Raw genomic sequence first — 57,053 nt, 5'->3', positions numbered from 1 at the left:
GTTGCCGTCGGGCGCGTGGCCGCGCAGACATTACTCGACAGCAAGGACACGCTCGGCAAGCTACGCGGTCGCCTGCATCGCTACCCGCGTCGCGAGCTGGATGTGCTGGTGACTTATCACCCGGCATTCCTGTTGCGCAGCCCGGGCCAGAAAGCCAAGGCCTGGGACGATCTCAAGCAGATCGCGGGTCGGATCGCCGCGCCATGAGCGTCGAGCCGCGCCAGCTCATCGGGGTGCGCGGCATGCGCTCGCGCGATGTGCCGGCCGTGCTCGAAATCGAACAGCTGTCCTATGGCTACCCCTGGAGTGAGCGCATATTCCGCGACTGCCTTCGGGTGGGCTATCACGGGTGGGTCGCGACAGATCTCGATGAGACTGTGGTGGGATACGGGATGTTGTCCGTGGCCGTGGGCGAGGCGCACGTACTCAACCTCTGCGTGGCGCCGGATGCGCGCGGGCGCGGGGTGGCAGGCCTCATTCTCGAGGCGCTCATCAATCAGGCGAAAGCCGAGCGTGCAGAACGCGTATTGCTGGAAGTCCGCCCCTCCAACAAGGCAGCGCGCAGGCTCTACAAGCAACGTGGTTTCCAGCGTATTGCGTCGCGGCCGGGCTATTATCCCTCGCCCGACGGGCGCGAGGATGCACTGCTGCTCGCGCTGGATCTGATCTAGGGGCTTTCAGGCCCGAGGACTAAAGAATCTCAATGAGCGACACGAGCAACCGCCGCGCGCAGTTCGGCTGGGCCTTCTACGACTGGGCGAATTCGGCGTTCTCGACCACAGTGGTCGCCGGCTTCTTTCCGATCTTCTTCAAGACGTACTGGAGTTCGGGGCATCCCGCCGAAACCAGCACGCTGCAACTCGGCGTAGGCAGTGCGCTGGCGAGTCTGATCGTGCTCTTCCTCGCGCCGCTGCTCGGCGCGATTGCCGATCGCAGCCGGCGCAAGAAGCCGTGGCTCGCCGCGGTTACGGGGATTGCAGTCGCCGCGACGGCCGGCCTGTTCTTCGTGGGTGCCGGGCAATGGCTGTTGGCGCTGTCGCTGTTCGTGATCGCCTCGACGGCGTTCTTTCTCGCCATGGTGTTCTACGACAGCCTGATCGTGGATGTCTGCACGCCGGCGGACTACGACCGCGTCTCCGCGCTCGGCTATGGGCTCGGTTATCTCGGCGGCGGGCTGTTGCTGGCCGTGAACGTGGCGATGACGCTCTGGCCGGAGGCGTTTGCACTGGCCGATCGTGCCGCCGCGGTGCGCTGGTCGTTTCTGAGCGTGGCGGTCTGGTGGGCGCTGTTCTCGCTACCGGTATTCCTGCTCGTCGACGAAGGCCGCGATGCGGATACGCCGAGTGCGGGCCGCGCCATGCGCGAAGGGCTGACCGAACTGCGGCTCACCGCGCGCCGCATCTTCAGCGAAAAGCCGGTCCTGACGTTTCTGATCGCCTACTGGCTGTATATCGACGGCGTGCACACCATCATCCGCATGGCGGTCGATTTCGGCCTCAATCTCGGTTTTGGCGAGACGAGCCTGATCACAGCCCTGTTGATGGTGCAGTTCATCGGTTTCCCCGCCGCGATCGCTTTCGGCTGGCTGGCCTCGAAATGGGAAACCAAGAAGGCGATCTACGTCGGGCTCGCGGTCTATGCCGGCGTCACCGCCTGGGGCTATTTCCTCGCCTATGAATGGCAGTTCTATGTGATGGCGGCCGTGATCGGGCTGGTGCAGGGCGGCGTGCAGTCGTTGTCGCGATCCTATTTCGCACGCCTGATTCCGGACGGGCGCGCCGGCGAGTATTTCGGCATCTACAACATGATGGGCAAGTTCGCCGCCGTGATCGGGCCATTGCTGGTGGGTGTGACCGCGGCGCTGTCCGGCAGCGCGCGCCTGTCGATCCTGTCGGTGCTGGTGCTGTTCGTGGCCGGCGGCTGGTTGTTGACCCGGGTCGATGCGCGTGAAGCGCCAGGGGCCGCCTGAACGCGCCCGACAAAGGCTAGCCGCTGATCTGGCTGTCGTCGCGCGGCGGCGCCTTCATCCATTGCTGTACGGCTTCGGGAAGCTCGCGTGGCTGCGGATCAAAACCCTGGCTGCGCAGCCAGTCGCGTACCGCAAGCCCTGTGCCGCCCGGCCAATATTCGGCGGCGGCCTTCTCGACATGAAAATAGTCGACCAGCTCCGGATCGAGCGTGATTTCGCCCTCGCCGACGAGGTGATAAGCCAGCAGCAGCTGGTTCTTGCGGGCGAAGCCGTAGGCGCCGACGAAGGTGGTAATCCGCGTGTCGATCCCCAGCTCCTCGGCGACCTCGCGCACGACACCGTCCTCCGGCGTTTCGCGCGGTTCCAGAAAGCCGGTGACCAGGCCGTACATGCCCACGGGCCAGAGCGCGTTGCGTGCGAACACCAGCTTGCCTTCATGTTCGACGATGCCGGCCACGACCGGAATCGGGTTGTCCCAGAATACGAAGCCGCAGCCCGGGTCGGAACAGATCGGGCGTTCGAAGCCGTTGATCTCGCGCTGTTCGAGTGCGCTCGCGCAGATAGGGCAGAAACGGCGGGGATCGGTCATGGTCTACTCCGTGGCGTGACGGCGTCGTGCGTGGCGACGCGGGCGAAAAGCGCGGGCTCGCGCCATGAATTCAAGGCGCAGGCCGCGCTGATCGACGGTGCTATGCCCATAGCGTAACCGCACATAGCGGCTCGTGAGGTCGTCGATCGCGCCGGCCAGGTCGGGCCGCAAGGCCGCCACACGTTCACCGTAGGCGCGCGGTCCTTCGCTGGGCCCGCGCGGATAACCGATCGTGGCCAGGCGTACACAGACCTGCCGCCAGGCGCGTACCACCGGGTCGGCGTCGGCAACCTTGCGCAGTCGCCAGGCGATGCCGACCGAGACCAGCGTAAGCAGGCCGACCACGCCCACGGTCAGCGCGAGCAACGCCTTACCCCAGCCGCCGCCGAGGCCGAGCATGTCGAGCACGCGTTGTTGCAGGCCCGGCCCGTAGGCGAGAAACCAGCGGTTCCAACCGGCGTTGATGCCATCCCAGAGCATCTGCACGCGATACCAGGCATCGCCGCCGCCGCGGGCCATATAGGGCAGGGCATCGCGATCGGCGATCGAGGCCGCGACACCGGATTCGATACGCCCCGGCGCGACCGCAGCGGTCGGGTCGATCCGTACCCAACCGCGACCTTTGAGCCACACCTCGGCCCACGCATGGGCATCGGAATTACGCACCACCCAGTAGTCGCCGACGGTGGCCTTTTCAGCGCCCTGATAGCCGGTCACGACCCGCGCCGGCACGCCGGCCGCGCGCATGAGAAAAGTGAAGGCGCCAGCATAGTGTTCGCAGAAACCGGCGAGCGATTCGAACAGGAAATCGTCGATGCTGCTATCTCGACGGGTCGCCGGGGGCGTCAGCGTGTAGTGAAAAGGCTGCTGGCGAAAGCGCGTGAGCGCCGCGTCGACGACCTGGGCAGGATCGAGACCCTGGGCGCGCCAGCGTCGCGCCAGCGCGCGGGCCCTGTCATTGCCGTCTACCGGCAGCAGGAGCGCGCGTCGACGGGTGGTGTAGGCGAGTTCGCCGTCGAGCATGCCACCGCTGATCGAGGTCGCCCGGTAGCGGATACGCTGATCGATATCGTCACGCGCAGTAAGCGTCGCCCCGGCGCTGCGCGTGGTCGGTCGGTCGGCGCCGACCGGCACGTCGAGCGCGATCAGCCAGTCGTGACGGGTCGGCTCCAGGGTGATATCAACCCGCCATCGGCGCCCGTTGGCGGCGTCGAGGTTGGCGTCCGGCAGGCGTTCGTTGGCCTGGTTGATCGACCAGGTGCGGCCGTCGAAATCCCAGAGCACGGGCCCGCGCCAATAGCGTTCGGCCGGCGGCGGTATGTCGTCATCGAACCGGGCGCGCAGCGCGACGCCGCCGGATAAGGCGAGATTGGTGATGCTGCCCGGCGACATGTTCTCTGACAGCCCGCTGGTCGCACGCGCGCCGGCATCCGACGGCAGGCCCCAGATCGGCCCGGGAATACGCGGGAACAGCACGAACAGCAGGGCAGCGATCGGCAATGCCTGGGCCAGCAGGCGCGCACTTTCGGCGAGCGTGGCCCGCGGCGGCCCGCCGCTGCCGATATCCACAAAGGCGGCAACAATCACCCAGGTGCCGACCACCAGATACACCGCCATCGCCAGGCTCTGGGAAAACAGAAATTGGGTGACGAGCAGAAAACAGGTCAGCGACAGGAACACCATCGCATCGCGATGGCTGCGGATCTCGCAGAGCTTGAGCGCGAGCAGAAGCACCAGCAACGATACGCCCGCCTCCTGACCGTTCACCCGCCCGAAGCCGACGAATACGGCCGTGAAGGCGGCCGCGGCGAGCGTGAAGCGCACCAGCCGACCGGGCAGCGGCCAGCCGCGGGATGCAGAGATGAACTGCCAGATGATGATCGGCACCGCGAGGCCCAGCACCCACAGCGGCAAGTGGAGCGCGTGCGGAATGGCGATCAGGCTCAGGCATACGACCAGCCGCAGCCGCTGGCTGTCGTCCGGGCCATCCGGTATGTCGCTTGCGCGACTCATGCCAGCGCCAACGCGCGCAGACAGGCCAGCCGGTGGGCCGGAGAGCTGTCTGGGCCGATGCGTTCGTCGTTGACGCGCAGGCCGTAGGCCAGGCTGGCACGGTCGGCGAGCAGTACCCAGCGGGTGAGCTGCGACAGGCGCGCTTCGCGATCGCCCGCGCCGGCAAGTGTCTCGTCGAGCCAGAGTGTCTGGCTGCGGCGCTCCGCGTATTCGCGCACGAGGAGATCGTCGCTACGCGCGCTGGCTTTCCAGTCGATACGGCGCGGCGAATCACCGGCGATATACGGGCGATGGCCTAGAAAATCCTCGTCACCTCGGGCCGTGAGCTGTTCAGCCGGCTGGTCGCCGCCGGCGCGTGCCGGCAGGCGGTCACGTCCGGCGCTCTTCGGATAAACCAGCGTCTGCACATCCGGCTGCAGCCAGCTCCAGGCGCGGAACAGGCCGATCGGGTAGACGCTTTCGAGGCGCAGCCGGGGACAACGCAGCCGTCCGCGTTGTCCCGTTTTGCAGGCGATCGTCACCGTCTGCGTCTCACCCGGGCCGATATCCACGCACACGCTAGCGTCTGCGCCGTCCGCGCTGATGCGCAGGGCACGCCGCGCGCGGCCGGTGACGTGGTTCAGGCTGATCTCGAAGCGCGCGGTATCGGCAGCGAACACCGGCACGGCGTGCACACCGGTGATCTGTACGCCGACGAGATTGGCGTGGGCATGGTGCATCGAGACCAGCGCGACCGCGCCAAGCCAGAAGGTGAGCGCGAAGGCGAGGCTGTTCTCGTAGTTGGTCGCGCCCAGCAGCATCACGGTCAGCAGCAGGGCGAACAGCGCGCCGCTGCGCGTGGGCAGGATATACAGGCGACGCCGCGATACCGCGAGCGGCAGGCCCCGAACCGGCGTGCGGCGATCAATGAACCGCGCGCGGGCGTCGCGGGCGCGTCCGCGCAGGCTCATTGTCGGCATGGCGGAAGATGCCGGCTTCGTTCGCGGCACAGGTTGTACAGCAATTCGTGCAAGAAACTCCCCTCGATCACGAACCGACGCGACCGTACTGAAAGGCCCTGGTTTGTTTGCAGATACGGGCTGGTTTTGGCCCGCGTGCGCTAGATCACGCCAACCTGTTCGCGCAGCAACGCGGAGGCACGTCCGTCGCCTGCATCACGACGGATCAGGCGATGATCGACCACGGCCGGCAATACTGCCTGGACGTCTTCGGGCATGACGAAGTCGCGGCCGTCGATCAGCGCCCAAGCCTGTGCAGCGCGCCGCAGCGCAAGCCCGGCACGCGGCGACAGGCCCTGCTCGAATACCCCGCTACGCCGCGTGAAGCCCACCAGCTGCAGCAGGTAGTCGATCACCGCATCCCGCGTGTGCACATCGGCAGCCGCCTGCTGCCAGCGCAGCAGTGTCTCGGCATCTGCGACGGCTTCCAGCGGCGCTCGCCGGCGACTGCCTTCGGCCAGCAGGCGCCGCTCGGCGCTGTCCGGCGGATAGCCGAGATCGATACGCATCAGAAAGCGATCCAGCTGGCTGTCGGGTAGCGCAAAGGTGCCGCTGTGGTCGACGGGGTTCTGGGTCGCGATCACGGCAAACGGGTTGCCCAGTTCACGGGTGCGGCCTTCGATGGTGACCTGGCGTTCGGCCATGGCCTCCAGCAACGCGCTTTGCGTACGCGGGCTGGCGCGGTTCACTTCGTCGGCCAGCACCAGCTGCGCAAAGATCGGCCCGGCATTGAAATGAAACGCTGCCGCATTGCGGTCGTACACCGAAACGCCAAGGATGTCGCTGGGCATCAGATCACTGGTGAACTGAATCCGCGAAAAAGTCAGGCCCAGAGCTTGAGCAAGACTGTGCGCGAGCGTGGTCTTGCCGACGCCGGGCACGTCTTCGATCAACAGGTGACCGTCGGCCAGCAGGCAGGCCAGGGCAAGCCGGATCCGTTCGTCCTTGCCGAATACACGGCTCGCGACGGCGCGCTGAACCTCGGCAAGTTCGGCGCCTATGGCGGTATCGGCGGCGCGCGCAGCGCGGCGGCCGGCAGAAGCACTGGGCGTCATGGGCGGGTATCACGGCTAGGACGGGACATGCTGAGCGCCAGATTACCGAATGCGCGCGCACGTTGACACTTCGGGGGTCGCCGGTAATATGAAAATATAGATTACCGAAAATAAGAGCGGGCCGGGCACGGTTCGGGGAGATGGATTATGGCGGTCATGCGATGGGCAGCGGGTCGAGTGGCGCGACGGGCGGCGGTGGCCGTGGTTGTAGTCGGGGTCATGGGCCTGACGATGGTCGCCCACGCCGCGCCGTCGCAAGAAGACACGGCGACCGATGCGGCGGCGATCATGGAAGCCGCGGTCGCCGCGCCGGGGCCGGGGCCGGGGCTCAGTGTAGATCCGGCGTTGCTGGCCGAAGCGCTGGCATGCAACGACGCGGGTAGTCGCGACGGGGCGGTGCTGCTCGTGCACGGCACGGGACTCACGGCCAGCGAGAGCTGGGATCAAACCTATGTGCCGGTACTGACTGCCGATGACTACAGCGTTTGTACTGTGCGTCTGCCGATGCGCGCCCTGGCTGATGCCCAGGTCTCCAGCGAATACGTGGTGTACGCGGTGCGTGAACTCTACGAACGTTTTGGCGGCGCGGTGGATGTGATTACGCACAGCCAGGGCGCGCTCGAAGCCCGCTGGGCGGTTCGTTTCTGGCCGGATATCGGCGACAAGCTCGATGATCTGATCATGCTCTCGGGATCGAATCATGGCACGATCGCGGCCGATGCGATCTGTCTGCAGCAGCTCAAGGGCTGTACCGAGTCGGTCGCCCAGCAGCGCCCCGGTTCATTGTTTCTGGCCGCGCTGAATAATGGCGACGAAACGCCGGCCGGGCCGGATTACAGCAGCATCTACAGTTTCACCGACGAAATCGTGGTCACCAGCGCGCTCAATCCCTCGCCGGCGATTGCGGGCGCAAGCAATACGGCAGTGCAGGAAATCTGCCCGTTCCGCCCGGTTTCGCATATCCAGATGATCACCGACACGGTCGCCTATGCGCTCGTGCGCGATGCCCTGGACAACGAGGGCGCGGCCGATCCCGAGCGTATCGATCGCAAGCGGGTCTGTACGCGATTGGTCGCCGACGGGATGACCCCGGTCGACGCGCTGATCAACGCGTCGACCTACCTGCCGGCCGGCGCCTCGATCTTTCTGACCCGCGGCATGGCCGAGCCGGCGCTCAAGCCCTATGCGCTGGCTGCGTTGCCGGCAGAGGCTCAGGCGCCGTCGTTGCGCCCCGTGCGTTCGCTGTTGTCGTCGGCGTTCGGGCTGGCCGGATCGCGCTGACCGTCGCCGCTCTTGCCGCGCTCGTAGTCACCCTCGATCACTGCGTTCGGGTTGGGCCGTGAATGCTGGCCGCGGCCGGCATAGCGCTCGTTGGCGCCGCCTGCCGGTTGCATGATCACCACGCGGGAGAGAAGCCGTCGCGCGATCTTCTGGCGCAGGCCGGGTACGAGCAGCACAAAGCCCAGTGCGTCGGACAGAAATCCCGGCGTGAGCAGCATGAAACCGGCCAGCAGCAGGGCCGCGCCGTCGAGCATGGGCAGCGCCGGCATTTCGCCCCGGGCCTGCGACTCGCGAATGCGTGACAGCACGGTGAGGCCCTGACGGCGAACCAGTTGGCTGCCGATCACGGCGGTGAGAAGCACCAACGCAATGGTCGGAAAGAAGCCGATCGCGCCGCCGATCTTGATGAGCAGGTAGAGCTCGAGAATCGGCAGGGCGATGAACAGGATCAGCAGTCGTGCGGCCATGATGTTCTATCCTCGATCGTTGTCTATAAGGCCGCGATACGCTGGCGTTGTTCCGCCAGCTCGGCGGCTTCGCGTTCGACACTGGCCTGCTGTTCGCGGGCCTTGTCGACCACGTCCTGCGGCGCCTTGGCGACGAACGATTCGTTGGAAAGACGCCCGCGGATGCCGGCCAGGTCCTTTTCGAGCTTGGCGATACGCTTGTCCAGGCGGGCGAGTTCGGCGTCCTGGTCGATCAGTCCGGCCAGCGGCACGCGCAGCTGCATCTCGCCGACCAGCGCAGTGGCGGCCTCGGGCGCGTCGTCTGCCGTAACTTCTTCGATCGATTCGACCCGGGCGAGGAAGTCGATGGCCGCGCGGTGGGTGGCAAGCCGTTCGCGGTCGCTGTCGCTGACGTTGGCGACCATGATCGGCATGGTCTGGCTCGGCGCGATATCCATCTCGCCGCGGATCGTGCGCAGGCCGGCTATTACATCACGCAGCCAGTCGATCTCGGCCTCGGCGGCCGCATCGATACGCGCTTCGTCTGCACGTGGGAACGGCTGAACGGAAATGCTTTCGCCTTCTGCGGCGAGTGCTTCACCGCGCGCCAGGGGCGCGACGCGCTGCCAGATTTCTTCGGTGATGAAGGGCATCAGCGGATGGGCGACACGCAGCGTGGTTTCCAGCACACGCAGCAGGGTGCGGCGGGTGCCGGCCTTCTGGGCGTCGCTGCTGTCGCCGGACAGCACGGGTTTGATCAGCTCGAGATACCAGTCGCAGAAGTAGTGCCAGATGAAATCGTGGATTGCTTTCGATGCGAGGTCGAAACGATAGCCGTCGAACTGTTTCGCGACTTCGGCTTCGAGCTTCTGCAGATGCGACACGATCCAGCGATCGGCCTGTGAAAGCTCGATCTCGCTGTCGGCGGCTGGCACATAGTCGTCGCCCACCTGCATGAGCGTAAAACGCGCGGCGTTCCAGAGCTTGTTGCAGAAGTTGCGATAGCCCTCGACGCGGCCGAGATCGAAACGGATATCGCGGCCCGGCGAGGCGAGCGCGGCAAAGGTGAAGCGCAGCGCGTCGGTGCCGTAGGCGGCGATGCCGTCCGGAAACGCCTTGCGGGTGACCTTCTCGATCGCCTTGGCCTTCTGCGGCTGCATCATGTTCGCCGTGCGCTTGGCGACCAGATCCTCGAGGCCGATGCCGTCGATCAGGTCGATCGGATCGAGCACGTTGCCCTTGGACTTGGACATCTTGGCGCCGTCGGAGTCTCGAACGAGACCGTGCACATAGACTTCGCGGAAGGGCACGTCGCCCATGAATTCCATGCCCATCATGATCATCCGGGCGACCCAGAAGAAGATGATGTCGAATCCGGTGACCAAAACGCTGGTCGGGTAGAAGGTTTCCAGCGCGCGCGTGTTCTCGGGCCAGCCGAGGGTGGAGAACGGCCACAGGCCGGAGGAATACCAGGTATCGAGCACGTCCTCGTCCTGGGTGAGCGCAACGTCGTCGGCGAGATTGTTGCGGGCCCGCGTGTCGGCCTCGTCCTTGCCGACATAGACGTTGCCGTCCGCGTCGTACCAGGCGGGGATGCGATGGCCCCACCAGAGCTGGCGCGAGATGCACCAATCCTGGATGTTGCGCATCCATTCGAAATAGGTCTTGTCCCAGTTGCCGGGCACGAACTTGATGCGGCCGTCCTCGACCGCTGCGATCGCCGGCTTGGCCAGCGTCTTCGCGTCCACGAACCACTGGTTGGTCAGCATCGGTTCGATCACGTCGCCCGAACGATCACCGTAGGGCTGCATGATCGCCTTGTCCTCGACCGCGATCATCAGGCCGTCGGCGTCGATCGCTGCGACGATCTGGCGACGGGCCTCAAAGCGATCCAGGCCGCGATATTCGTCGGGCACGAGGTTGATGGCGTCGACATCCGCCGCGCTGGGCGTGGTGCCGGATGCAACGATTTCGGCCGCACGGACAGCCGCGCGCTCGTAGGCTTCGCCGTCGTCGCGCAGGTGCGCGGTGCTGTCCATGAGGCGATACATGGGAATGTCATTGCGCTTGGCGACTTCGTAGTCATTGAAGTCGTGGGCGCCGGTGATCTTGACCGCACCGGAGCCGAATTCCGGGTCGGGATATTCGTCGGTGATGATCGGAATCAGGCGCCGCTGCGCCTTGGGGCCGACCGGGATCTCGCAGCGCTTGCCGACGATGGGCGCATAGCGTTCGTCGTCCGGATGTACGGCAATTGCGCCGTCACCGAGCATGGTTTCGGGCCGGGTGGTGGCAATCGAGATGTAGTCGCGCGTCTCGCGCCGGGTGATTTCGCCGTCGTCGTTCTTCTCGATGTATTCGTAGGTCTGGCCGTCTTCGAGCGGATACTTGAAGTGCCACATATGGCCGGCGACTTCGGCGTTCTCCACCTCGAGGTCGGAAACCGCGGTGTTGAGCACCGGGTCCCAGTTGACCAGGCGCTGGCCGCGATAGATCAGGCCCTTGTCGTACATCGCGACTAACGTGTCGCGCACGGCCTCGGACAGGCCGTCGTCCATGGTGAAACGTTCGCGCGACCAGTCCACCGAGGTGCCCATGCGCCGCATCTGGCGCGTGATATGGCCGCCGGATTCGGCTTTCCAGTCCCAGATGCGATCGGTGAAGGCGTCGCGACCGAGCGAATGCCGCGACTCGCCCTCGGCGTCGACCTTGCGCTCGACGAGCATCTGGGTGGCGATGCCGGCATGGTCGGTGCCCGGCTGCCAGAGTGTGGGCTGGCCGTTCATGCGGTGATAGCGTGTCAACGCGTCCATCAGCGTGTGCTGGAAGGCATGGCCCATATGCAGGCTGCCGGTGACGTTCGGCGGTGGCAGCATGATGCAGTAGGGGTCGCCCGGGGCGTCGAAATCCGGCGCGAAATAGCCGCGCTCCTCCCATACGGGGTACCAGCGCGCTTCGATGGTATGGGGGTCGAAGGTCTTGTCCAGCTCGGCCATCAGAAAAAGCCTTTCAGCCCGAATCCCGGGCCTGTCGTTCGTTAAAAATGAAGCAGGCGCGCGTTAACCGGCCGCAATCTTGTGCGTGGTCAGCGTGTAACCGCGATCCTTGTAGAAACGATACCGCGAACGGGCGCTGTCGACATCGGCGGGTGCGACGATCTCGTTATGCCGGGCGAAGCGCGAGAAGAACCCGCCGACATCTCCGCCGACGTTGATCAGTATGTCGTCGAAGCCGGCCGGGGGCGCCCCGGCGCCGATCACCACTGGAGTGAGATGGTCATCGGCGGCCAGCGCTGCGACGCTCGCATGCGGAACGAAACTGCCCTGGCGAAATTGCCAGAGCAGCTTGTCGAGTGCGTCCGCCTGCGCGTCGTCGGCGACATGCAGATAAATGCGGTGCCCGCCGTCGTAGGCCTTTTCGGTCAGACGACAGGCAAAGCGCATGTTCGCGTCGGCGGCCTCGTCTTCCAGGATGTAGAAGAAGACTTCGGTCATCGCGGGTGGCGTATCAGTCCTGCTGCGAGCGCTCGATCAGGTACTGCACGAGCAGGCCGACCGGGCGGCCGGTCGCGCCTTTTTCCGCGCCGGACTTCCAGGCCACGCCAGCAATATCCAGATGCGCCCAGCGCAGCTTGCGCGCGAACCGATGCAGGAAGCTCGCGGCGGTGACCGCGCCGGCCTGCTTGCCGCCTACGTTGGCCATGTCGGCGAAGTTGGAATCCAGCTGCGACTGGTAGTCCTCCCACAGCGGCATGGGCCAGGCGCGGTCGCCCACGTTCTCGCCGGCATCACGCAGGCTGCGACGCAGCGGGCTGTTGTTTGAGAACAGGCCCGCGGCATGCGAACCGAGTGCCACCACACAGGCGCCGGTGAGCGTGGCCATGTCGACCACGGCGTCCGGCTGGTAGTTGCGCTCGACATAGGTCAGCGCATCGGCCAGGGCCAGACGGCCCTCGGCGTCGGTGTTGAGGATCTCGATGGTCTGGCCGGACATGCTGGTGAGGATGTCGCCCGGCTTGTAGGCGTTGCCGTCGGGCAGATTCTCGGTCGCCGGCACCACGCCTACGACGTTGATCGGCAAACCGAGCTCGGCGGCGGCCTGAACCGCACCGAACACGCTGGCGGCACCGCCCATGTCGTATTTCATCTCGTCCATGGCCGCACCGGGCTTGATGCTGATGCCGCCGGCGTCGAAGGTCACGCCTTTGCCGACGAGCACGATCGGCTTGGCGTTCTTCGGACCGTTCATGTATTCCATGACGATCAGCTTGGCCGGCTGGCTCGAGCCCTGGGACACGCCCAGCAGCGCGCCCATGCCGAGCGCTTCCATGTCGGCTTCTTCCAGCACATTGGTCTTGACCGTGTTCGCGCGCTCGGACAGCGACTGCGCCTGCTCGGCCAGATAGGTCGGGGTGCAGATATTGCCCGGCATGTTGCCGAGGTCTTTCGCGAACTTCACGCCGTTGGCCGTGGCCACGCCTTCGTCGACACCGCGCTCGGCTGCCGGCAGGTCGGAGCGGCGCGGAACCTGGAACACGATGCGCGAGAGCTTGCGGCTGTGCTTTTCATAGCCCGGGCCGCGGCAGGCCTCGAAGCGATAGAAGGTGTCCTCGATGGTCAGCAGTGCCTGCTTGACCTGCCAGCCGTAATCGTCGCGGCCCTTGACGTTGAGTTCGGTCAGGTAGATTGCGGCATCCACGCCGCCCATCTCGTCGAGTTTCTTCGCGGCGGCCTGGCAGGCGCTACGATAGGAGCGCGCATTGAAATCACGTTCCTTGCCGCAGCCGACCAGCAGGATACGATCACAGAACAGATCTTCCAGGCCGTGCAGAACCGTCGTCTGGCCGAGCTTGCCATCCATGTCGCCACGCCGCATGACCGAGGCGATCAACCCGCCGCTGACCGCATCCAGTGCTTCAGCTTGCGTTGAAGGCTTGCGGCGATCGAAGATACCCACGACCACGCAGCCCACGCGCTGCTTTTCTGGACTGCCACTTTTGACGAGATATTCCATGGAGTGCTCCTGCAAGGCTGAATATTTCAGACCGCGTAAAGCGTCGGCAGTTTCAGCCCTTGGAAAGGGTTACGCGCCGAACGCACGTCTACGCTGTAATGTTCGAAGGCCGCGCAGTTTACAGAAAACCACGAAAAATTCATCCCCGTCGCAGTCGTTACCGCCAATAATGAAGTCTTCCATCGCAATACAAGCCAGGCGGGATCATGACTAGAGTCATCTTTCGTTATCTGTTCCTCGAGGTCAGCCGGACCTGGTTGGTCGTGGCGGGCGTACTTTTGTTTCTGACGCTGGGTCTCGGCTTCGCGCGCTTCATTGCCGATGCGGCAGCCGGCGAGTTGCCTGTGAACACGGTTCTCGAACTCGCCGTGTATAAGCTGGTGGAAAATCTGGAAATCGTGCTTCCGGTGTCCATGCTGCTGGGTGTATTGCTCACGCTGGGGCGGCTGTGCCGGGACAACGAGATGGCGGCCTTGTTTGCCGGTGGCGCGGGGCTGCGCACTGTCTATGCACCGTTCATCTGCCTGGCTGTCATCGTGGCGATCGCTGCCGGTGCAATGTCGATTTTCGCCGCGCCCAAGGCCGAACAGGCCATGGCCCGTATCGGCGCAGAAGGTGCGACCACCGTCCTGGAAACCCTGGCCCCGGGTCGTTTCCGGACTTTTCTCGATGGCGATGCAGTGTTCTACGCAGAGAGCCGCGATAGCGATGACAATCTGCGCGATGTGTTCATCCGCGTAGAGCGCGAAAACGAGAAAGGTGAGCCCAGCCAGACCATCGTCACCGCCGATCGCGCACGCCAGCAGACCGACGACGAGACCGGACGGGTCACTCTGGTTCTCGACAAGGGCTGGCGTTACGAGGGCAACCCCGGCCAGGCGAACTATCGTGTCATTGAGTTTGCCGAGCACGGCGTGCAGGTGGCCGCGCCGGCAGGCGAGGCCAGCGATGACGTCGATTCGCAGAGCTTGTCCGCGTTACTGGCGAGTGATGACCCGGAAGCGGCTGCGGAATGGCAGACCCGCGTATCCGTGCCCGTCTCGATCTTGATTCTTGCCCTGCTGGCCTTGCCGCTGGGCCGTGTGCCCCCGAGGGCGGGCCGCTATGCGCGGGTGATCGCCGGTATTCTCATCTACGTGATCTATGTGAACGCGGTGCATCTGGCCGCCGTCGCCGTGGAGGACGAAACCATTCCGGCAGTTATCGGTGTCTGGTGGGTGCATCTGATCGTGCTCGCGGTGGCCGTGAGTATGGTCATGCGCGAGCAGGGCTTCTTCGCGCGTCGCAAGGGAGCCGCGGCATGAACATCATTGATCGCTATATCAGCCGCACGATTCTCGTCGCCACGGGCGTGGTCGCGCTGGTCGTGGGCGCGCTCGTGGCGCTGTCGGTTTTCATCGGCGAGGCCGACAACATCGGCGATGGCAGCTTCGGCATTCTGCAGGTGATTTTCTACACGCTGCTCAAGCTGCCCAGCAATCTCTATCTGGTACTGCCGGTCGTCGCGCTGCTGGGCTCGTTGCTGGCGTTGGGCGCGCTGGCAGCCGGCAGCGAACTCATCGTGGTGCGCGCTTCCGGTGTATCCATGCGCCGGCTGGCGCTGTCGGTGTCGATCGCCGGTGTGTTGCTGTCCGTGCTGGCAGTGGGCGTCGGCGAGTATCTCGGCCCGGCCGGTGTGCGGGCTGCCGATGCGATGCGGGACGAGGCGCGCCATGGCCGCGTGGCCGACTCGATCGAGGACGGGCTCTGGCTGAGACAGGGAACCACGGTGGTGCGCATTGACGGCACCTTACCGGGCGGGCGCATTACCGGCGTCGACGTGTTCCGCATGAGCGGCGACGGTCAGCTCGAACAGGCGTTGACCGCCGAAACCGGCACGCTCACCGACAGTGGCCTGGAACTCGCCAGCCCGAAGTTCACCCGTATCCAGAAGGACAGCACCGAAACCGGCACGCCCGAGACGCTGACCCTCGATGTCGATATCGACCCGGATGTGCTCGAGCTGGCGGTAACCGAACCCAGCGAGCTGTCGACGCCGGGCTTGTGGCGCTATATCGACTATCTGGATCGCAACGAGATCAACGCCCAGGACTACCGCCTCGCGCTCTGGCGCAACATCGTCAACCCGATCACGGTCTGGGTGCTCGTTGTCTTCGCGCTGCCGTTTGCGTTCGGATCGCTGCGCAGTGCCAGCGCCGGGCAGCGTCTGTTCATGGGCGGGCTGATCGGGCTGGTGTTCTTTCTCGTCAACGAGATCGTTGCGGCCACCGGGCCGGTCTACGGGGTGCCGCCGATGCTCGCGGCCAGTCTTCCGACCGCGCTACTCGCAGTGGCGACCTTTATCTGGATGCGGCGTCTGAATTAGCGATGCCGTTCGGTCAGACGCGGCGACCGATCAATCGCCGCGCGGATGCACGACCAGTTCGGTGCGGCTGGCGATGTCCTGCAGGCTGCGGCGCTGGCTGTCGAACAGGCACCACAGCATGCCGACAATGGACAGCCAGGAAAGCCATGCTGCGACATAACGAATCACGGCCTGATGCCATCGCACCGGGCCGCCGTCGTGATTACGCAGCTGCATCCGCCAGGCCTTCATGCCCAGCGTCTGGCCGCCGTGCAGCCAGAACCACGAGAAGAATAGATAAGGGATGAACAGGAAGTAGAGGCGAACCCACAGGTTCTGGCCGTCTACCGCATGGCCGCCATGAAAAGGCAGCAGCAGCATGCCGGACAGCAGCCAGAGGCCTACGAGCAGGAACAGATCATAGACAGCGGCCGCGAGCCGGCGGGTCAGGCCGGCAGGATAGGGCGATAGCGCCATATCAGCCGATCTCCGGCAGTCGGTTGAACCACGGTGCGGCTTCCTCGAGCTGTGCAGCAAGCTGGAACAACAGCGCTTCGCTGCCGGGGCTGCCGATAAACTGGCTGCCCAGCGGCAGACCGTTTTCGGTCATGTGCAGCGGCACGGACATCGCCGGCACGCCGGTGAGGTTGGCCAGCTGCGTGAACGGCACATGCTTGAGGTTTTCGCGCGCGATCTGCTCGACGATGCCAGAGCGAATCAGCGCTCGCCCGCTGGGCAGGTGCAGCAGCGGGCGCAGGGCCATCAGCTGCCATTTCGGCGTGGCCGATTCGCCGATTCGCGACGGCGGGTTGGCCAGCGTGGGCGTCAGCAGCAGGTCGTATTCGGCATGAAAATCCGCCAGCGCGCGGCGATAGCCCTGCCAGCGACCGAAAGCCTGCATGTATTCCGTGGCCGAGAAGGCACGCCCGACATGGGCCATGGCCCGAGTATCCATCTCGAATGCGTCGGCCTTGGCCCCGGTGCGGGCGCGGATATCATCGACCGCGAGCGTCATCTGCACGAACCACATGGACAGGAAATCGCGGCCGAGTTGCAGACCGTCGATTGCCGGCGCGGCGCGCTCGACCCGATGGCCGAGTGATTCGAGCAGTTTCGTGGTCGTCTTGATGGCGGCATGGGCTTCCGCGTGTAGCGGGATATCAAGCGGCGATTCGTCGAGCACGCCGATACGCAGCGGTTTGGGCGCGGTCGTCATGCCCTGCAGATAGCTGGTTTCGGGCTCGGCGAGGCGAGCAATACCGCCGTGCTCGTAGCCGGCAGTGGCATCCAGCATGGCTGCGCTGTCGCGTACCGAGCGGCTGATCACATGGTCCACCGTCGCGCCGTGCATGAGATCGCTGCGTTCCGGGCCGCCCGGCACGCGTGCGCGACCCGGCTTGAGGCCGAACAGGCCACAGCAGGCCGCCGGAATACGGATCGAGCCGCCGCCATCGTTGGCGCCGGCCATGGGCACGATGCCCGCCGCCACGGCCGCGGCCGAGCCGCCTGACGAGCCGCCGGGCGTGTGGTCGGTGTTCCATGGATTGCGCGCGGCGCCGAATGCTTCGGGCTCGGTTACGCCCTTGGCGCCGAACTCCGGCGTGTTGGTCTTGCCGAAAATGTTGACTCCGCTGGCCATGAAGCGACGCGTGATCTCGGCATGGACCTCGGGTTTGAACTTCGCGTTCTTCAGCGCCGCGTTGCCGTAGCTGCTTTCCACGCCGGCGTAGTCCTGAAACAGATCCTTGAGCAGGAAGGGCACGCCGGTGAAAGCGCCCTCGGACTGAGTACTCGTGGCGCCGGTCTGCGCATGGGCCTCGGCAAAGGCGTCGGCCTGGGCATCCATTCGCCGGATCACCGCGTTCAACGCGGGATTGACCGCCTCCATGCGGGTTCGGGCTGCATCCAGTACTTCGATCGCGCTGACCTGGCGCTCTGCAACCAGTTGGGCCAGCCCGAAGGCATCGTGTTGAACGTAGTCGCTGTATTTCATGGTGCTGTAATCCCGGCAGAAATGGCTTCATACGGCCGCAAACAGCGATCGATGTTAGCAGTCGCGAACCAGCGCCGGGCCCATACGTTGTAAACTACCGCGCGAAACTGACCACCTTTTCAATCGGGGCGATACCATCAACGAGCTACGCGTCATCGAATCGCATGAGCATGGCATTCTGCGTGAGCAGATCAGCCGAGGAGCTCTCGAGACTCTCGAAGGCTTGAACGCGGCCGGTTACCGGGCCTGCCTGGTCGGCGGTGCGGTCCGCGATCTGCTACTCGGCGTGCCGCCCAAGGATTTCGACGTCGCGACAGACGCCGAACCGGAGCAGGTCGTCGAAGTCTTTGGCCGCAAGGCGCGGTTGATCGGCCGCCGCTTCCGGATCGCGCATGTCCGCTTCGGGCGCGAGATCGTCGAGGTCTCGACCTTCCGTGCCGATCCCGGTGCGTCCGATCCCGAAGCCGATACCCGTGAGCTCGATGATGCCGGCCGCGTGCTGCGTGACAACGTATTCGGCTCGATTGCCGAGGACGCACGCCGGCGCGACTTCGCCATCAACGGCCTCTACTACGATATCGCCGACGATTGCGTACACGACTATGTCGGCGGCATGGACGACGTGTCCGCTTGCCGACTGCGTCTGATCGGCGATGCCGATGTGCGTTATCGCGAGGATCCGGTGCGCATGATCCGCGCCGTGCGTATCGCCGCCAAGCTGGGTCTGACGATCGACGAGCCGGCCCGCCCGCCGCGCGAGCTGGTCGGTCTGCTGGCCGACGTGCCCGCTGCACGCATGTTCGATGAAGTGCTCAAGCTGCTCATGAACCCGGCCGGCCCGCGCGTCTATCGGATGCTGCGGGAATACGGCTTGTTCACGCCGTTGTTCGACCAGACTGCCGCCGTTCTCGATTCGCCCGCGGGTGCAGCCAGCGAAGCGTTGATCGAGCAGGCGATCACGAACACCGCGGCACGTATCGAGGCCGACAAGCCGGTTACGCCCGCTTTTCTGTTCGCGGCGCTTCTGTGGCCGGCCGTGCGCGAACGCGCCGCCGAACTGGAGCGTGGCGGCATGCCGCCAGCACCGGCGCTCGCCAGTGCGCAGAGCGATGTGACCGGGCGCCAGGTCCAGCGCGTCGCGATCCCCAAGCGTTTCTCGATCCCCATGCGAGAGATCTGGCATCTGCAGCCGCGCTTCCATCGTCGTCGTGGCAAGCAGCCGTCGCGCATGATCGCGCATCCGCGATTCCGCGCCGCCTACGATTTCCTGCTGCTGCGCGCCGCCGTCGGCGAAGTGGAGCAGGAACTGGCCGACTGGTGGACCACGGCGCAGAACGATCCGTCCACGCCGGCGCCGGGCTCCGGCGCCGCTGCACCGGGCAAGGCGCGCAAACGTCGCCGCGGCGGACGTCGCCGGCGCACCGAATCGGCTTGAGGCGGCGGCCCGGCTCTTCGGTCGGCTTGATCGTCTTGACGAGGCCATGAGCCTGACGATTCATGTCGCCTGGCTGGGGCTGGGCAGCAATCTCGACGCTCCGGCCGATCAGGTCGGCCGCGCGATCGAGGCGCTCGCGGCCGACCCGAACCTGCGCGTGCTGGCTAAGTCGTCGCTCTATCGCACAGCACCGGTCGGCGGGCCGGCGGGGCAGCCGGCATTCTGCAATGCCTGCGTTGCTGTCGCCGCGCGCTGCGATGCCTACGCGTTGCTCGACATTACACAGGCGATCGAGCAGGCACACGGTCGGGTGCGCGATGTGCGCTGGGGCCCGCGTACGCTGGATATCGACATGCTCGCTTTTGACGATCTCATGCTGAATGACCCGCGGCTGACCCTGCCGCATCCGCGCGCCGCTGAACGCGCATTCGTACTGGTGCCACTGGCTGAAATCGCGCCCGCGCTTGTACTGGGGCGGCAGGGCCGGGTTATCGATTTGTGCCGTGATGCTGGCACCGTGGGCGTCGAACGCTGGAGAGCGGCATGAAAGCCGGGGCCTATATCGCGATCGAGGGGCCGATCGGCGTGGGCAAGAGCACGCTGGCGCAGCGTCTCGCGGCCACACTCGGTGCCCAGGAATTGCCCGAGGCGCCGGAAGACAATCCCTTTCTGGCTGCCTTCTACGACAACCCGACCGCGAATGCGCTCGCGGCCCAGCTGTCGTTCCTGCTCCAGCGCGCGCGCCAGATCGACGCCTTGCGCCAGGCGGATCTGTTCGACGGCGGCTGCGTGGCCGATTTCATGTTCGACAAGGACCCGTTGTTTGCCCGCCTGACCCTGTCTGGGCCGGAGCTTGCGCTCTATGAAGATATCTATGCGCGCCTGTCATGGCAGGCGCCCACGCCCGACTGCGTGATCTATCTGGATGCGCCGGTCGACGTGCTCATGCGCCGGATCGCACAGCGCGATCGGGCTGCCGAGCGGCCGCTGACGGCCGACTATCTGGCGTCCGTGGTCGGGGCCTATCGCGAGTTCTTCGCCACCTTCGATACCACTCGCCTGATCCGGGTCGATGCGGCGGGGCTCGATCTGGTGGGTGGCGATCGGGATTACAACGCACTGGTCGCGGCGCTCGACAGCGATGACCGCGAAGTCGTGCTCGACGCCACGCCGTCCTGACGAACAGCGGATCGATGCCGGAACGGCGACACGAACGCCGTCAACAGTTCTTAGACTAAATGGTATAGTCGCGCGCCATGAACACCAGTCCTTATCCGCACCTGCAGCAGCGTGACGCCAAGCCCGTCACCATCTCCGATCTGGCCCGCATGAAGGCCGAAGGCGAGAAGATCGCCTGCCTGACCGCCTACGACGCCAGCTTCGCCGCGCTCGAGGATCGCGCCGGCGTGGATGTGGTGCTGGTGGGCGACTCGTTGGGGATGGTCGTACAAGGTGCATCGACGACGGTGCCGGTCACTGTCGACGACATGGTCTACCACAGCCGCATCACCGCGGCGGGCCTGGACCGGGCCTTCCTGATGACCGACCTGCCGTTTCTGTCCTATGCCACCAAGCATGACGCGCTGGAGACTTCGCGCCGGCTGATGGGCGAGGGCGGTGCCCAGATGGTCAAGTTCGAGGGCGGCGAGATCCAGGCCAACACCATCGAGCACCTGAGCATGCGCGGCGTGCCGGTCTGTGCGCATATCGGCTTGCAGCCGCAGCTGGTGCACAAGATGGGCGGCTTCAAGGTGCAGGGCCGCGGCGATGCCGCCGAAACCATGATTCGTGACGCCAAGCTGCTCGAGGAATCGGGCGCGGACATGATCCTGCTCGAATGTGTGCCGTCGGCGTTGGGCGCCGAGATCACCGCTAACGCCAACGTGCCGGTGATCGGTATCGGCGCTGGCCCGGATACCGACGGCCAGATTCTGGTGATCTACGACATTCTCGGCCTGTCGCCGGGGCGCAAGCCGCGCTTTGTGAAGAATTATATGGACGGCGCCGGCACGCTCGACGAGGCGGCCACGAACTACGTCGCCGAGGTCAAGAACGGCAGCTACCCAGGCGCCGAACACGCCTTCTCCTGAGCTGCGTAGCCGATGCGAACCCTCAATACTGCAGATGACCTAAGAGCCTGGCGCGAGGAAGCGGCAGGCACGGTCGGTCTCGTGCCGACCATGGGAAACCTGCATGCCGGCCATATGGCGCTGGTTGCGACCGCGCGGGCGAACTGCGATCGCGTGGTGGTCAGCGTGTTTGTAAACCCGCTGCAGTTCGGCCCGGGCGAAGATCTCGACAGCTATCCGCGAACGCTCGAGGCCGATATCGCGGCGCTCGAGAATGCCGGCGTCGATGCGGTATTCGCGCCCAGCGTGGCTCAGATGTACCCGCACGGCGGGGAAATTGCGACGACCGTGCGCGTACGCGGCATCACCGACATGCTCTGTGGCAGTCGTCGGCCCGGCCACTTTGAAGGCGTTGCCACGATCGTGACCAAGCTCCTCAATCTGGTGCTGCCTGACCGCGCGTTCTTCGGCGAGAAAGATTTTCAGCAGATCGCCGTTATCCGGCGCATGGTTGAAGATTTGTGCATGGGCGTGCAGATCGTCGGCGTACCCACGGTGCGCGAGGCGGACGGACTGGCGCGTTCTTCGCGCAACCAGTATCTGAATGCCGACGAGCGCCGTCGCGCACCGACGCTCGCCGCTGCACTTGATGATTGCCGTGAGCGGCTCGAGGCGGGCGAACGCGACTTCGCCGGGCTCGAGGCCCGCGGCTGGGCGCGCCTGGCGGATGCCGGTTTTGAGCCCGACTATTTCGAGATTCGCGGGCCGGCCCTCGAAGTTCCCGATGCTGCAATGCAGGAATTTCGTGTGCTTGCCGCCGCGTTTATCGGCAATGCACGTCTTCTCGACAACGTTGCGGTGCCCAAACCGTACGCCTAGCACGCCTTTGCGCAGTGGTGTCGGCGCGCGATTTTGGTTACGCTTGGCTCGAATTTTCCGCTTTGGCTTAACAGGGTTTAGTCATGCAAGTGACGCTTCTCAAAGCAAAATTGCATCGTGCCTGCACGACGCACGCCGAACTCGATTATGAAGGTTCCTGCGCGATCGACTCCGATCTGCTGGACGCCGCCGGCATCTTCGCCTACGAACAGATCGAGATTTACAACGTCACCAACGGCGAACGCTTCTCGACCTACGCCATCAGCGCGGAAAGTGGCTCGCGGGTGATCTCGGTCAACGGCGCGGCGGCCCACAAGGCCAGCCCCGGCGATCGTCTGATCATCTGTGCCTATGCGCGGATGCCCGAAGGCGAGGCGCAAGCGCACAAGCCGCGGCTGGTATATCTCGACGAGAACAACCACGTCACGCACACGCGCAACGCGATACCGGTCCAGGCTGCCTGAAGCCTGTGCCCACCCTCGGGTGATGCACGAACCGTGACCGATATCCGCCAGAAACCCGCATGGCGCGAACTCGGCCGCCTGGCCGCGCAGATGAGCCGCGCCCGCGTGAAAAGCATGTTCGCGCACGACGAGCGTCGTGCCGAGCGGTTCACGCTTTCGGCGGCGGGTATCACGCTCGACTACTCCAAGCAGCGTATCGACCAGGCGGTCATGGATGCGCTCGGGCGTCTGGCCGAAAGTCAGGAGTTTTATGCGGCCCGTGAGGCGCTCTTCGCCGGCGCGCCGATCAACAACAGCGAAGGCCGTGCTGCCTGGCATATGGCGTTGCGCCGGCCGGCGGACGCGCCGCTGTATGACGAGGTCCACGAAGTCCGCGCCGATATGGCGGCCTTCGTCGACGATGTACGGCGTGGCCGCTGGGTCGGCTATACCGGCGCGCCCATCAGCGATGTGGTGAACATCGGTATCGGTGGCTCGGATCTCGGGCCACGCCTGATCTGTGACGCACTCGCCCAGTTGCGCCAGCGCATCCATTGCCACTTCGTTGCCAATGTCGATCCGGCCGATCTGGACGACACGCTGATCCGCATGGATCCCGAGCGCACGTTGTTCATCGTGACCTCCAAGTCCTTCGGCACGGCGGAGACGCTTGCCAATGCTGGGGTGGCTCGTCAGTGGCTGCTCGATAACGGCGCCTCCGAAGACGACATCGCCAAACACTTCGTCGCCGTTTCGACGAACGAGGAAGCAGTGCGCGAGTTCGGCATCGAGCGCATATTCGGCTTCTGGGACTGGGTCGGCGGGCGCTTTTCGCTATGGTCGGCGGTTGGCATCTCCATTGCGCTCGGCCTGGGCATGGATGAATTCGAGAACATGCTTGCCGGCGCGCACGCGATGGACAATCACTTCGAGACAGCGCCCTTGGGTGAAAACCTGCCGGCGGCGCTTGCGCTGGTTGGGGTCTGGAACAACAATTTTCTGGGTCTGTCCAGCCATGTGGTCGTGCCTTACGCCCAGAGATTGGCTGCATTGCCGGCTTTTCTCCAGCAGCTGGAGATGGAAAGTAACGGCAAATCCGTCACCCGCGATGGCGAAGCGAGCCCGGTGGAAACCGTGCCCACGGTATGGGGCAGCGTCGGCACCAACGCCCAGCACGCTTTTTTTCAGATGCTCCATCAGGGCGTTCTTGCGGCCGACGTGGATTTCGTACTGCCGTTATCGGATGCCGATGCCGCTGACGACGAGCGTGAGCGTCAGCGGGTAGCCAACTGTTTTGCCCAGGCCGAAGCCTTGATGTGCGGACGCGATACCGACGCACTGGTCGCCGAACTGACTGCCGAGGGCCTGAGCGGCTGGGAGCTCGAGCAGCGCCTGGCAGCACGGCGTTTCGACGGCAACCGACCGAGCTCGATGATCCTCATGGAGCGGCTCGATGCCCACCATCTCGGCGCGCTACTGGCGGCCTACGAGCACAAGGTGTTCGTGCAGGGTGTCGTCTGGAATATCAACAGCTTCGACCAGTGGGGCGTGGAACTCGGCAAGACCATGGCCGGGCAGCTGCTGGGCGAACTGGAAGGTGATGTCGAGTCCGTCGAACACGATGCGTCGACCGCGGCGCTGCTGGCGCGCGTACGTCGAGCATGGGGACAGAGCGACCGCTAGGGGCTCTGTCTTTCCCGGTCATTGGCGTCGATCAGCATCGCAGTTCACCGCTGTGCCGCCTAGAATGTCGCCATGACTGAATCCAGCGAATATCTGCCCGAAGTCGTCTACGACGGCGCCCAGGTCGCCGCGCTCGATCGGCGTTTCATCCACGATTTCGGGGTCGACGGTTTCGAATTGATGCAGCGTGCCGCGCGTGCCGCCTATGCCGAGCTTGCTCGTGTCTGGGCCATGCCGGGGTCGTTGTGCGTGTTCTGCGGGCCGGGCAACAACGGCGCGGATGGCTTTCTCGTGGCCCGCATGGCCGGCGAGGGCGGCTGGCGCGTTCGGGTCGTCGGACTGGTGGACCCCGCCAGTTACAGCGGCGACGCTGCAAAGGCGCGCGACAATTTTCTCGAGACTGGCGGCAGCATCGAGTCGTTCGAGGACAAGGCCCTTGAAGCCGACGTGGTGGTCGATGCGCTGCTCGGCACGGGTTTGAATCGAGATGTCGAAGGCAGCTTCGCCGACGCCATCGAGCGCATCAATGAAGCCGGCGAGCACGGCGCCGGCGTGTTCTCCGTGGATATCGCGTCGGGCATTGACGCGGGCACGGGTCATGTGTGGTCACATGCGGTTCAGGCCGATGCGACCGCTACGTTCATCGGGCTCAAGCTCGGCATGGTGACAGGCGAGGGGCCGGCGCATTGCGGTGATATCGCCTTCAGCGCGCTCGATGCGCCGGCCGGTCTCTATGACGAGCAGCCCTACACCGCGCGGCGTCTTACCCACCGAACGTTGCGCAAGACGCTGAGGCCGCGGTCGCGCAACCAGCACAAAGGGCAGAACGGTCATGTGCTCTGTGTGGGCGGCAATCGCGGCATGGGCGGCGCAATACGCATGACTGCCGAAGCCGCATTGCGTAGTGGTGCGGGTCTGGTGAGCGTCGCCTGCCACGCCGACCATGCCGGCGCCATGAGCCAGGCGCGGCCGGAACTGATGTGCCGGGCCGTAGCCTCGGGCGACGATATCGGCGCGCTGCTCGAAGCCGCGGATGTCATTGCCATGGGGCCGGGCATGGGCAGCGACGACTGGGCGGATGCGTTATGGCAGCAGGCCATGGACAGCGACAAGCCGCTGGTTGTCGATGCGGACGCACTGAACCGGCTGGCGCGTGAATCCACCGCCCGTGGTAACTGGGTGCTGACGCCGCACCCGGGCGAAGCCGCGCGCCTGCTGGGTTGGACGACGCCCCAAGTCATGAATGACCGTGTGGCCGCGGTGTCTGCACTTGCCGAGCGCTACGATGCCGTCGCCGTGCTCAAGGGCGCGGGCAGCCTGATCGCGACGCCAGATGAGCTCTGGCTGTGCACCGATGGCAACCCCGGCATGGCGGTTGGCGGCATGGGCGATCTGCTTACCGGGGTGATCGGTGCGCTTGTCGGGCAGGGGCTGAGCCTTGGGCAGGCCGGGAGTCTCGGTGTTTATGTACATGCGCGCGCCGGCGACCGAGCCGCAGCCATGAACGGTGAACGCGGGCTGTTGCCGACAGATCTGCTCGAATCGATTCGTTACTACGTCAATCCCAGCCGGCCATGATCGCGCTCGCCGACGCCGCCGCCACCGATGCGCTCGGACGGCACATCGCCGCTGCGCTCGTGGGCCTGGATTCCGGGCTCGTGGTGTCACTCGCGGGGGAGCTGGGTGCCGGCAAGACCGCGCTGGCGCGCGCAACCATTCAGGCGTTGGGCCATGACGGCCATGTGGTTTCGCCCAGCTACACGCTCGTCGAGCCTTATCCGTTAAAGGGCCGTACCTTCTATCACCTTGATCTGTACCGGCTTGGCGATCCCGAAGAGCTGGAGTTTCTCGGCGTGCGCGAGATCGATACCGGCCGTGATTGGGTCTTTGTCGAATGGGCCGAGCGCGGAACTGGCTTTCTGCCGACGCCCGATATCGAGCTGGAAATGGTCTACGCCGGTACGGGCCGTGAGGCGCATGCAAGCGCTTATTCCGATGCAGGAAAGCGGTTTCTGTACGAGCTCGGCGAAGCGACATAGGCCTATTCTTTCAAGTAGATATGAAAGAGGCGGCGCCTATGGTCTGTTTTGATTGATAAAAAATAGTTGCCAAGGCAAAAACGCGGCGCTAGTCTCCGAACTGGGGAATTTCTAGTCTCTCGAAGGTCAAGGCGACAAACCTATGCGCGCGAGCTTGCAATGGCTGGTCATCGGGCTGCTTTTTTGCCTGAGCACCGTGGCCGTGGCGAAACAGGCCACGCTCAAGGACGTACGCTTGTGGGCGTCATCCGATAAAACCCGGGTGGTGTTCGATCTGGGCGGCCCGACCGAACCCGATCTGTTCATGATCGATGATCCGCTGCGCCTGGTGGTCGATTTGCCGGATGCCCGTTCCGTGTCGCAGCTCAGCAGCGATATCGACGGCAGCGGTCTGGTCACACGCGTGCGAACCGGCGTACGTCATGGCAAGGATCTGCGTGTGGTGCTGGATCTGGCCGGCCACGTCGATCCGAAGAGCTTCATGCTCGACCCCGATTCCGAACACGGTTACCGGCTTGTTGTCGATCTCAAGCCCAGTGGCGGCTCGCCCGTACAACGCGTTGCCCGGAATAATCGCGGCGAGAGCGCAAACGGGCACGACGGCAAATCGACCGCCAACGCCAATGCGACGGCCATGGCCCAGGCATCGGAAGCGCCGAGCCGCCAGCCCGCGCGCGCAGAACCGGTCGCCCGTACGCCGGAACGCCCGTCGCGCGATATCGTGATCGTGATCGACGCCGGTCATGGCGGCAAGGATCCCGGCGCGCTGGGCCAGAACGGCACGCGCGAGAAGGACGTGGTGCTGCAGATCGCGCGCCGCCTCAAGGCCATGGTCGACGACCAGCCCAATATGCGTGGGGTGCTCACTCGCGACTCCGACACCTACATCGGCTTGCGCCAGCGCATGGTCGAGGCGCGCAAGGCCAAGGCGGACCTGTTCCTGTCGATTCATGCCGACGCCGCGCCGCGTGGCGTGAATGCCAAGGGATCCTCGGTTTATGCGCTCTCGCACCATGGTGCAACCAGTGAACATGCGCGCTGGCTCGCCCAGCGCGAAAACGCCGCCGACCTGGTTGGTGGCGTGAGCCTCAAGGACAAGGACGACAGCCTCGCGTCGTTCATGCTCGACCTGTCGCAGAGCGCCAGCATCGAGGCCAGCCTCGATGCTGGCGATCGCGTGCTGCAAGAGTTGGGCGAGCTTGGGTCGCTGCACAAGTCCAAGATCCAGCAGGCTGGATTCATGGTGCTGAAATCACCCGATATCCCGTCGTTTCTGGTCGAGACGGCTTTCATATCCACACCGGAAGAAGAGCGCAGGCTCACCAGCGCGCGCTATCAGAACCAGCTCGCCAGCGCGATGCTTCGCGGGATCAAGGGGTATTTCGCCAGCTATCGCCCGGCGACATTCATCGCCGAAGCCCAGGTTCACAAGGTACGTCGCGGTGAAACGCTGTCGGAGATCGCCCAGCAGTACGGCGTGAGCCTTAGCAGCCTGCGTAGTGCGAACGGACTCAGTGGCAACACGATTCACGTGGGTGCCGAGCTGCAGATCCCGGCCTCGGGCAACCAACAGGTTGCTGGCCTGCGCTAGACTGTGACCTCGTGGCGTGCCGGCCCGGGATGGTCGCGCATGGCCGTCGGCGTGGCGGCATAGGGGGACAGCGATATGAGTCTTCTACTGGGCGTCCTGGCGGGGATGGCTTACGGGCTTTCGGCGTTTGCCGGTGCCTTCATCGCGTTGCCGTTGCTGGTGCTTGCCGCCGGGATCGGCATCCATGAAAGCCTGCCAATTGCGCTGTTTGCGCTAGGCATCTGCGCCGCGATCGCCGCGGGCGATGCGGTTCGCGCTCGCCAATGCAGTATCACGCATGCCACATGGCTGATCGTCGGCGGTGTGCCGATGGTACTGATCGCCGGGTGGCTGGCGCAGTTCGTCTCGGACACGATTCTGTCCACGCTATTTCTGGTGGCCGCAATCGTGTTCGGCCCGCTGCTGCTGAGCGCCGGGCGCGCCTATCGACATCGCACCGCGCCACCGCCCGCCAGCCTGCTGCACGCGCCCAAGCGTGCATTCGGTGAGTCAGCCCAGGTCTTTCACTTCAACGCAACGCAGCGTGCCGCAACGCTGTTTTCCGGTGCCGGCTGCGGAATCATGGCGGCACTATGTGCGGCGCCTGGGTCCTGGATCGGCTGGCGTATTCTCGATCGACAGATGCCCGGCGAGGCGCATCTGGTGGTGGGTACGCTCACTTTCTCCGTTGCCGTCGTTGCCATTCTCGGGGCCGGCTTCGAGTTTGCGCTCGCCCCCGAAATTCCCGGTTATGTGGCTGGCCTGTTCGTGCTTGGTGCGGTATCGGGCATGGGCATCGCTCGGCGTGTTCATCATCTGCCGCTCCTGCGTTCCAGTAACACGGTGATGGGCGTGGCCGTGATCATTCTTGCGCTGGCCCTGTGGGTGGCGGTCGTGAGCGGGGCGACGCCCGACGCATGAGATCGTTGCTGCTGGTGGGAGCGGGGCATGCGCATGTGGCACTGCTCGAGCATGCGTCGCGTCTACAGGACGCCGGCTTCGAGGTGGAACTCGTCGACCCGGGCAGCTTCTGGTATGGCGGCGCGCCGGCCCGTCTGATTGGCGGTGATCTGGGCCGCGTCGATCTGCGTCTGCCGTTGCATTCGTTCTGTCGAGCCCAGGGTGTACGTTATCGCGCGAACCGGGCGATAGGGCTGGATGCCCGGCATCGCCGCCTGTGGTTGGCGACCGGCGAGATGCTCGAGTTCGATACGGTCTCGCTGGATGTGGGCTACGAAATCCCCTTCGACGAGACCGATGCGGCCGCCAGCGGCGTACAGATATGGAAGGCGAGCGCGCCCTACGAGTTGGTTCAGTTTGTACAGGCGCTCGACGAACGCCCAACAGGCGGGCGCCCGCAACGGATTGCGGTCACGGGCGATGGCCCGCGTGCGACCGAGATTGTCGCCGGCCTGGCCATGGGGCGCCGCGCCGACGACTTGCAGATCACTTGGTTTCTGCCGGGGTCTAGGCCGCTGCCTGCAGCGCCGACGGCGGTGAACCGCCGCGTGGCGCGCTTGCACATTCGGCGTGGCGTCGAGCTGATCTCGAATACGTCGATCACAGGCGTTGCAGAAGGCGCTGTGTGCAGTGTCGATGGGCGCCGCTTCGCAGCCGATCATGTGGTGGTTGCCGCGGGCGCGCGCGCGGCGCGCTTCGCCCATGCCGCCGGGTTGCCGGCAAGCTCGGCCGGGTTGAAGATCAATTGGCGTTTGCAGGCGCTGTCGGATACGCGAATCTATGCCGTCGGCGGTTGCGCCGAATTGGCAGGGCGCAATGAGCTCCGATTGTCCGATGCGCTCGAACAGGGGAGAATCCTGGCGCGTAATATCGTCGCCGGGGCGCAACGCCGACCCTTCAAGAGCTATCGGCCGGGTGGACGCGGCGAGATCGTGGATCTCGGCGACGGCAGCGCGATCGGCTGGCGCGGACGGTTCTGGTGGCACGGTAACGCGCTCTTGGCTCGTCGCAGACGCAGCGATGCCGAGTGGCTGACGCTGATCGAGCGCCATACAGACAGTCGCTGATCCACACCGCAGCCGCGACCGGTTCGTCTGACGCGAACGCGAGGTGAGCGGCGCGACCTATCGCCTGCCTGCTTTAAGAGCCCAGGCTTGCGCGGGTCATCGCTTTAGTCGCGCCGGCATATCAAGTTCCATACTTTAGACATAAAAAAGCGGCGTGCCCGAAGACACGCCGCTTTTATTTGCGGTCGTTTGACGACCGATCGATCAGGCCGCTTTCAGGTTTTCCCGAACGGTCTTCTCGATACGCTCGCCGATGGTGGCATCGACATTGCGCCAGTACTCGAACGCGCGCTGGAGCACGTCCTCGCCGACACCGTCGGACAGGTGGCCGGACACGTTGTTGACGAGGCGATCACGCTCTTCGTCGTTCATGACCTTGTTCACCAGGTCGTTGGCCTGGTTGAAGTCGCCGTCGTCCTTGCGCAGCTTGTAAGCTTCGCGAACCATTTCTCCGTCGGCTTCCCAGACGTTGTTCGCCGGGTACATGCCGGGGTTGGCGTGAGCGCCGCCCTTGGTGTTGGGGGCGTATACCGGGTCAGAGACGTTCTGCACGCGCATCGCGCCGCCCTTGGTATAGCTGTTCACCGGCGATTTCGGCACGTTGACCGGGATCTGCTTGTAGTTCACACCCAGACGGGCGCGATGGGCGTCCGCATAGGAAATGGTACGGGCAAGCAGCATCTTGTCCGGGCTCACGCCGGTGCCGGGCACCATGTTGTTGGGCTCGAACGCGGCCTGCTCGATCTGCGTGTGGAAGTCGACCGGATTCTCGTCGAGTGTCATCTTGCCGACCTTGATCAGCGGATAGTCCTCGTGCGGCCAGACCTTGGTCAGATCGAACGGATTGATGCGATAGGTTTTGGCATCTTCATACGGCATGACCTGCACGTGCAGGGTCCAGGTCGGATGCTCGCCACGCTTGATCGCCTCGAACAGGTCGCGACGATGATAGTCGGCATCGTTGCCGGCCATCTGATCGGCCTGTTCCTGGGTCATGCACTTGATGCCCTGGTCGGTCTTGAAGTGGTACTTGACCCAGAAGCGCTCGCCTTCGGCGTTGACCCACATGTAGGTATGGCTGGAATAGCCGTTCATGTGGCGCCAGGTAGCGGGCACGCCGCGATCGCCCATCAGCCAGGTGACCTGGTGGGCGGATTCCGGCGACTGCGTCCAGAAGTCCCACTGCATGTCGTGGTCGCGCAGGCCGTTGTCGGCACGACGCTTCTGCGAATGAATGAAGTGCTGGAACTTCATCGGATCGCGCACGAAGAACACGGGGGTGTTGTTACCCACCATGTCGAAGTTGCCTTCCTCGGTGTAGAACTTCAGCGCAAAGCCGCGCGGATCACGCCAGGTGTCCGGGCTGCCGGACTCGCCAGCCACCGTGGAAAAACGCGCGACCATGTCGGTCTTGACGCCTTTCTGCAAGAACTTGGCCTTGGTGTACTTGCTGACGTCTTCGGTCACTTCGAAGTGACCGAAGGCGCCGCCGCCCTTGGCGTGGGGCTGACGGTCGGCAATCATTTCACGGTTGAAAGCCGCCATCTGCTCCATGAGGAAATGGTCGTGAAGAACGATGGGGCCGTCGCTGCCAACCGTGAGCGAATTCTCGTCGCTCGGATACGGCTCGCCGCCCGTCGTCGTATGCGTTTTCTGGATATCGTCTGTCAAGGTTCTACCCTCCAGTGGTGGTTCACGCGACGTGGTCGCCGCATTATTCGAGTCGGTTACAAACCGTTGTCCTGTGGCTCGACGCTGCTCGTCCGACAGGACTTGCAGAGCCCCCAGAACATAACCTCCGCCTCGTCGACCTCGAAGCCGTGATCGTGGCCCGGAGTAAGACAGGGCTTCTCTCCGAGCACGCAATCGACGTCTTCGATGCGGCCGCAGCTGCGGCAGACAAGGTGATGGTGGTTATCGCCCGTGCGCCGCTCAAACCGAGCCGGATGACCGGATGGCTTGATCTGCTGCACGAGATCGGCTTCGACACAAGCGGCAAGCACGTCATAGACGGCTTGCTTCGAGATCGATCCGATCTTGCGACCGACGCCGTCATGCACCTGTTCAACGGTGGCGTGCGGATGCACGACCAGCCATTCGAGTACGGCATAACGGGCAGAGGTGACACGCAGGCCGCGGTCACGCAGCTGTTGGGCGATGGGTGTGGTCTGTTGACTCATGGCGCGAACATAATTGGCGATAAACTTGAATTAGTCAAGATTACGAATCAGTTAAAAATAGGCGACAGTTCAGTGAAAGGCGGTTACAGCGCGCTCGGCGCGGGATACAGAGGTTTTGCATCGTCGAGCATGTGGTCGATGTCGCCGCTCTCGCTTTGCCAACGTCGACGAGTTGCCGGAAACTATCGCGTTCGCCGCCGCCCGAACCGACGACCGTGCTATCGCCATGACGATCTGTCTCCTTGATGACCAACTGATCAGCCAGATCGCCGCCGGCGAGGTGGTCGAGCGACCGGCGTCGATCGTCAAGGAGCTCATGGAGAACAGCCTCGACGCCGGCGCGGGCTGGATCAACGTCGATATCGAGCATGGCGGACTGCGTCGAATACTGGTGGCCGACGATGGCCGGGGTATCGACCGGGATGAGCTGCCGCTGGCGGTCGCGCGCCATGCGACGAGCAAGATCGACAGCCTAGACGCCCTGGAGGCCGTGGCAAGTCTTGGCTTTAGGGGTGAAGCGCTCGCCAGTATCGCGTCGGTGGCGCAGCTCACGCTGACATCGCGCGCGCTCGAAGCCGATCGAGCCTATGCGGTGACGCCGGGTGAGCAGCAGCTCCAGAACGACACGATCCGCCCTGCCGCCTTGGATCGGGGCACACGGGTAGAGGTGCGCGAGCTGTTCGCGCGTATTCCAGCCCGGCGCAAGTTTCTACGTGCGCCGGCCACCGAATTCTCCCACATTCGAAAAGCGTTCAATCAGCTGGCCTTGTCGCGTTTCGATATCGGCTTCGTGCTGCGCCACGACGGCACCGAGGTCTCGCGGCTTGCCCCGGCGGATGACCTCGACGCCATGCAGACCCGCGTGGAGAAGCTCATCGGTGGTGCGTTTGGCGATCATGCCGTGGCCGTCGATGAGCAAGCCGCCGGCATGCGGCTGTCCGGGTGGATCGCCACGCCCGGATTCTCGCGTGGCCAGGCCGATCGGCAGTACAGCTATGTGAACCATCGCCCGATCCGCGACAAGGTATTCAATCACGGGGTACGGCTGGCGTATCGCGATCTGCTGCATAACCAGCGTCATCCGGCCTATGTGCTGTATCTCGACGTCGACCCGCGGCAAGTCGACGTCAATGCGCATCCCGCCAAGGCCGAGGTGCGTTTCCGCGAATCGCGGCTGGTGCACGATTTCGTGTTCCGCAGCGTGGGGCGCGCGCTCGCCGCCGTCGAGGCCAAGCCGCATGCGGCACGCGAAGTCGAGCTGCCGGTGAGTGAGCCCGTCGCGCCGGCAGGCGGGTCCGGCGAGATCACGCCCCGGCCTGTTTCCAGGCTGTTCGACAGTCCGGCCGCTGCAGAGCAGCCCGGTATCGCCCAGACGCGTGCGGCCTATGCGTTTCAGATGCCGACGGCGCCTATGGAGGGCGCATCGCAAACCCCGGAGCAAGCGCCTGCTGCTCCGGCGACGCCGCAGACAGACGCCGAAGATGCGCCCGCGCTCGGCTATGCGCTCGCGCAGCTGCACGATATTTATATCCTCGCGCAGAATCGTCAGGGCTTGATCCTGGTGGACATGCACGCGGCCCACGAGCGTGTGCTCTACGAGCAGCTCAAGCAGGAATATTCGGCCGGCCGTATTCAAAGCAAGCGACTGCTGGTTCCGGAGACGTTGTCGCTGGCCGAGGCGGAAGCGGCGGCCGTGGAAACCCACGCGGAAGCCCTTGAAGCGGTGGGGTTGGAGATCACTCGCGCCGGGCCCACCACGGCGCTGCTGCGCGGCGTGCCCGCGCTGCTGGCCAACGAAGACTACGTTGCGCTCGCCTACGACATGGTCGCCGATCTGGGCGACGGGTTGCGCGGCCCGCAGGCGGTGCGTGATCGGATCGACGACGTGCTGGCCGATATGGGCTGCAAGGCGGCGGTCAAAGCCGGCCGGCGGCTCACGCTCACCGAGATGAACGCGCTGCTGCGCGATATGGAGCACACGGATCGCGCCGGCCACTGTAATCATGGTCGTCCGAGCTGGGTGCAGGTCGACATGAGCGGGCTCGATCGCCTGTTCATGCGCGGCAAGTGAGCGGCGCTGGCGTGGTTGCGCGCCCTGGTGTCGTGTTCCTGCTCGGGCCGACTGCATCCGGCAAGACCGGGCTGGCCGTCGAGCTCGTGGAAACGCTGAACGCAGAGATCGTGTCGGTCGACTCCGCCATGGTCTACCGCGGCATGGATATCGGCACCGCCAAGCCCGATGCCGACACGCTGGCGCGCGCGCCCCATGCGCTGGTCGATATCCGCGACCCCGCCGATCCTTATTCAGCGGCCGATTTCCGGCGCGACGCGATTGCCGAAATCGAACGCATCCACGCGGCTGGAAAACTGCCACTGCTTACCGGCGGCACATCGCTTTATTTTCGCGCGCTCGAGCACGGGCTGAGCGATATGCCGGGTCGTGACGAGCGGCTGCGCGCAGAGCTGACCCGTGAGGCCGAGGCGCTGGGTTGGGGCGCGCTGCATGAACGCCTCGCGGCTATCGATGCGCCGACCGCAGCGCGTATTCACCGTAACGATGCCCAGCGCATCCAGCGCGCACTCGAGATCCATGCACTCAGTGGGGAAGCGCCGAGCGTGCTGCATGCCCGCGATAAGGCCGCCCGGAACGCTGCGCGGCTGCCGTGGTCTATTACCAAGCTCGTGGTGGCGCCGACGGCTCGCAGCACGCTGCACGAGCGTATCGCGTCTCGATTTAAATCGATGATGTCACAGGGATTTTACGAAGAGGTTGAAAAACTCCACGCCAGGCCCGATCTAGACCTCGAATTACCGGCGATCCGCGCGGTCGGATATCGTCAGCTATGGCAGGTCATGAGCGGACAACTGACGCTGGAACAGGGTGTAGAGCGCGCGATATTTGCATCGCGCCAGCTTGCAAAGCGGCAATTGACCTGGCTGCGCTCTATCGAGGGCGCTAACTGGCTGGTGAGTGACGAAAAACCCGATATAAAACAAGCGCTAAGCTATTTGCGCGAATCCGCGCTGATCGATTGACGCGTGATACAATCGTCTTAACAAAATTTTTATACTTAGCTCTCGGAGTCTGTACCCATGGCAAAAGGCCAAACACTACAAGAACCATTCCTGAATGCCTTGCGCAAAGAGCGCGTGCCGGTGTCCATCTATCTGGTCAACGGCATCAAGCTGCAGGGGCAGATCGAATCGTTCGATCAGTTCGTGGTGCTGCTTCGCAACGCCGTCAATCAGATGGTCTACAAGCACGCCATTTCCACAATCGTGCCCGCGCGCAATGTACGCTCGGAGATGCACGAGGAAATGAATCTGAGCAACGACGAGGCTGAAAGCGATCCGCAATAAGTCACTGACCGGAATTTTTCATGTTTGAGCGGCCGCCGAGCGGACAGGCGGCCGTGATCGTGCATCTCGCGTTCGGCGTCGACGAATACGACGAGGCCGATCGCGAGTTTCGCGAACTGGTGAAATCGGCCGGAGCCGATGTGCTCGATCATATCGGTGGCAGTCGCAAGCTGCCCGACCCGCGCTATTTCGTGGGTGGCGGCAAGGTCGATGAAATCGCCGAGTCGGCGCATGAGCACGGCGCCGAGCTCGTGGTATTCAATCACGACCTGTCGCCGAGTCAGGAGCGCAACCTCGAAAAGCGCCTGAATGCACGCGTGCTCGACCGTGCCGGTCTTATTCTCGATATTTTCGCCACAAGGGCGCGCTCGCACGAGGGCAAGCTGCAAGTCGAACTGGCCCAGCTGCAGCATTTGTCGACGCGTCTGGTGCGCGGCTGGACGCATCTTGAGCGCCAGAAGGGCGGCATCGGCCTGCGCGGGCCGGGTGAAACCCAGCTCGAAACCGACCGCCGGCTGCTCAACGATCGCATCAAGATGTTGCGCCAGCGGCTGGAGAAGGTCAGCGCGCGGCGTGAACAGGGCCGGGCAGCGAGGCGGCGCGCGCGTACGCCGATCGTGTCGCTCGTCGGCTATACGAACGCGGGCAAGTCGACGCTATTCAATCGTCTGACCGGCGAAAGCATTTACGCCGCGGATCAGCTGTTCGCAACGCTCGATCCGACGCTACGGCGTATGGACGTGCCGGTAGGCGAGCCGCTGATCGTGGCCGATACGGTGGGATTTATCCGTGATCTGCCGCATGAACTCGTCGCGGCCTTCAAGGCGACGCTGGAGGAAACCCGCGAGGCGGATGTGTTGCTGCATGTCATCGATGCGGCGGATGTCGAGCGCCGGGCCCATGCGCGCGAGGTCAACGATGTGCTCGACGAGATCGGCGCGAGCGACGTGCCGCAGATCGAGATATTCAACAAGGTCGATCTGGTCGACGACGAGACGGCCCATGTGGAAACCGACGCCCATGGCGTGCCGACCCGAGTCTGGCTGTCCGCGATGAGCGGCGAAGGCGTGGAGACGCTGCGCGCGGTGCTGGCCGATTTCTGTAATCCGGACATGATCGTGGGTGTGCTTCGCGTGCCGGCGGCGGCCGGTCGATTGCGCGCCGCGCTGTTCGAGCTCGGTGTCGTGGACGCAGAAAGCTACGATGACGAGGGCGCAAGCCTGCTTACGGTCACGGCGTCACAGGCCGATCTGGAGCGCATCGTGTCGCAGGCCGAACTGCGTTTCGACGAGGTGCTGATCGAGCGTCGCGCATCGCGCATGACCCCGCGGGTTGAAGCATCCTCGAGCGTTCCGGTCACGTAGACCCCTTAAGTTAGACGTACGCCAGTTTCAGTGCCCGAGCGACCGAGCGTCGCCGGGGTTCGACAGGGGTGGGGGCGCCCGATAGAATCGCGCTTTCGCCTGAAGAATGAGCGCGGAAAACCCCGTTCCAATCATATGCGGTCGCGCCGGAGTCCTTGCGCGCGGCTAGCAAGGAAGAGGAAGAGTGATTTGCTCATGGCAAATGAACGACCGATGACGCCGCCCAGCTCGCCTGTTGGCGGCGTTGCGCGCCTTGGCCGTGGGGCGCGTAACGGCCCAATGTCGCGCGTGTGCCGGGCAGAGGGCCTGGTGCGCGAGCGCGATCCACAAATGATTGGAACGGGGGTTTCCTGATGGCCTGGAATGAGCCTGGCAAAGGCCAGGATCCTTGGGGTGGCGGTAACAAGAACAACGGCAGCGGCCCCCCGGATCTGGACCAGATATGGCGCAAGCTTCGTGCGCGCTTCTCCGGTAACAACGGCGGCAACAGTGGTAGCAACGGCGGCGGTAGTGCCGGCGGCCCTAGCCCGGCCATCCTGCTGTTCATTGTCCCCATCGCGTTGGTCGTGTGGCTTGCCACCGGTCTGTACGTTGTCCAGCCGGGCGAGAAGGGCGTGGTGCTGCGTTTCGGCAACTACACCGAAACGCAGGCCCCGGGCTGGCACTGGCATTTCCCCTACCCGATTGACCGTGTCTACAAGGTGGACACGCAGCAGGTGCGCCGTGCGAAGAACCGCGCGGTCATGCTCACCAAGGACGAGAACATCGTCGAGGTAGAAGTCGCGGTTCAGTATCGTATTTCCGACGCGATGAACTACCTGTTCCAGCTGCGTGAGCCGGATGCCACGGTCGAGCAGGTATTGCGCTCGGCGGTCCGCGAGATCGTCGGCACCAGCCGGATGAACCAGGTCATTCAGGAAGGCGTGCAGGTCGAGGAGCTCGAAGATCGGGCGCTCGATAACGTCGACCTGAAGGAAGGCTCGGGCCAGCCGGCCGAGAAGGACGCGCTGCAGGGCGTGGACGATAAGCTCGTCGACGAGATCAAGGCTCAGCAGAACGCCTACCCGGAAATCACCGACCGTTCCCGTGCCAAGCTGCCCGAGAACGTGAGCAAGATCGTGCAGGCCACGCTGTCGAGCTATAACGCCGGTATCAACGTGGTGGCGATCAACGTGCAGTACTCGCAGCCACCGGAACAGGTGCAGGGCGCTTTCGAGGAAGCGATCAAGGCCCGTGAGGAAGAAGAGCGCAAGAAGAACATCGCCCGGGCCTATGCCCGCGATATCGTCGCCCGTGCACAGGGTGATCAGGCGCGGATTCTTCTGGATGCCCGCGGTTACCGTGAGCAGAAGGTCGCCCGCGCCGAGGGTGAGGCTTCGCGCTTCACCGAGCTGCTGGCCCAGTACGAGCGTGCGCCGGAAGTCACCCGCGAGCGTCTTTATCTGGAAAGCATGGGTGATGTGCTGTCGAGCGCGAACCTGATTCTGGCCGAGCAGGGCGGCGGTGGACCGCTGATGTACCTGCCGCTGGAAAAGATGCTCAACGATGCACAACGCAACAAGAAAGTGGAGGACGCTGCGAACAACGGCGTGAATAGCGGTAGTGGTGACGACAGCTCGAGCAGCTCGTCCTCGTACAACGGCTCGAGCGGCGGGTCTTCGTCCTCGTCCAACGACCGTTCCAGCAATCTTCGCAGCCGGGATCGCAACTCATGAGTCCCAAGCATATTTTCGCGATCATCATTGTCCTCATCATCGGCTATGCGGCGCTGGATTCGGCGTTCATCGTCGACGAACGCGAGCGCGTCGTCGTCGTGGAACTGGGTGAGATCGTGGGCCAGAACTACGAGCCGGGCCTGCATTTCAAGATCCCGTTCATCCAGACCGTGCATTCCTTCGATCGCCGGATCATGACCTTCACCGAGGAGATTGAGCGCGTACTCACCTCGGAGAACAAGAACCTCGCGGTCGACTTCTATGTGAAGTGGCGGATCAACGATACGGTCGACTATTACCTGTCGACCCAGGGCAGTGAGCAGCGGACCCGCGATCTGCTGACTGAAATCGTCGAGAACGATCTGCTGGCCGAATTCTCGAAGCGCACCATCCGCCAGGCGGTGGGTGATGATCGCAACGAGATCGTGGCCGCGGTGCAGGTGCAGGCGAATCAGGACGCCAAGGAACTGGGCGTCGAGATCGCCGATGTACGCATCATGCGTCTCGATCTGCCGGACGAAGTCAGCGAATCGGTCTACGAGCGTATGCGTTCGGAACGTCAGGAAGTGATCCGGACGCTACGCGCACAGGGTGATGCGGCGGCTCAGGAAATCCGTTCCGACGCGGAACGCGAGCGCACGATCATCCTGGCCGAGGCCTACAGCGAAGGTCAGACGATCCGTGGTCAGGGTGATGCCAAGGCGGCCGAGCTCTATGCCAACGCGTATCAGCAGAACCCGACGTTCTACAGCTTCCATCGAAGCCTGCAGCTCTATCGGGACGCGCTCGGCGACGACGATCTGCTGCTGCTGCGTCCGGACGGCGAGTTGTTCAAGTACTTCAATCCGAAGCCTTCGGCTGATAGTTCCAGTCGCTGAGCGCGCCCATGTGGCCTGATCTGCTGAGGGCTCTGGCGCTGGTACTGGTGATCGAAGGGCTGATGCCCTTTCTGGCGCCGGAGCGCTGGCGCGAAATGATGCTGCGGCTGTCCGATGTGGACGGCCGCAGCCTGCGTCTGTTTGGCGGCGTGCTCATCGGCTTGGGCGCACTGCTGCTGCAATTCATTCACTGACGAAAAGACCTCGAAACGCGATGCAATCGAACCGCTGGCTTCTGCCCGAGGGCATTCAGGAAATGGTGCCGCCCGAGTCGTGGCGTCTCGAGGCTGCAAGACGGCAGTTGCTCGATCTCTACTGGCGCTGGGGCTATGACCTGATCCGCCCGCCGTTGATCGAGTATCTCGATTCGCTGCTCACCGGCGCCGGTCATGAGCTCGACCTGCAGACCTTCAAGCTGACCGATCAGCTCAACGGCCGCATGATGGGCGTGCGCTCGGACATGACCACCCAAGCCACGCGTATCGACGCGCATCGTCTGCAGGCGGTCGGCGCCGCACGGTACTGCTATATCGGCAGCATTCTGCGCACCCGGCCCGAAGAGCCGGGCGGTTCGCGTTCGCCGCTGCAGGTGGGCGTGGAGAAATTCGGCGATGCGCATATCGACAGCGATCTCGAGATCGTGTCGCTGATGCTGGAAACGCTCGGCCTGATGGGGATCGACAACGCCTGCCTGGATCTCGGTCACGTCGCCATCTATCGACGCCTGGTCGACCATGCCGATATCCCGGTCGATCTCGAGCCGCAGCTGTTCGACGTGATCCAGCGCAAATCGCGCCCGGATCTCGACAGCATGGCGGCCAATGGACGGATCGATGCGCAGAGTCATGCGCGTTTCCTGCAGCTGATCGAGCTCAACGGCGAGCCGAGTGTGCTCGCCCAGGCCCGCGAGGCGCTTTCCGGGATCGACGACGAAATCGACGCCGCGCTGGAACGTCTCGGCGAGATGATCGATCTGCTGGCCACGCATTACCCGCAGGTGCCGCTGTTTCTCGATCTGGCCGAGCTGCGCGGTTATCGCTACAAGACCGGCCTGCTGTATGCGGCCTTCGCGCCGGGACTTGGCCGCGAGCTCGCGCGTGGCGGGCGCTACGACGATGTCGGTGCGGTATTCGGCCGGCCCCGGCCTGCGACCGGCTTCTCGGCCGATCTCAATCTGCTGGCCGCGCTCGGGCGTTTCGACCCGGAAACGCGCCGTGGCGGTATCCACGCGCCGCCGGGCAGCGATCCCGAGCTGGTCGCCTGCGTGCGGCGTCTACGGTCGGCGGGCGAACGCGTGATCGTGGCGACACCGGGCGCCAACGACGCCGCCGGCGACGACTGCGATCGGGTTCTCGAATTCATTGATGGTCGCTGGGAAGTGCGGCCGCTGGAAACAAAGGTCTAGTCATGGGCAAACGCGTCATCGTGATCGGCAGCCAGTGGGGCGACGAGGGCAAGGGCAAGATCGTCGACCTGCTTACCGACCGCACCCGCCACGTCGTGCGATTCCAAGGCGGCCACAACGCCGGTCATACGCTGGTGATTAACGGCGAGAAGACGGTGCTGCACCTGATTCCGTCGGGCATCCTCCACGACGGCGTGACTTGCCATATTGGCAACGGGGTGGTGCTGTCTCCGGATGCGCTGATCGAGGAAATGGCCATGCTCGAGGCGCGCGGTGTGCCCGTGCGCAGCCGCCTGCGTATCAGCCCGGCTTGCCCGTTGATCCTTCCCAGCCATATCGCGCTGGACAAGGCGCGCGAGGCAGCGCGTGGCAAGACCGCGATCGGCACGACCGGCCGCGGTATCGGCCCGGCCTATGAAGACAAGGTCGCGCGTCGCGCGATCCGCGTCGGCGACCTGTTTCGGCGTGAAATGCTGGCCAGCAAGCTGGGCGAAGCGCTGGATTTCCATAACTTCGTGCTCAAGAACTATTTCAACGTCGCGCCGGTCGATTTCCAGGCAACACTGGACGACTGCCTGCGCTACGCGGACGAGATCGCGCCGATGGTCGGCGACGTGGCCGAACTGCTGCGCCAGGCCTATATGGCCGATGATTCAATCCTGTTCGAAGGTGCGCAGGGCGCGCTGCTCGACGTGGATCACGGCACCTATCCGTATGTGACGTCGTCGAACACCACGGCCGGCGGCGCAGCGACCGGCACGGGCGTAGGGCCGATGTATTTCGACTACGTCCTCGGTGTGGTCAAGGCCTATACGACGCGTGTCGGTTCCGGGCCGTTCCCGACCGAGCTTGACGACGACAACGGCCGTCATCTGGCCTCCAAGGGCGCCGAGTTTGGCGCCACGACTGGCCGGGCCCGTCGTTGCGGCTGGTTCGACGCGGTCGGCCTGCGCCGCGCGGCGTTCAACAACAGTCTTTCCGGGCTGTGTATCACCAAGCTTGACGTGCTCGACGGCCTGGATGCCATCCAGCTGTGCACCGGCTATCGCTGCGACAACCAGACGATTACCGTGCCGCCGCTGGGTGCCGATGCGCTGTCGCGCTGTGAGCCGGTGTACGAGGAGATGCCGGGTTGGAGCGAATCCACGGTGGGCGTACGCAACTACGACGATCTGCCGGAGGCTGCGCGCAACTATCTGGACCGTCTGGCCGAGATTACCGGCACGCCGATCGATGTCGTTTCGACCGGTCCCGACCGGGCTGACACAATCGTGCTGCGTAACCCGTTCGGCGCAACGACGGCTTGAGACTCGCGCCCGGCACGCCGGGCGCCGGCCATCTAGGCGACCAAGCCTTCTACTTTGGTCGGTAGCGATCGCAGCCGGTTGTCAGGCAGGGCAGACGATCGGCTTCGCTTACCTTGCTTGTGAGTCTTCGGCGGATCGCGGTTCGGCGACCGCGTCGGGGTGGCACGCTCCGGCAAGCGCCGGCTTGAAGCGTTTGCATCAGGGGTGGCCCTAACTGGTTGATTAAAAAGTATTGGCGGGCAATCGACGAACCTGTTTGAGCCGCTGCTCCAGCTCTCGATGCTGCAATTCTGGCAACGGGTCGTCGCATCTCAACGCCCGCACCGAAAGGTTGCAGGCAATCAGAAGAATCGCCGCTGTACTGCACAATTACCGTGCGTTTCCCGTCTGTTTGCATCGTGAACGCAATATCGACCGATTGGCATAGCGCTTGCTAAGTTCGAATTGGATATTCGATCCATATAAAGCAGGGGGAATGCTAATGCGGAATATCACCAAGATCGTCGGGGGCCTGGGTTTGTTGGCTGCGGCCGCAGCTACTACGGCCACAGCGGCCACGACGCTCGAAAGCGTCGAGGATCGGGGGCATCTGCAGTGTGGCGTGAGTACCGGGTTGCCCGGCTTCTCGCAGCCGGATCAGGACGGCAAGTGGACCGGCATCGATGTTGATACCTGTCGCGGCATCGCGGCTGCCATCTTCGGCGATGGTGACAAGGTGCAATTCACGCCCTTGACCGCCAAGGAGCGCTTCACCGCCCTGCAGTCGGGCGAGGTCGATGTTCTGGTGCGCAACACCACATGGACGCTGACCCGCGATACATCCCTGGGTCTGAATTTCGCCGGCGTGAACTACTACGACGGGCAGGGCTTTCTGGTCCGTAAGGCAATCAAAGTCGAGTCGGCCGAACAGCTCGACGGCGCGACGATCTGTATCCAGTCCGGCACGACCACCGAACTGAACCTCGCCGACTACTTCCGTGCCAACGGCATGGAATATGACGCGCTCGTCTTCGATACCTCGGACCAGACCGTGCAGGGCTTCGCCGCAAATCGCTGCGACGTGCTCACCTCCGATCGGTCCCAACTGGCCGCGCTGCGCACCAAGCTGACCGATCCGTCCAGTGCCGTGATCCTGCCGGAGACCATCTCCAAGGAACCGCTCGGCCCGGTCGTGCGTCAGGGCGACGATGCCTGGTTCAACATCGTGAAGTGGTCGCTGTTCACGCAGGTCAACGCCGAAGAACTCGGTATTACGTCGGATAACGTCGACGACATGATGGACTCCGACGATCCCTCGGTTGCCCGTTTGTTGGGTTCGTCGGGCGATATGGGCGCCAAGCTCGGCCTGTCCGACGAGTTCGGTGCGGACATCATCCGTGAGGTCGGCAACTACGCCGAGATGTTCGATCGCAATGTGGGCCCGGATACCGCGGTAGGGCTTGATCGTGGCGTGAACGCGCTCTGGACCGATGGTGGCGTGATGTACGCGCCGCCGCTGCGCTGAGCCGGTCAGTCGTGATGCAGGCCGGCGTCGCCTGAGTGGCGGCGCCGGCCCGGCGGGCAGCCTTGCCCGTCTTCGATGTCCCACAGGATCGACTCCGCGCACATGACAGAACCGACTTCACCGGCCGCCGCGTCAAACCGGCGGATATGGAACGATCCGCGCGTGCGGGCCCTGGTTTTTCAGGCCGTCGCACTGGCTGCGGTCATCTGGTTTGGCTGGTCGCTGTTCTCCAACACGTTGTCCAACATGGACAGCCGGGGTATCAGCACCGGCTTCGGCTTTCTGGATCAGCCGGCAGGCTTCGGCATCGTGATGAGCCTGCTGCCCTACGACGAGACCATGTCGTACGGGCGCACCTTCTGGGTTGGTCTGCTCAATACATTGCTGGTTTCGGGGCTCGGAATCGTGCTCGCCACGATCCTCGGCTTTGTCATCGGTATCGCGCGGCTGTCCAGCAATTGGCTGGTCGCAAAGATCGCGTTGGCCTATATCGAGGTCGTGCGCAACATCCCGTTGTTGCTGCAGATTTTCTTCTGGTATTTCGCGGTGCTGCGTACCGTGCCGTCGCCGCGAGAGAGCCTGTCGCTCGGCGATCTTTTCTTTCTCAACAACCGTGGCCTCTACATGCCGCGGGCCGATTTTCTCGACGGCGCGGGCTGGCTGTTCGCTGCCGTCGTCGTGGCAGTGCTTCTGGTTTTTGCCCTGCGCTTCTGGGCAGGGCGGCGCCAGGATCGTACGGGCCGGCGTTTTCCCGTGCTTCGCGCATCGCTGGCACTGCTGATCCTCATTCCCGGCGCCGCCTGTATCGCGCTCGGCGTACCGGTGGGATGGGAGCTGCCGGCGTTGAAGGGTTTCAATTTTCGCGGCGGCATCGTGGTCATTCCCGAGCTTGCGGCGCTGCTCGCCGCGCTCACCATCTATACCGCGGCCTTCATCGCGGAGACGGTGCGTTCGGGCATTCTCGCGGTCAGCCATGGCCAGACCGAGGCCGCCCAGGCATTGGGTCTGCGCCGCGGCGTGATTCTGCGTCGCGTGGTCATACCCCAGGCGATGCGCGTGATCGTGCCGCCGCTGACCTCCCAATATCTGAACCTGACCAAGAACTCGTCACTGGCGACCGCCATCGGCTACCCGGATCTGGTTGCGGTATTCATGGGTACGACGCTCAATCAGACCGGCCAGGCGGTGGAGATCGTGGCGATGACGATGGCGGTTTATCTGGTGATCAGTCTGGTGATCTCGCTGGTGATGAATATCTATAACCGCGCGGTAGCGCTCGAGGAACGTTAGCGATGAGTTCCACAGCGCCACATCGACCCAGTCCGGATCTGCCGCCCCCGAATACCCGCGCGGGCGTTGTCGGCTGGCTGCGTGAGAATCTGTTCTCGAGCTGGATCAACGGCCTGCTGACGCTCGCCGTGCTCTATGTGCTGGTCAAGACCGTACTCCCAGCACTCGAATGGGCGCTGTTCGATGCGCGTTTCTTCGGCGATAGCGCCGATGCCTGCGACGGTGAGGGCGCCTGCTGGGTATTCGTGCAGCAGCGGATCGGTTTTTTCATCTACGGCTTCTATCCCGAGGTCGAGCGCTGGCGGGTGAATATCTGCTACGTGATGATGTTACTGCTGCTGGTGCCGCAGTTCGTCGGCGGCTTTCCCGGGCGCAAGTGGCTGGGTATCTTTGCGCTGACTGGCTTTCCGATCGTTGCGTTCATCCTGATCGGTGGCGGTGTCTTCGGGCTGGAGCCCGTGCAGACCACGCGCTGGGGTGGGCTCACGCTCACGCTCGTACTGGCCTATGGCGGCATCCTGGCCTCGCTGCCCATCGGTATCCTGCTGGCGCTGGGCCGGCGCTCGACCATGCCCATCATCCGCGGTCTGTCGGTGGTCTTCATCGAGGTCTGGCGTGCCGTGCCGTTGATCACCGTGCTGTTCATGGCTTCGGTGATGCTGCCTCTGTTCCTGCCGGAAGGCGTGACTTTCGACAAGCTCATGCGCGCCATGATCGGCATCACGCTGTTCTGGTCGGCTTATATGGCCGAGGTGATCCGCGGCGGCCTGCAGGCGATTCCCAAGGGGCAGTACGAAGCCGCCGACGCGCTGGGGCTGAGCTATGCGCGCAAGATGGGCCTGGTGATCCTGCCGCAGGCGCTCAAGCTCGTGATTCCCGGCATCGTCAACACGTTCATCGCGCTGTTCAAGGACACGACGCTGGTGCTGATCATCGGTCTGTTCGACGTGCTGGGCACAGTGCAGTCGACGATCATTGATCCGGCTTGGCGCAATGTCGCCACCGAAGGCTATGTCTTCGTGGCCTTCTGTTTCTGGGTGTTCTGCTTCGGCATATCGCGCTACAGCCAGAACCTCGAGCGCAAGCTCGACACCGGCCATCGCAACTAGAGGACAGGCCTGATGCATACCGAAAGCGAAACACCCATGACCGATGACTCGGTATCCGTGGCCTCGGCCGCAGCGGACGAGGTCATCATTCGGGTCGAGGGCATGCACAAGTGGTTCGGCCAGTTCCACGTGCTCAAGGATCTGAATCTGGAAGTCAGCCGCGGCGAGCGCATCGTGATCTGCGGCCCGTCGGGGTCGGGCAAGTCGACGTTCATTCGCTGCCTCAACCATCTGGAGGCCCATCAACAGGGCCGGATTGCGGTGGACGGCATCGAACTCAACGCCGACGTCAAGAACATCGAGACCGTACGCCGCGAAGTCGGCATGGTGTTCCAGCACTTCAACCTGTTCCCGCATCTGACCGTGCTGGAGAACTGCGTGCTGGCGCCGATCTGGGTGCGCAAGACACCGCGCAAGCAGGCCGAGGCAGACGCGATGAAATACCTGGAGCGCGTCAAGATTCCGGAACAGGCCGACAAGTATCCCGGTCAGCTCTCGGGTGGGCAGCAGCAGCGGGTCGCGATCGCGCGCTCGCTGTGCATGAACCCCAAGATCATGTTGTTCGACGAGCCAACGTCCGCGCTGGACCCGGAGATGATCAAGGAAGTACTGGATACGATGATCGAGCTTGCCGAAAGCGGCATGACCATGCTTTGCGTGACCCACGAGATGGGCTTCGCCAAGACCGTGGCCGACCGCGTGATCTTCATGGACGGCGGCGAGATCGTCGAGCAGGCGCCGCCCACGGAGTTCTTCGGCAACCCGCGCGAGCCGCGTACCCGGCAGTTCCTGGAGCAGATTCTCGATCACTGATGCCCGGAGGCGGGCAGGGTGTCATCGAGGGGGCGTCAGGGCAGCTGATCTTCACGAGCCAGGCATAAAAAAAGGCCGCGTCGGTCGACACGGCCTTTCTTGCCGGCGGGCGTTGCATGTCTGCGAACGCCTGCCGTTGATTCGAGCTTGGTGCCCAGGAGAGGACTTGAACCTCCACGAGCGTTAGCTCACTAGCACCTGAAGCTAGCGCGTCTACCAATTCCGCCACCTGGGCCCGAAGAGCGCGCAATTTATCGATTGGCCCGGCGCTTGTCAATCTTTCCTTGTGCCTTTGTCCAGTTGCGGTATCGTGCGCGGATATGGAGCAACATCTTGAATAAGAAAACGAGCGGTGGCGCCGACTGGCGCGATCGCGATCCACAGTTCAAACACGAGAAAGGCAGCTACGCCGAACCGGTTCCAAGCCGTCAGCTCGTCCTCGACGATCTGGCCGACGCGGGCCGCCCGCTGACCTGGGCCGAGCTCACCGCGCTCTACGAATTGACCGGTGATGCCGCCGAGGCGTTCGACCACCGCCTGCGCGCCATGCTGCGCGACGGCCAGCTGCTCGAAAACCGCCGCGGCGCGCTAGGCCCGCTCGACAAGATGGATCTGGTGCGCGGTCGCGTACAGGGCCATCGCGATGGCTTCGGCTTTCTGATCCCCGACAACGGCGACGAAGACGACGTCTTCCTCAATCCCCGCCAGATGCGCCTGCTCATGCACGGTGACCGTGCGGTGGTACGTATCGTCGGCCGCGACAACCGCGGGCGCAGGGAAGGGCGTGTAGCGGAAGTGCTCGAGCGCGTGAACGAGTCGGTCGTTGGCCGGTTCGTAGAAGAGCGTGGCGTATGCCACGTCGTGCCGGACAACGCGCGTATCGCCCACGATATCCGTGTGCCCGAGGCCGATCGCAACGGCGCCGAGCACAACCAGATGGTCACCGTGCGCATCGTCGAGCCGCCGTCCAAGCGCGTGCAGCCGATCGGTTCCGTCGTCGAGGTGCTGGGCGATCGCATGGCGCCGGGCATGGAAATCGATATCGCGATGCGCTCGCACGGCATTCCGTACGAATGGCCGGCCGACGCATTGGCTGAGGCCGAGTCCTTCGGCGATGCCGTTGCCGAGAAGGACAAGAAAGGCCGCACCGATCTGCGCGACCTGCCGCTGGTCACCATCGACGGCGCCGACGCGCGCGATTTCGACGATGCTGTCTATGCGCGCAAGACGCCGCGTGGCTGGCGGCTCTGGGTTGCTATCGCCGACGTGTCGTCCTATGTGAAGCCGAATTCCGCGCTTGACGAGGAAGCCCAGCGCCGCGCGACGTCGGTGTATTTCCCCGATCATGTCGTGCCGATGCTGCCCGAGGCGCTGTCCAACGGGCTGTGTTCGCTCAATCCGGAAGTCGACCGGCTGGCGCTGGTCTGCGAGATGCGCCTCGACAAGCAGGGGCGCATGCGGTCGAGCCGTTTCTATTCGGCGGTGATTCGCTCGCATGCACGGCTGCTCTACGAACAGGTCGCCGACTGGCTGGAAAATCCGGACAACATTCCGGACCGGTATCGCGATCTCGCGAAGCCGCTGGCGAATCTCAACGGGCTTTACGACGCGTTGCTCGCCCAGCGGCGCGAACGTGGCGCGATCGAATTCGAGACCACGGCCACGCGCATCGTCTTTAACGAAGATCGCAAGATCCAGCGCATCGTGCCAACCGAGCGCAACGTCGCGCACAAGATCATCGAGGAATGCATGATCGCGGCGAACGTCGCCACGGCCACGCATCTGTCGAAAAAGCGCATGCCGCTGCTGTACCGAGCCCACAGTGGGCCGGCGGCGGACGCACTGGAAGATCTGCGGGCGTTCCTGGCCGAGCGCGGCCTGTCGCTACCGGGCGGCAACGATCCGCAGGCGGCGGACTACGCGAGCCTTCTGGCATCGGTCGCCGACCGCAGCGATGCGCATCTGATCCAGACCGTGATGCTGCGCAGCCTGTCGCGCGCGGTGTATACGCCGCACAACGACGGTCATTTCGGTCTCGCGCTGGAGAACTACGCCCACTTCACGTCGCCGATCCGGCGCTATCCCGATCTGCTCGCGCACCGTGCGATCAAGCATCTGGAAGCGCGCGGCAAGCCGAAGGACTTCGATTACGACGTCGGCGCGATGGAGAGCCTCGGCACGGTCTGCTCCGAAGCCGAGAAACGCGCCGACGACGCCACCCGCGATGTCGACGACTGGCTGAAATGCGAATACATGAGCGATTCGCTGGGCCAGACTTTCGAGGGCACCGTCACCGGCGTGACCGCATTCGGCCTGTTCGTGGAACTCGACGGCATTTATGCCACCGGCCTGGTTCACGTTTCGAGCCTGTCGAACGACTATTACCACTTCGATGCCCAGTCGCGCTGCCTGCGCGGCGAGCGTTCAGGCGTGGTACACCGTCTGGCCGACAAGATGAAGGTCAAGGTCGCGCGCGTCGATCTGGACGAGCGCAAGATCGATTTCGAACTGGTCGAGCCCGACAGCGCGGCCAGCAAACGCGGCAAGCCGGGGAACAAGCCCGGCTCCGGAAAGTCCGACAAGGGCAAGCCGGGCCCGGGTAAGTCCAATCAGGGCAAGTCCAGCAAGGGCAAGTCCTCCGGCAAGCCGCGCCGACAAAGCAAACGAGGTAAGAGTCAATGAACCGGTCAATGACCCGTAAGAATTCCGCCCTGATCCTGGCTGCCCTGCTGTGCACGACGCTGTTCGTGACGGCCTGCGCGGGTGACCCGAATCGCAAGACCAAGATCGGCGCTGGCGTCGGCGCTGTGCTCGGTGGTATCGCCGGGTCGCAGCTGGGCGACAAGTCCGGCACCAACGCTGCGATCGGTGCGGCCATCGGTGCGCTGGCCGGCGGTGCCTCCGGTCGCTACATGGACAACCAGCAGAAAGAGCTCAACGAGAAGCTCAAGGCCGAGCAGGCCCGCGACGTGCTCAATCTGACCCGTCTCGACGGTGATGCGCTCAAGATCGGGGTGGCGAGCGATGCCTCCTTCGCGGTCGACAGTTCGACGCTGTCCGGCAGTGCGCAGACCACCTTCAACAAGATCGCGACCACGCTCAAGGACTACGACAAGACCGCGATTCACGTGGTCGGCCATACCGACAGCAGCGGCAGCGACGAGTACAACCAGAAGCTTTCGCAGCAGCGCGCCCAGGCCGTCGCTCAGGCGCTTACCGCCGGCGGCGTGAATACCCAGCGTCTGCTGACCTGGGGCCGTGGTGAGGCCGAGCCGATTGCGACCAACGACACCGAACAGGGTCGTGCCGAAAACCGTCGCGTGGATATCGTGATCAAGCCGATTGTCGAAGGCCAGGAATCGCAGGCGTTCTCCGAACCGCCGTATCTCGGTTCCTGATCGATCCGACGGCGATACAATGATCGATGAAGCCCGGCGCTGCCGGGCTTCTTTATTTGCAGCGGGGCAGTAACGTGACGAGCGCAGACGAACAGGGCCTGATCGGCGGTTTTCATGCCGTGATGGCCGCCCTCGAAAAAGGTCGACCACTCCTGCGTATCTGGCTGGCGAGCGGCCGGCGCGACGGCCGGGCCGAAGCGCTGCGCGTGGCCGCCGACGAGCGCGGTGTCGCAATCGAGAGCGCGGATCTCGCCGCACTCGACAAGATGCTGCCGGATGTCCGCCACCAGGGCTGTATCGCCGAGCGTGAAATGGCGCAGGAACAGCGCGAATCCGATCTGCCTGACCTGTTGGCCGCGGCCGAACGGCCGTGGGTGCTCGTGCTCGATCAAGTGCAGGACCCGCACAATCTCGGCGCCTGTCTGCGGAGCGCTGCCGCCGCCGGGGTGACCGCCGTGCTTGCACCGCGCAAGCGCGCAGCCGGCCTGACAGCGGCCGTGCGCAAGGTGTCGGCCGGGGGTGCCGAGCGCGTGCCATTCGTGCCGGTAACCAACCTGACTCGCGCGATTGCACGACTGCAGGACGAAGGGTTCTGGGCTATTGGCCTCGACGGCGAAGCTGAAGCTTCGATTTACGACACGACGCTGCCGGATCGCCTCGTGCTGGTCGCGGGCGGGGAAGAGAAGGGCATTCGCCAACTCACTGCCAAGCAGTGCGATTCCCTCGTATCGATCCCCATGGCGGCGGACGTGGAAAGCCTGAACGTTTCGGTCGCGACCGGCGTCGCACTGTTTGAGGCCGTGCGTCAGCGGCGTGTGCCGCAGCCGAGCTGAGTACCAGCGCCACGCGCATTGCGCTGGGGCCGTCAAGCCCTTAGAATACCGCGCCTCGCGGCGTCCGCGCCGCAGTCCTTGCTCCACGGCGATCCCAACTGGGTCGAACCGGGGGCTGCAACCCGAAAGGAAACACAATGCGACACTATGAAATCGTGTTCCTGGTCCATCCGGACCAGAGCGAACAGGTGCCGGCGATGGTCGAGAAGTATCGCGGCATCATCGAGAACGACGGCGGCCAGATTCATCGTCATGAAGACTGGGGCCGTCGTCAGCTGGCCTATCCGATCACCAAGATCCACAAGGCGCACTACGTTCTGCTGAACGTGGAATGCTCGCAATCGGCCCGTGAGGAACTCGAAGACGCGTTCCGCTTCAACGATGCCGTGCTTCGTCACATGGTCGTTGCGCGCCACAAGGCCGACACCGATCCGTCCCCGCTTGCCAAGAACGCCGATGATCGCGGCGACCGCAAGCCCGCCGCCGCTGCCAGCTAAGGAGCATCGCCATGGCCCGTTTTTTCCGCCGCCGTCGTTTCTGCAAGTTCACTGCTGAAGGCGTCGAGGAGATCGATTACAAGGATATCGAGACCCTCAAGCAGTACGTCACCGAAACCGGCAAGATCGTGCCGAGCCGCATCACCGGCACGGCCGCCCGTTATCAGCGTCAGCTGTCCACCGCCGTCAAGCGCGCGCGTTTTCTGGCGCTGCTGCCGTACACCGACCGGCATTCGTCCTAGGAGGCTATCGTGGAAGTCATTCTGCTACAGAAAGTCCGCAACCTCGGCGACCTGGGCGATACCGTCACCGTCCGTCCGGGTTACGGCCGTAATTTCCTGATGCCGCGCGGCATTGCGCTGCCGGCGACCAAGGCCAACCTGACGGTCTTCGAGGAGCGTCGCTCCGAGCTGCAGGCCGCTTCGCAGGAGCGTGAGGACCGTGCCAACGCACGTGCCGATCAGCTGCGTGGCAAGGAATACATCATCGCCATGCGTGCGAGTGATGAAGGCAAGCTGTTCGGTTCGGTAGGTCCGCAGGAGATCTCCGACGCCATCACCCAGGAAGGCGTCGAGGTCAACCCGAAGGAAGTCACGCTTACCGAAGGCACGATCCGTGTCGTCGGCGAGTACACCACGCTGCTGCAGCTGCATGCCGAGGTCGAGGTCGAGGTCACCGTGATCGTCGCTCAGAAGACCGACATGGGCATCAACATGCCGCCGCGTCGTGGCGCGGACGCCGCTGAAGAAGATGCGACCGCCGACGAACTCGACGGCGAGCGTGTCGAAGATGCCGGTGAGCCGGCCGACGAGACTGGTACCGAAGCCGACGCGCCGCTCGAAGAGCGCGCTGAAGAGGACGACCAGTCCTGATCGCGACGCCAATCGCGTGAAAAGGAACGCCGCCTTCGGGCGGCGTTTTTTTTGGTCTGCGCCTTGCGTAAACTTCAGCTCCACTCCTGCCGAGTCACGCCGAGCCCATGGCCGAAGCCAAGCTGCCACCGCATTCCATAGAAGCCGAGCAATCCGTGATTGGCGGGCTGTTGTTGTCCGAACGTGCCTGGGACGAGATCGCCGGGAGCATCAACGAGGACGACTTCTACCGCGAAGATCATCGGCTGCTGTTCCGCGGCCTGGCCGATCTCGCCGATACCGGTCAGCCGCGTGATCTCGTCACGCTGACCGAATGGCTGCGTAGCCGCGGCATTCTAGAAAAGGCAGGCGGTGCCACCTATCTGGGTAATCTCGCGGCAGATATTCCCGGTGCTGCCAATATCAAGGCCTACGCCGATATCGTGCGCGAGCGTTCGGTCATGCGCCAGCTCATTCGCGCGGGTGACTCGATCACCACCATGGGTTTCGATACCCAGGGCCAGAGCGCCGCCGATCTGCTCGAATCCGCGGAGAAAGAGATATTCGCCATCGCCGAGCGTGGCCGGCGTGGCGGCGAGGGCCCGCAGGGGCTGAATTCGATCCTCACCAAGGCAGTCAATCGGATCGAGCGGCTGGTTCAGCAGGAAGGCTCGTTCTCGGGCCTGCCCACGGGGCTGAACAACTTCGACAAGATGACCAATGGTCTGCAGCCCTCGGATCTGCTGATCCTCGCCGGGCGCCCCTCCATGGGCAAGACCAGTTTCGCGATGAATATCGTCGAGAACGTCGCGATCAAGGAGAAGGTGCCGGTCGCCGTGTTCTCGCTGGAAATGTCGGCCGAGCAGCTCGTCATTCGTATGATCTCGTCATGGGGGCGTATCGACCAGTCGCGGCTGCGCTCCGGTCAGCTCACGGAGGACGACTGGCCCAAGATTACGTCCGCGATCGGGATCATGAACGAGAACGCGCGGCTTTTCATCGATGACACGCCGGCACTGTCGCCCAGTGAGTTGCGCGCGCGTGCGCGGCGTCTCAAGCGCGAGCACGATATCGGCTTGGTCATGGTCGATTATCTGCAGCTGATGCAGGTGCCTGGCACGAGCGAGAACCGTACCAACGAAATCTCCGAGATCTCACGTTCGCTCAAGGCTCTGGCCAAGGAACTGGACGTGCCGGTGATCGCGCTCTCCCAGCTCAACCGCCAGGTCGAACAGCGCGACAACAAGCGTCCGCGCATGTCGGATCTGCGTGAGTCCGGTGGTATCGAGCAGGACGCCGACGTGATCATGTTCGTCTACCGCGACGAGGTCTATAACGAGGACACGCCGGACAAGGGCGTGGCCGAGATCATCATCGGCAAGCAGCGTAACGGCCCGTTGGGCGTGGCGCGCACGGCCTTCCTGTCGCATTTCACGCGGTTCGAGAATCTGCAGGAACAGTACGACGACGAAGACTTCATGGAATGATGCGGCTCATGCACGAAACCGGTATCCCCGCGTGATTCGCGCCCACGCAGTCATCAACCGCGCGGCCCTGGCGCACAACCTGTCGCGGGTTCGCGAGTTGGCGCCAACGAGCCGCGTCTATGCCGCGGTCAAGGCGGACGGCTACGGCCACGGCGCGGTAACCGTTGCGCAGGCGTTGGCCGATGCCGATGGCTTCGCGGTTTCCAGTCTGGACGAAGCGCTACAGCTGCGTTGGGCCGGCATCGAAAAGCCGGTCGCCATGCTTTCCCAGCAGCTCGACGCGACGGTTTGCGATCAAGCTGCCGAGCACCGCCTCGAGATCGTGGTTTTTCACGATAGCCAGATCGACGCACTGACCCGGCACGTCGGCCCGCCAATTACGGTTTGGATCAAGCTCGACAGCGGTATGCATCGACTCGGCTTCGCCAGTAGCCGTGCCGAGGAGATCGAGACACGGATCGCCGACCTGAACACTGTCGCTATCGCCGGCTGGCTGACCCATCTGGCCTGCGGCGACGAGCCGAGCCGGCCGGAAACCCCGGCGCAGCTCGAGGATTTCTTCGCAGCGACGCAAGGCCGGACAGGGCTGCGCTCGATCGCCAATTCTGCCGGTGTGCTGGCTTGGCCGGTGTCCCACGTCGATATCGTACGCCCGGGGATCATGCTCTACGGCAGCTCGCCCATGTCGGATCGCAACGCGGCCGACTGCGGCCTCGAGCCCGCGATGCATCTCACCGCACCGCTGATCTCCCGCAACCGTATTCCGGAAGGCGAAATGATCGGCTATGGCGCGACCTGGCGCACGCCCGAGGATATGGATGTCGGCGTGATCGGCATCGGCTACGGCGACGGCTATCCACGTCACGCGCCGTCGGGCACGCCGGTGTTGTTCAACGGTGTGCGCGTACCGCTGATCGGCCGCGTATCCATGGATATGATCACGGTCGATCTGCGCGACGCGCCTGATGCGAAAGTCGGTGATCGCGCGACGCTCTGGGGCGGCGGTCTCGACGTCGACGAAATCGCGCGTCAGGCCGATACGATCGCCTACGAATTGTTCTGCCAACTTACGCCGCGGGTGCGCTTCGAGGTCGTCTAGCCGGCGAATCAGCCGAGATTGATCGGACTCTTTCCGCGATCCGCGCGCTTGGCGCGACCACGCTCGCGGCGCCGCATTTCCATCGCTGCCGGTGTCAGATGCTCGTTGAAGAACGCGACCTGGTCCGCGCTGGACTGGCGGAAACCCGCGTTCCGGTAGATATCGAAATGGCCGATCTTGTAGTGCCGCTCCCGACCGCGGTCGCCCGCATGCAAGGCGGTCGCTTCGGCCGCCCAGGGCGGCGCGACGCTGTCTTCATCGCAGATCTGGATGAGCGCAGGGCAGGGAAGGCGGTTGGCGCGCTTGCCGGGTCGGTACAGGGCCAGGGTCAGGGCGAAGCGGGCGGCGACCTCGTTGCGCCAGTCGGGCGGGGTGATGGCGTGATAGCCGTCGTAGGCGTCTTCGCTGGTCATGACGGCGAGCGTGCCGGGGCGGCCGACGATCGGGATCATGTAGGGGTCCGCGCCGGCAAGATTGTTGATGGCATCGCGGATGCCGGCCCAGGTGAGTTTGAGCAGATTCACGATTCCAGCATAGGAAGCGAGATTGGTCACCGCCGCGAGGCCGTCCATCATCGGCCCCTGCGCCGTCACCGCGGCGACTTCACCGTCGCGGGCGGCGGCCGCGATCACGTGGCCGCCCGAGAACGAACTGCCCCAGAGCGCGATGCGTTCGGCATCCACGTCGAGCTGGCGGCGCGCGACGCTGATCGCGACTTTCCAATCGTGCAGTTGCCGGCGTACCGACAACAGCTGGCGCGGTTCGCCGTCGCTGGCGCCAAAATGGCGGTAGTCGAACAGAAATACAGCGAGGCCAGCGCTGGCGAAACGCTCGGCGTAGGGCTCGAGCCCGGCGTCGCGCGTGCCGCCCAGCCCGTGGGCCATGACCACGCAGGGCACGCCTTCCGTGGTTCGCAGGGCATCGGTACGCGCGGGATAGAACCAGGCGCGGCAGGTCGTGCCGGCGCTGACGAAATCGATATCCAGCCGTTCGTGCATTGAATCCTCGCAGATCAGTCAGGCGTGGCGCGCGGTTTGTGGCACGCGACGACACGGTAGAGCGTATATCGGCGCGCATCGCGACGAACAGCGCGCGTGCATCGTCGAAATACAGGCCCTAGTATGCCGGTTTGTTCCGACCCGACGTAATCGCATGGCCCGCAACAAGAACGTTTTCGTATGTGAATCCTGCGGCGCGAGCCACGCGAAATGGGCAGGGCAATGCAGCGATTGCGGTGCCTGGAACACGCTGGTCGAAAGTGTGGCCGCCGCGCCCGCCAAACCGGGCGCCAGCGCCCCTGCCAGTTTCGGCACGGCCGCGCCCCAGGTCGAGAGACTGAACGCAATCCGCCCGGCAGAGACCGCGCGTACGCCCACCGGGCTGTCGGAACTGGATCGCGTGCTCGGGGGTGGGCTGGTGCCGGGCTCGGTCATCCTGATCGGCGGCGATCCGGGTATCGGCAAGTCCACACTGCTGCTACAGGTGCTCGCTCAATTGTCGGCCGCTATTCCCGCGCTTTATGTCACCGGCGAGGAATCGCTGGAGCAGGTGCATCTGCGCGCGCAGCGTCTGGGCGTGGATCAGGCCGAGCTGGCGGTACTCGCCGAAACCTGCGTCGAGCGCGTGCTCGCACTGGCCAAGCCACAGGCGCCGCGGCTGGTGGTGATCGATTCGGTGCAGACCGTGTTTTCGCAGGCGATCACCTCAGCGCCGGGCAGTGTGTCGCAGGTGCGTGAGTCGGCTTCGATGCTGGTGCGTTTTGCCAAAGCCACGGGTACGGCGCTGATTCTGGTGGGCCATGTGACCAAGGAAGGCACGATCGCGGGTCCGCGCGTGCTCGAGCATATGGTCGATACCGTGCTCTATTTCGAAGCCGAAGCATCGAGCCGCTTCCGCGTGATTCGTGCGGTGAAGAATCGTTTCGGTGCCGTCAACGAGTTGGGCGTGTTCGCGATGTCGGACGCGGGCCTCAAGCAGGTGACCAATCCGTCCGCGATCTTCCTGTCACGCCATGAAGAGCCGGTGCCGGGCAGCGCGGTAATGGTCACGCGCGAAGGCTCGCGGCCCATGCTCGTTGAGGTGCAGGCGCTGGTAGACGGCTCGCAGCTGCATAATCC

At 64.2% G+C, this 57,053-nt stretch carries 52 protein-coding genes, 1 tRNA gene and 1 pseudogene (2 of these 54 running past the window's edge); 40 read left to right on the top strand and 14 right to left on the bottom strand.

The genetic code is table 11. The features are described 5' to 3' along the window. The 3 genes in view from SADO_RS01835 to SADO_RS01825 are tightly spaced (at most 32 nt apart) and all read left to right on the top strand, a layout consistent with a single transcriptional unit that may run on beyond the window. Positions 1 to 207: the 3' end of a uracil-DNA glycosylase gene (locus SADO_RS01835; RefSeq protein ID WP_353108725.1), read on the top strand. It extends 663 nt beyond the left edge of the window; 207 of the gene's 870 nt are visible here — the last part of the coding sequence; its start codon lies beyond the left edge, outside the window; its stop codon occupies positions 205 to 207. Beyond that, positions 204 to 671 (top strand): ribosomal protein S18-alanine N-acetyltransferase, encoded by a 468-nt coding sequence (gene rimI / locus SADO_RS01830; RefSeq protein WP_353108723.1) that lies wholly within the window; start codon positions 204 to 206, stop codon positions 669 to 671. The genes SADO_RS01835 and rimI overlap by 4 nt, the downstream gene beginning before the upstream one ends. Before the next feature lie 32 nt (positions 672 to 703). Then, positions 704 to 1,969: an MFS transporter gene (locus SADO_RS01825; protein WP_353108722.1), complete on the top strand. Its 1,266-nt coding sequence runs from the start codon at positions 704 to 706 to the stop codon at positions 1,967 to 1,969. Positions 1,970 to 1,985: 16 nt separating this feature from the next. Here the strand turns inward: SADO_RS01825 and SADO_RS01820 are convergent, their stop codons facing one another. From SADO_RS01820 to SADO_RS01805, 4 genes are all read right to left on the bottom strand, one after another. After that, a complete protein-coding gene (locus tag SADO_RS01820) occupies positions 1,986 to 2,558 on the bottom strand; it encodes an NUDIX domain-containing protein (protein ID WP_353108721.1) in 573 nt (190 codons plus the stop codon). 3 nt (positions 2,559 to 2,561) lie between these two features. Next, a complete protein-coding gene (locus tag SADO_RS01815) occupies positions 2,562 to 4,571 on the bottom strand; it encodes a transglutaminase TgpA family protein (RefSeq protein ID WP_353108719.1) in 2,010 nt (669 codons plus the stop codon). Further along, positions 4,568 to 5,530 carry a DUF58 domain-containing protein gene (locus SADO_RS01810; protein WP_353108718.1) on the bottom strand — a complete coding sequence of 321 codons (963 nt, stop codon included), beginning with the start codon at positions 5,528 to 5,530 and terminating at the stop codon, positions 4,568 to 4,570. The genes SADO_RS01815 and SADO_RS01810 overlap by 4 nt, the downstream gene beginning before the upstream one ends. A 140-nt stretch (positions 5,531 to 5,670) precedes the next feature. Beyond that, the gene (locus tag SADO_RS01805) at positions 5,671 to 6,624 is read right to left on the bottom strand and encodes an AAA family ATPase (RefSeq protein ID WP_353108717.1); all 954 of its coding nucleotides are present in this window, start codon (positions 6,622 to 6,624) and stop codon (positions 5,671 to 5,673) included. Positions 6,625 to 6,780: 156 nt separating this feature from the next. Between SADO_RS01805 and SADO_RS01800 the strand changes: the two genes are divergently transcribed. Then, on the top strand, positions 6,781 to 7,905 hold the full coding sequence (locus SADO_RS01800; RefSeq protein WP_353108715.1) for an esterase/lipase family protein: 1,125 nt from the start codon (positions 6,781 to 6,783) through the stop codon (positions 7,903 to 7,905). Here the strand turns inward: SADO_RS01800 and SADO_RS01795 are convergent. From SADO_RS01795 to SADO_RS01780, 4 genes are all read right to left on the bottom strand, one after another. Then, a complete protein-coding gene (locus SADO_RS01795) occupies positions 7,836 to 8,372 on the bottom strand; it encodes an FxsA family protein (RefSeq protein ID WP_353108714.1) in 537 nt (178 codons plus the stop codon). The two genes, SADO_RS01800 and SADO_RS01795, sit on opposite strands and share 70 nt — an antisense overlap. 23 nt (positions 8,373 to 8,395) lie before the next feature. Next, complete coding sequence (locus SADO_RS01790) at positions 8,396 to 11,347, bottom strand: valine--tRNA ligase (RefSeq protein ID WP_353108712.1); 2,952 nt, start codon at positions 11,345 to 11,347, stop codon at positions 8,396 to 8,398. A gap of 63 nt (positions 11,348 to 11,410) precedes the next feature. After that, positions 11,411 to 11,845, bottom strand: a complete 435-nt coding sequence (locus SADO_RS01785; protein WP_353108710.1) for a DNA polymerase III subunit chi — start codon at positions 11,843 to 11,845, stop codon at positions 11,411 to 11,413. 13 nt (positions 11,846 to 11,858) lie between these two features. Next, positions 11,859 to 13,364, bottom strand: coding sequence for a leucyl aminopeptidase (locus tag SADO_RS01780; protein ID WP_353108709.1), 1,506 nt, complete (start codon positions 13,362 to 13,364; stop codon positions 11,859 to 11,861). Between the two features lie 206 nt (positions 13,365 to 13,570). On the opposite strand from SADO_RS01780, the gene lptF reads away from it, so the two are divergent. Further along, positions 13,571 to 14,668: an LPS export ABC transporter permease LptF gene (gene lptF, locus SADO_RS01775; protein WP_353108708.1), complete on the top strand. Its 1,098-nt coding sequence runs from the start codon at positions 13,571 to 13,573 to the stop codon at positions 14,666 to 14,668. Continuing rightward, complete coding sequence (gene lptG, locus SADO_RS01770) at positions 14,665 to 15,729, top strand: LPS export ABC transporter permease LptG (RefSeq protein WP_353108706.1); 1,065 nt, start codon at positions 14,665 to 14,667, stop codon at positions 15,727 to 15,729. The genes lptF and lptG overlap by 4 nt, the downstream gene beginning before the upstream one ends. Positions 15,730 to 15,759: 30 nt before the next feature. On the opposite strand, the gene SADO_RS01765 is transcribed toward lptG, so the two are convergent. Further along, positions 15,760 to 16,185: an RDD family protein gene (locus SADO_RS01765; RefSeq protein ID WP_353108705.1), complete on the bottom strand. Its 426-nt coding sequence runs from the start codon at positions 16,183 to 16,185 to the stop codon at positions 15,760 to 15,762. 1 nt (position 16,186) lies between these two features. Continuing rightward, positions 16,187 to 17,701 (bottom strand): amidase, encoded by a 1,515-nt coding sequence (locus SADO_RS01760; RefSeq protein WP_353108703.1) that lies wholly within the window; start codon positions 17,699 to 17,701, stop codon positions 16,187 to 16,189. Positions 17,702 to 17,783: 82 nt separating this feature from the next. Between SADO_RS01760 and pcnB the strand changes: the two genes are divergently transcribed. The 12 genes from pcnB (at position 17,784) to SADO_RS01700 (ending at position 29,846) form a co-directional block, all read left to right on the top strand. Next, a complete protein-coding gene (pcnB, locus tag SADO_RS01755; RefSeq protein WP_434547884.1) occupies positions 17,784 to 19,136 on the top strand; it encodes a polynucleotide adenylyltransferase PcnB in 1,353 nt (450 codons plus the stop codon). A 46-nt stretch (positions 19,137 to 19,182) separates the two neighbouring features. After that, the gene (gene folK / locus SADO_RS01750; RefSeq protein WP_353108701.1) at positions 19,183 to 19,683 is read left to right on the top strand and encodes a 2-amino-4-hydroxy-6-hydroxymethyldihydropteridine diphosphokinase; all 501 of its coding nucleotides are present in this window, start codon (positions 19,183 to 19,185) and stop codon (positions 19,681 to 19,683) included. Then, positions 19,680 to 20,315: a deoxynucleoside kinase gene (locus SADO_RS01745; protein ID WP_353108700.1), complete on the top strand. Its 636-nt coding sequence runs from the start codon at positions 19,680 to 19,682 to the stop codon at positions 20,313 to 20,315. The genes folK and SADO_RS01745 overlap by 4 nt, the downstream gene beginning before the upstream one ends. A gap of 77 nt (positions 20,316 to 20,392) precedes the next feature. After that, positions 20,393 to 21,226, top strand: coding sequence for a 3-methyl-2-oxobutanoate hydroxymethyltransferase (gene panB, locus SADO_RS01740; protein ID WP_353108698.1), 834 nt, complete (start codon positions 20,393 to 20,395; stop codon positions 21,224 to 21,226). 12 nt (positions 21,227 to 21,238) lie between these two features. Then, the gene (gene panC / locus SADO_RS01735) at positions 21,239 to 22,084 is read left to right on the top strand and encodes a pantoate--beta-alanine ligase (protein WP_353108697.1); all 846 of its coding nucleotides are present in this window, start codon (positions 21,239 to 21,241) and stop codon (positions 22,082 to 22,084) included. A gap of 83 nt (positions 22,085 to 22,167) precedes the next feature. Continuing rightward, entirely contained in the window at positions 22,168 to 22,548 is a 381-nt protein-coding gene (gene panD, locus SADO_RS01730) for an aspartate 1-decarboxylase (protein WP_209062006.1), read from the top strand. 33 nt (positions 22,549 to 22,581) lie between these two features. Further along, entirely contained in the window at positions 22,582 to 24,210 is a 1,629-nt protein-coding gene (gene pgi / locus SADO_RS01725; RefSeq protein WP_353108695.1) for a glucose-6-phosphate isomerase, read from the top strand. Positions 24,211 to 24,282: 72 nt separating this feature from the next. Then, complete coding sequence (locus SADO_RS01720) at positions 24,283 to 25,788, top strand: NAD(P)H-hydrate dehydratase (protein WP_353108693.1); 1,506 nt, start codon at positions 24,283 to 24,285, stop codon at positions 25,786 to 25,788. Beyond that, complete coding sequence (gene tsaE, locus SADO_RS01715; protein ID WP_353108691.1) at positions 25,785 to 26,249, top strand: tRNA (adenosine(37)-N6)-threonylcarbamoyltransferase complex ATPase subunit type 1 TsaE; 465 nt, start codon at positions 25,785 to 25,787, stop codon at positions 26,247 to 26,249. The genes SADO_RS01720 and tsaE overlap by 4 nt, the downstream gene beginning before the upstream one ends. 142 nt (positions 26,250 to 26,391) lie before the next feature. Further along, positions 26,392 to 27,840 (top strand): N-acetylmuramoyl-L-alanine amidase, encoded by a 1,449-nt coding sequence (locus SADO_RS01710; RefSeq protein WP_353108690.1) that lies wholly within the window; start codon positions 26,392 to 26,394, stop codon positions 27,838 to 27,840. A 75-nt stretch (positions 27,841 to 27,915) separates the two neighbouring features. After that, positions 27,916 to 28,740 (top strand): TSUP family transporter, encoded by an 825-nt coding sequence (locus SADO_RS01705; protein WP_353108688.1) that lies wholly within the window; start codon positions 27,916 to 27,918, stop codon positions 28,738 to 28,740. Next, entirely contained in the window at positions 28,737 to 29,846 is a 1,110-nt protein-coding gene (locus SADO_RS01700) for an NAD(P)/FAD-dependent oxidoreductase (protein WP_353108686.1), read from the top strand. Before SADO_RS01705 ends, SADO_RS01700 begins: the two co-directional genes overlap by 4 nt. 204 nt (positions 29,847 to 30,050) lie before the next feature. Here the strand turns inward: SADO_RS01700 and SADO_RS01695 are convergent, their stop codons facing one another. Further along, the gene (locus SADO_RS01695; RefSeq protein ID WP_353108684.1) at positions 30,051 to 31,517 is read right to left on the bottom strand and encodes a catalase; all 1,467 of its coding nucleotides are present in this window, start codon (positions 31,515 to 31,517) and stop codon (positions 30,051 to 30,053) included. Between the two features lie 56 nt (positions 31,518 to 31,573). Beyond that, positions 31,574 to 32,026, bottom strand: a complete 453-nt coding sequence (locus SADO_RS01690; RefSeq protein WP_353108682.1) for a Fur family transcriptional regulator — start codon at positions 32,024 to 32,026, stop codon at positions 31,574 to 31,576. Between the two features lie 226 nt (positions 32,027 to 32,252). Between SADO_RS01690 and mutL the strand changes: the two genes are divergently transcribed. The 13 genes from mutL (at position 32,253) to SADO_RS01625 (ending at position 46,771) form a co-directional block, all read left to right on the top strand. Next, a complete protein-coding gene (mutL, locus tag SADO_RS01685) occupies positions 32,253 to 34,097 on the top strand; it encodes a DNA mismatch repair endonuclease MutL (protein ID WP_353108680.1) in 1,845 nt (614 codons plus the stop codon). Positions 34,098 to 34,108: 11 nt separating this feature from the next. Continuing rightward, the gene (miaA, locus tag SADO_RS01680; protein WP_353108678.1) at positions 34,109 to 35,062 is read left to right on the top strand and encodes a tRNA (adenosine(37)-N6)-dimethylallyltransferase MiaA; all 954 of its coding nucleotides are present in this window, start codon (positions 34,109 to 34,111) and stop codon (positions 35,060 to 35,062) included. A gap of 57 nt (positions 35,063 to 35,119) precedes the next feature. Next, complete coding sequence (gene hfq, locus SADO_RS01675) at positions 35,120 to 35,386, top strand: RNA chaperone Hfq (protein ID WP_353108676.1); 267 nt, start codon at positions 35,120 to 35,122, stop codon at positions 35,384 to 35,386. A gap of 20 nt (positions 35,387 to 35,406) precedes the next feature. Beyond that, positions 35,407 to 36,750: a ribosome rescue GTPase HflX gene (gene hflX / locus SADO_RS01670; RefSeq protein ID WP_353108674.1), complete on the top strand. Its 1,344-nt coding sequence runs from the start codon at positions 35,407 to 35,409 to the stop codon at positions 36,748 to 36,750. 353 nt (positions 36,751 to 37,103) lie between these two features. Continuing rightward, positions 37,104 to 38,465, top strand: a complete 1,362-nt coding sequence (gene hflK, locus SADO_RS01665; protein WP_353108672.1) for a protease modulator HflK — start codon at positions 37,104 to 37,106, stop codon at positions 38,463 to 38,465. Next, positions 38,462 to 39,343 (top strand): protease modulator HflC, encoded by an 882-nt coding sequence (gene hflC, locus SADO_RS01660; protein WP_353108670.1) that lies wholly within the window; start codon positions 38,462 to 38,464, stop codon positions 39,341 to 39,343. The genes hflK and hflC overlap by 4 nt, the downstream gene beginning before the upstream one ends. A gap of 8 nt (positions 39,344 to 39,351) precedes the next feature. Beyond that, the gene (locus SADO_RS01655) at positions 39,352 to 39,537 is read left to right on the top strand and encodes a DUF2065 domain-containing protein (protein ID WP_353108668.1); all 186 of its coding nucleotides are present in this window, start codon (positions 39,352 to 39,354) and stop codon (positions 39,535 to 39,537) included. Between the two features lie 20 nt (positions 39,538 to 39,557). Then, complete coding sequence (locus SADO_RS01650) at positions 39,558 to 40,748, top strand: ATP phosphoribosyltransferase regulatory subunit (protein WP_353108666.1); 1,191 nt, start codon at positions 39,558 to 39,560, stop codon at positions 40,746 to 40,748. A 2-nt stretch (positions 40,749 to 40,750) separates the two neighbouring features. Next, the gene (locus SADO_RS01645) at positions 40,751 to 42,055 is read left to right on the top strand and encodes an adenylosuccinate synthase (protein WP_353108664.1); all 1,305 of its coding nucleotides are present in this window, start codon (positions 40,751 to 40,753) and stop codon (positions 42,053 to 42,055) included. Positions 42,056 to 42,536: 481 nt separating this feature from the next. Then, the gene (locus SADO_RS01640) at positions 42,537 to 43,559 is read left to right on the top strand and encodes an amino acid ABC transporter substrate-binding protein (protein WP_353108662.1); all 1,023 of its coding nucleotides are present in this window, start codon (positions 42,537 to 42,539) and stop codon (positions 43,557 to 43,559) included. A 102-nt stretch (positions 43,560 to 43,661) separates the two neighbouring features. Then, the gene (locus SADO_RS01635; RefSeq protein ID WP_353108660.1) at positions 43,662 to 44,849 is read left to right on the top strand and encodes an amino acid ABC transporter permease; all 1,188 of its coding nucleotides are present in this window, start codon (positions 43,662 to 43,664) and stop codon (positions 44,847 to 44,849) included. Positions 44,850 to 44,851: 2 nt separating this feature from the next. Then, a complete protein-coding gene (locus tag SADO_RS01630) occupies positions 44,852 to 45,958 on the top strand; it encodes an amino acid ABC transporter permease (RefSeq protein ID WP_353108658.1) in 1,107 nt (368 codons plus the stop codon). A gap of 102 nt (positions 45,959 to 46,060) precedes the next feature. Continuing rightward, the gene (locus tag SADO_RS01625; RefSeq protein WP_434547883.1) at positions 46,061 to 46,771 is read left to right on the top strand and encodes an amino acid ABC transporter ATP-binding protein; all 711 of its coding nucleotides are present in this window, start codon (positions 46,061 to 46,063) and stop codon (positions 46,769 to 46,771) included. A 148-nt stretch (positions 46,772 to 46,919) separates the two neighbouring features. Here SADO_RS01625 and SADO_RS01620 read toward each other — a convergent pair. After that, positions 46,920 to 47,006 (bottom strand) — tRNA-Leu (locus SADO_RS01620). A gap of 98 nt (positions 47,007 to 47,104) precedes the next feature. Here SADO_RS01620 and rnr point away from each other — a divergent pair. The 8 genes and pseudogenes from rnr to alr all read left to right on the top strand — a co-directional run bounded on the left by rnr (position 47,105) and on the right by alr (position 54,936). After that, entirely contained in the window at positions 47,105 to 49,453 is a 2,349-nt protein-coding gene (gene rnr, locus SADO_RS01615; protein WP_353108656.1) for a ribonuclease R, read from the top strand. An 8-nt stretch (positions 49,454 to 49,461) separates the two neighbouring features. Then, positions 49,462 to 50,169, top strand: coding sequence for a YiaD family glycine zipper/OmpA-like lipoprotein (locus SADO_RS01610; protein ID WP_353108654.1), 708 nt, complete (start codon positions 49,462 to 49,464; stop codon positions 50,167 to 50,169). A gap of 74 nt (positions 50,170 to 50,243) precedes the next feature. Beyond that, positions 50,244 to 51,002, top strand: a complete 759-nt coding sequence (rlmB, locus tag SADO_RS01605; protein WP_353108652.1) for a 23S rRNA (guanosine(2251)-2'-O)-methyltransferase RlmB — start codon at positions 50,244 to 50,246, stop codon at positions 51,000 to 51,002. Positions 51,003 to 51,139: 137 nt separating this feature from the next. Continuing rightward, positions 51,140 to 51,499 (top strand): 30S ribosomal protein S6, encoded by a 360-nt coding sequence (rpsF, locus tag SADO_RS01600; RefSeq protein WP_353108650.1) that lies wholly within the window; start codon positions 51,140 to 51,142, stop codon positions 51,497 to 51,499. 11 nt (positions 51,500 to 51,510) lie between these two features. Beyond that, on the top strand, positions 51,511 to 51,741 hold the full coding sequence (gene rpsR / locus SADO_RS01595; protein WP_006914321.1) for a 30S ribosomal protein S18: 231 nt from the start codon (positions 51,511 to 51,513) through the stop codon (positions 51,739 to 51,741). 9 nt (positions 51,742 to 51,750) lie between these two features. After that, positions 51,751 to 52,185 (top strand): annotated as a pseudogene (rplI, locus tag SADO_RS01590) (50S ribosomal protein L9); the annotation flags it as partial. Positions 52,186 to 52,478: 293 nt separating this feature from the next. After that, positions 52,479 to 53,837 (top strand): replicative DNA helicase, encoded by a 1,359-nt coding sequence (dnaB, locus tag SADO_RS01585; RefSeq protein ID WP_353108648.1) that lies wholly within the window; start codon positions 52,479 to 52,481, stop codon positions 53,835 to 53,837. A gap of 31 nt (positions 53,838 to 53,868) precedes the next feature. After that, a complete protein-coding gene (gene alr, locus SADO_RS01580) occupies positions 53,869 to 54,936 on the top strand; it encodes an alanine racemase (RefSeq protein ID WP_353108646.1) in 1,068 nt (355 codons plus the stop codon). Positions 54,937 to 54,944: 8 nt separating this feature from the next. Here the strand turns inward: alr and SADO_RS01575 are convergent, their stop codons facing one another. Continuing rightward, on the bottom strand, positions 54,945 to 55,934 hold the full coding sequence (locus SADO_RS01575; RefSeq protein WP_353108644.1) for an alpha/beta hydrolase: 990 nt from the start codon (positions 55,932 to 55,934) through the stop codon (positions 54,945 to 54,947). A 154-nt stretch (positions 55,935 to 56,088) separates the two neighbouring features. Between SADO_RS01575 and radA the strand changes: the two genes are divergently transcribed. Then, a protein-coding gene (gene radA / locus SADO_RS01570; protein ID WP_353108641.1) for a DNA repair protein RadA crosses the window boundary here: on the top strand, positions 56,089 to 57,053 show its 5' portion. The gene runs 403 nt beyond the window's last position; 965 of the gene's 1,368 nt are visible here — the first part of the coding sequence; the start codon lies at positions 56,089 to 56,091; the stop codon falls past the right edge of the window.

It is taken from the genome of Salinisphaera dokdonensis CL-ES53, assembly GCF_040361215.1.
Lineage (GTDB): Bacteria > Pseudomonadota > Gammaproteobacteria > Nevskiales > Salinisphaeraceae > Salinisphaera > Salinisphaera dokdonensis.
Note: the sequence above shows the minus strand (reverse complement) of the source record. Positions and strands in the feature narration are given on the sequence as shown.

What these genes read in the sequence shown, in the direction of transcription:
- SADO_RS01790 (WP_353108712.1), bottom strand. Translation starts at nt 11,347, where the DNA reads ATGGCCGAGCTGGACAAGACCTTCGACCCCCATACCATCGAAGCGCGC.
- SADO_RS01720 (WP_353108693.1), top strand. Translation starts at nt 24,283, where the DNA reads ATGACTGAATCCAGCGAATATCTGCCCGAAGTCGTCTACGACGGCGCC.
- SADO_RS01690 (WP_353108682.1), bottom strand. Translation starts at nt 32,026, where the DNA reads ATGAGTCAACAGACCACACCCATCGCCCAACAGCTGCGTGACCGCGGC.
- SADO_RS01630 (WP_353108658.1), top strand. Translation starts at nt 44,852, where the DNA reads ATGAGTTCCACAGCGCCACATCGACCCAGTCCGGATCTGCCGCCCCCG.
- SADO_RS01650 (WP_353108666.1), top strand. Translation starts at nt 39,558, where the DNA reads ATGCAATCGAACCGCTGGCTTCTGCCCGAGGGCATTCAGGAAATGGTG.
- SADO_RS01805 (WP_353108717.1), bottom strand. Translation starts at nt 6,624, where the DNA reads ATGACGCCCAGTGCTTCTGCCGGCCGCCGCGCTGCGCGCGCCGCCGAT.
- SADO_RS01825 (WP_353108722.1), top strand. Translation starts at nt 704, where the DNA reads ATGAGCGACACGAGCAACCGCCGCGCGCAGTTCGGCTGGGCCTTCTAC.
- mutL (WP_353108680.1), top strand. Translation starts at nt 32,253, where the DNA reads ATGACGATCTGTCTCCTTGATGACCAACTGATCAGCCAGATCGCCGCC.
- SADO_RS01795 (WP_353108714.1), bottom strand. Translation starts at nt 8,372, where the DNA reads ATGGCCGCACGACTGCTGATCCTGTTCATCGCCCTGCCGATTCTCGAG.
- tsaE (WP_353108691.1), top strand. Translation starts at nt 25,785, where the DNA reads ATGATCGCGCTCGCCGACGCCGCCGCCACCGATGCGCTCGGACGGCAC.
- rimI (WP_353108723.1), top strand. Translation starts at nt 204, where the DNA reads ATGAGCGTCGAGCCGCGCCAGCTCATCGGGGTGCGCGGCATGCGCTCG.
- hflX (WP_353108674.1), top strand. Translation starts at nt 35,407, where the DNA reads ATGTTTGAGCGGCCGCCGAGCGGACAGGCGGCCGTGATCGTGCATCTC.
- lptG (WP_353108706.1), top strand. Translation starts at nt 14,665, where the DNA reads ATGAACATCATTGATCGCTATATCAGCCGCACGATTCTCGTCGCCACG.
- SADO_RS01655 (WP_353108668.1), top strand. Translation starts at nt 39,352, where the DNA reads ATGTGGCCTGATCTGCTGAGGGCTCTGGCGCTGGTACTGGTGATCGAA.
- hflK (WP_353108672.1), top strand. Translation starts at nt 37,104, where the DNA reads ATGGCCTGGAATGAGCCTGGCAAAGGCCAGGATCCTTGGGGTGGCGGT.
- panB (WP_353108698.1), top strand. Translation starts at nt 20,393, where the DNA reads ATGAACACCAGTCCTTATCCGCACCTGCAGCAGCGTGACGCCAAGCCC.
- SADO_RS01705 (WP_353108688.1), top strand. Translation starts at nt 27,916, where the DNA reads ATGAGTCTTCTACTGGGCGTCCTGGCGGGGATGGCTTACGGGCTTTCG.
- SADO_RS01765 (WP_353108705.1), bottom strand. Translation starts at nt 16,185, where the DNA reads ATGGCGCTATCGCCCTATCCTGCCGGCCTGACCCGCCGGCTCGCGGCC.
- panC (WP_353108697.1), top strand. Translation starts at nt 21,239, where the DNA reads ATGCGAACCCTCAATACTGCAGATGACCTAAGAGCCTGGCGCGAGGAA.
- SADO_RS01645 (WP_353108664.1), top strand. Translation starts at nt 40,751, where the DNA reads ATGGGCAAACGCGTCATCGTGATCGGCAGCCAGTGGGGCGACGAGGGC.
- SADO_RS01785 (WP_353108710.1), bottom strand. Translation starts at nt 11,845, where the DNA reads ATGACCGAAGTCTTCTTCTACATCCTGGAAGACGAGGCCGCCGACGCG.
- SADO_RS01745 (WP_353108700.1), top strand. Translation starts at nt 19,680, where the DNA reads ATGAAAGCCGGGGCCTATATCGCGATCGAGGGGCCGATCGGCGTGGGC.
- hfq (WP_353108676.1), top strand. Translation starts at nt 35,120, where the DNA reads ATGGCAAAAGGCCAAACACTACAAGAACCATTCCTGAATGCCTTGCGC.
- SADO_RS01760 (WP_353108703.1), bottom strand. Translation starts at nt 17,701, where the DNA reads ATGAAATACAGCGACTACGTTCAACACGATGCCTTCGGGCTGGCCCAA.
- SADO_RS01800 (WP_353108715.1), top strand. Translation starts at nt 6,781, where the DNA reads ATGCGATGGGCAGCGGGTCGAGTGGCGCGACGGGCGGCGGTGGCCGTG.
- SADO_RS01710 (WP_353108690.1), top strand. Translation starts at nt 26,392, where the DNA reads ATGCGCGCGAGCTTGCAATGGCTGGTCATCGGGCTGCTTTTTTGCCTG.
- hflC (WP_353108670.1), top strand. Translation starts at nt 38,462, where the DNA reads ATGAGTCCCAAGCATATTTTCGCGATCATCATTGTCCTCATCATCGGC.
- SADO_RS01635 (WP_353108660.1), top strand. Translation starts at nt 43,662, where the DNA reads ATGACAGAACCGACTTCACCGGCCGCCGCGTCAAACCGGCGGATATGG.
- SADO_RS01820 (WP_353108721.1), bottom strand. Translation starts at nt 2,558, where the DNA reads ATGACCGATCCCCGCCGTTTCTGCCCTATCTGCGCGAGCGCACTCGAA.
- folK (WP_353108701.1), top strand. Translation starts at nt 19,183, where the DNA reads ATGAGCCTGACGATTCATGTCGCCTGGCTGGGGCTGGGCAGCAATCTC.
- SADO_RS01610 (WP_353108654.1), top strand. Translation starts at nt 49,462, where the DNA reads ATGACCCGTAAGAATTCCGCCCTGATCCTGGCTGCCCTGCTGTGCACG.
- SADO_RS01700 (WP_353108686.1), top strand. Translation starts at nt 28,737, where the DNA reads ATGAGATCGTTGCTGCTGGTGGGAGCGGGGCATGCGCATGTGGCACTG.
- SADO_RS01575 (WP_353108644.1), bottom strand. Translation starts at nt 55,934, where the DNA reads ATGCACGAACGGCTGGATATCGATTTCGTCAGCGCCGGCACGACCTGC.
- panD (WP_209062006.1), top strand. Translation starts at nt 22,168, where the DNA reads ATGCAAGTGACGCTTCTCAAAGCAAAATTGCATCGTGCCTGCACGACG.
- SADO_RS01780 (WP_353108709.1), bottom strand. Translation starts at nt 13,364, where the DNA reads ATGGAATATCTCGTCAAAAGTGGCAGTCCAGAAAAGCAGCGCGTGGGC.
- SADO_RS01810 (WP_353108718.1), bottom strand. Translation starts at nt 5,530, where the DNA reads ATGCCGACAATGAGCCTGCGCGGACGCGCCCGCGACGCCCGCGCGCGG.
- SADO_RS01625 (WP_434547883.1), top strand. Translation starts at nt 46,061, where the DNA reads ATGCACAAGTGGTTCGGCCAGTTCCACGTGCTCAAGGATCTGAATCTG.
- rpsF (WP_353108650.1), top strand. Translation starts at nt 51,140, where the DNA reads ATGCGACACTATGAAATCGTGTTCCTGGTCCATCCGGACCAGAGCGAA.
- dnaB (WP_353108648.1), top strand. Translation starts at nt 52,479, where the DNA reads ATGGCCGAAGCCAAGCTGCCACCGCATTCCATAGAAGCCGAGCAATCC.
- SADO_RS01815 (WP_353108719.1), bottom strand. Translation starts at nt 4,571, where the DNA reads ATGAGTCGCGCAAGCGACATACCGGATGGCCCGGACGACAGCCAGCGG.
- rpsR (WP_006914321.1), top strand. Translation starts at nt 51,511, where the DNA reads ATGGCCCGTTTTTTCCGCCGCCGTCGTTTCTGCAAGTTCACTGCTGAA.
- lptF (WP_353108708.1), top strand. Translation starts at nt 13,571, where the DNA reads ATGACTAGAGTCATCTTTCGTTATCTGTTCCTCGAGGTCAGCCGGACC.
- SADO_RS01640 (WP_353108662.1), top strand. Translation starts at nt 42,537, where the DNA reads ATGCGGAATATCACCAAGATCGTCGGGGGCCTGGGTTTGTTGGCTGCG.